Source organism: Pseudomonas sp. URMO17WK12:I12 (genome assembly GCF_000514395.1).
In the GTDB taxonomy this organism is placed as follows: Bacteria; Pseudomonadota; Gammaproteobacteria; order Pseudomonadales; family Pseudomonadaceae; genus Aquipseudomonas; species Aquipseudomonas mucoides.
In genome coordinates this window covers 1-57,671 of sequence record NZ_AZVV01000012.1, presented here as the reverse complement: position 1 = coordinate 57,671, position 57,671 = coordinate 1, and the positions used below count along the sequence as shown (strand labels likewise).

The 57,671-nt window shown below is 60.0% G+C and carries 43 protein-coding genes, 1 rRNA gene and 1 pseudogene (1 of these 45 running past the window's edge); 13 read left to right on the top strand and 32 right to left on the bottom strand.

The window, feature by feature from the left end; genetic code table 11:
- The 3 genes from D882_RS0117505 to D882_RS0117495 form a co-directional block, all read right to left on the bottom strand.
- Window positions 1–1,641: the start of a tetratricopeptide repeat protein gene (locus D882_RS0117505; RefSeq protein WP_027924423.1), read on the bottom strand. The gene continues 1,950 nt to the left of window position 1, outside the view; the window shows 1,641 of its 3,591 coding nt (coding positions 1–1,641); its start codon is at window positions 1,639–1,641; its stop codon lies off the left edge, out of view.
- The gene (locus D882_RS0117500) at window positions 1,619–4,432 is read right to left on the bottom strand and encodes a bifunctional glycoside hydrolase 114/ polysaccharide deacetylase family protein (protein WP_027924422.1); all 2,814 of its coding nucleotides are present in this window, start codon (window positions 4,430–4,432) and stop codon (window positions 1,619–1,621) included. The genes D882_RS0117505 and D882_RS0117500 overlap by 23 nt, the downstream gene beginning before the upstream one ends.
- Window positions 4,433–4,495: 63 nt before the next feature.
- The gene (locus D882_RS0117495) at window positions 4,496–5,428 is read right to left on the bottom strand and encodes an NAD-dependent epimerase/dehydratase family protein (RefSeq protein WP_027924421.1); all 933 of its coding nucleotides are present in this window, start codon (window positions 5,426–5,428) and stop codon (window positions 4,496–4,498) included.
- 438 nt (window positions 5,429–5,866) lie between these two features.
- On the opposite strand from D882_RS0117495, the gene D882_RS0117490 reads away from it, so the two are divergent.
- Window positions 5,867–6,784 carry a hypothetical protein gene (locus D882_RS0117490; RefSeq protein WP_027924420.1) on the top strand — a complete coding sequence of 306 codons (918 nt, stop codon included), beginning with the start codon at window positions 5,867–5,869 and terminating at the stop codon, window positions 6,782–6,784.
- A gap of 69 nt (window positions 6,785–6,853) precedes the next feature.
- Here D882_RS0117490 and D882_RS0117485 read toward each other — a convergent pair whose 3' ends face one another.
- Together D882_RS0117485 and D882_RS0117480 are read right to left on the bottom strand one after the other, a co-directional pair.
- Entirely contained in the window at window positions 6,854–7,807 is a 954-nt protein-coding gene (locus tag D882_RS0117485; protein WP_027924419.1) for an antitoxin Xre/MbcA/ParS toxin-binding domain-containing protein, read from the bottom strand.
- A gap of 549 nt (window positions 7,808–8,356) precedes the next feature.
- A complete protein-coding gene (locus D882_RS0117480; protein ID WP_027924418.1) occupies window positions 8,357–8,662 on the bottom strand; it encodes a hypothetical protein in 306 nt (101 codons plus the stop codon).
- A 144-nt stretch (window positions 8,663–8,806) separates the two neighbouring features.
- Here D882_RS0117480 and D882_RS0117475 point away from each other — a divergent pair, with 144 nt between their 5' ends.
- Both D882_RS0117475 and D882_RS0117470 read left to right on the top strand, forming a co-directional pair.
- Window positions 8,807–10,213, top strand: coding sequence for a DUF2252 domain-containing protein (locus D882_RS0117475; RefSeq protein ID WP_027924417.1), 1,407 nt, complete (start codon window positions 8,807–8,809; stop codon window positions 10,211–10,213).
- Window positions 10,214–10,555: 342 nt separating this feature from the next.
- A complete protein-coding gene (locus D882_RS0117470) occupies window positions 10,556–11,995 on the top strand; it encodes a glycosyltransferase family 39 protein (protein ID WP_027924416.1) in 1,440 nt (479 codons plus the stop codon).
- On the opposite strand, the gene D882_RS0117465 is transcribed toward D882_RS0117470, so the two are convergent.
- On the bottom strand, window positions 11,946–12,809 hold the full coding sequence (locus D882_RS0117465; RefSeq protein WP_027924415.1) for a phosphatase PAP2 family protein: 864 nt from the start codon (window positions 12,807–12,809) through the stop codon (window positions 11,946–11,948). The two genes, D882_RS0117470 and D882_RS0117465, sit on opposite strands and share 50 nt — an antisense overlap.
- Window positions 12,810–12,834: 25 nt before the next feature.
- Window positions 12,835–13,506 carry a histidine phosphatase family protein gene (locus D882_RS0117460; RefSeq protein WP_027924414.1) on the bottom strand — a complete coding sequence of 224 codons (672 nt, stop codon included), beginning with the start codon at window positions 13,504–13,506 and terminating at the stop codon, window positions 12,835–12,837.
- A gap of 259 nt (window positions 13,507–13,765) precedes the next feature.
- Here D882_RS0117460 and D882_RS1000000133575 point away from each other — a divergent pair.
- Both D882_RS1000000133575 and D882_RS1000000133570 read left to right on the top strand, forming a co-directional pair.
- Window positions 13,766–14,827 (top strand): annotated as a pseudogene (locus D882_RS1000000133575) (methyl-accepting chemotaxis protein); the annotation flags it as partial.
- Window positions 14,822–15,685 (top strand): methyl-accepting chemotaxis protein, encoded by an 864-nt coding sequence (locus D882_RS1000000133570; protein WP_371258951.1) that lies wholly within the window; start codon window positions 14,822–14,824, stop codon window positions 15,683–15,685. The pseudogene D882_RS1000000133575 and the gene D882_RS1000000133570, both read left to right, overlap by 6 nt.
- A 134-nt stretch (window positions 15,686–15,819) precedes the next feature.
- Here the strand turns inward: D882_RS1000000133570 and D882_RS0117450 are convergent, their stop codons facing one another.
- From D882_RS0117450 to D882_RS0117425, 6 genes are all read right to left on the bottom strand, one after another.
- A complete protein-coding gene (locus D882_RS0117450) occupies window positions 15,820–17,193 on the bottom strand; it encodes a DUF1329 domain-containing protein (protein WP_027924412.1) in 1,374 nt (457 codons plus the stop codon).
- 157 nt (window positions 17,194–17,350) lie between these two features.
- Window positions 17,351–19,306 carry a DUF1302 domain-containing protein gene (locus tag D882_RS0117445; RefSeq protein ID WP_177327619.1) on the bottom strand — a complete coding sequence of 652 codons (1,956 nt, stop codon included), beginning with the start codon at window positions 19,304–19,306 and terminating at the stop codon, window positions 17,351–17,353.
- Between the two features lie 70 nt (window positions 19,307–19,376).
- Window positions 19,377–20,666 carry a phospholipase gene (locus tag D882_RS0117440; protein ID WP_027924410.1) on the bottom strand — a complete coding sequence of 430 codons (1,290 nt, stop codon included), beginning with the start codon at window positions 20,664–20,666 and terminating at the stop codon, window positions 19,377–19,379.
- 239 nt (window positions 20,667–20,905) lie between these two features.
- Window positions 20,906–22,474 carry an FGGY-family carbohydrate kinase gene (locus D882_RS0117435; protein WP_027924409.1) on the bottom strand — a complete coding sequence of 523 codons (1,569 nt, stop codon included), beginning with the start codon at window positions 22,472–22,474 and terminating at the stop codon, window positions 20,906–20,908.
- A 218-nt stretch (window positions 22,475–22,692) separates the two neighbouring features.
- A complete protein-coding gene (locus D882_RS0117430; protein ID WP_027924408.1) occupies window positions 22,693–24,297 on the bottom strand; it encodes a glycerol-3-phosphate dehydrogenase/oxidase in 1,605 nt (534 codons plus the stop codon).
- A gap of 5 nt (window positions 24,298–24,302) precedes the next feature.
- On the bottom strand, window positions 24,303–25,898 hold the full coding sequence (locus tag D882_RS0117425) for an FAD-binding oxidoreductase (protein WP_027924407.1): 1,596 nt from the start codon (window positions 25,896–25,898) through the stop codon (window positions 24,303–24,305).
- A 210-nt stretch (window positions 25,899–26,108) separates the two neighbouring features.
- On the opposite strand from D882_RS0117425, the gene D882_RS0117420 reads away from it, so the two are divergent.
- Complete coding sequence (locus tag D882_RS0117420) at window positions 26,109–27,125, top strand: AraC family transcriptional regulator (protein WP_027924406.1); 1,017 nt, start codon at window positions 26,109–26,111, stop codon at window positions 27,123–27,125.
- A gap of 389 nt (window positions 27,126–27,514) precedes the next feature.
- Entirely contained in the window at window positions 27,515–27,880 is a 366-nt protein-coding gene (locus D882_RS0117415) for a DUF6124 family protein (RefSeq protein ID WP_027924405.1), read from the top strand.
- An 87-nt stretch (window positions 27,881–27,967) separates the two neighbouring features.
- On the opposite strand, the gene D882_RS0117410 is transcribed toward D882_RS0117415, so the two are convergent.
- From D882_RS0117410 to D882_RS0117370, 9 genes are all read right to left on the bottom strand, one after another.
- A complete protein-coding gene (locus tag D882_RS0117410) occupies window positions 27,968–28,336 on the bottom strand; it encodes a glyoxalase superfamily protein (RefSeq protein WP_027924404.1) in 369 nt (122 codons plus the stop codon).
- Window positions 28,337–28,403: 67 nt separating this feature from the next.
- Entirely contained in the window at window positions 28,404–29,816 is a 1,413-nt protein-coding gene (locus D882_RS0117405; protein WP_050590208.1) for a hypothetical protein, read from the bottom strand.
- Window positions 29,817–29,927: 111 nt separating this feature from the next.
- Window positions 29,928–31,394 (bottom strand): D-aminoacylase, encoded by a 1,467-nt coding sequence (locus tag D882_RS0117400; protein ID WP_027924402.1) that lies wholly within the window; start codon window positions 31,392–31,394, stop codon window positions 29,928–29,930.
- A 1-nt stretch (window position 31,395) separates the two neighbouring features.
- Window positions 31,396–32,256 (bottom strand): MurR/RpiR family transcriptional regulator, encoded by an 861-nt coding sequence (locus D882_RS0117395; RefSeq protein WP_027924401.1) that lies wholly within the window; start codon window positions 32,254–32,256, stop codon window positions 31,396–31,398.
- Window positions 32,257–32,271: 15 nt separating this feature from the next.
- Window positions 32,272–33,621, bottom strand: a complete 1,350-nt coding sequence (locus D882_RS0117390) for a gluconate:H+ symporter (RefSeq protein ID WP_027924400.1) — start codon at window positions 33,619–33,621, stop codon at window positions 32,272–32,274.
- Window positions 33,622–33,832: 211 nt separating this feature from the next.
- Window positions 33,833–35,278, bottom strand: coding sequence for a SulP family inorganic anion transporter (locus D882_RS0117385; protein ID WP_027924399.1), 1,446 nt, complete (start codon window positions 35,276–35,278; stop codon window positions 33,833–33,835).
- A 196-nt stretch (window positions 35,279–35,474) separates the two neighbouring features.
- Window positions 35,475–36,368, bottom strand: coding sequence for an NAD-dependent epimerase/dehydratase family protein (locus tag D882_RS0117380; protein WP_027924398.1), 894 nt, complete (start codon window positions 36,366–36,368; stop codon window positions 35,475–35,477).
- Between the two features lie 103 nt (window positions 36,369–36,471).
- The gene (locus D882_RS0117375) at window positions 36,472–37,383 is read right to left on the bottom strand and encodes a LysR family transcriptional regulator (protein WP_027924397.1); all 912 of its coding nucleotides are present in this window, start codon (window positions 37,381–37,383) and stop codon (window positions 36,472–36,474) included.
- A 57-nt stretch (window positions 37,384–37,440) separates the two neighbouring features.
- Window positions 37,441–38,031: an NAD(P)H-dependent oxidoreductase gene (locus tag D882_RS0117370; protein WP_027924396.1), complete on the bottom strand. Its 591-nt coding sequence runs from the start codon at window positions 38,029–38,031 to the stop codon at window positions 37,441–37,443.
- A 161-nt stretch (window positions 38,032–38,192) separates the two neighbouring features.
- Between D882_RS0117370 and D882_RS0117365 the strand changes: the two genes are divergently transcribed.
- The gene (locus D882_RS0117365; protein WP_027924395.1) at window positions 38,193–38,507 is read left to right on the top strand and encodes a putative quinol monooxygenase; all 315 of its coding nucleotides are present in this window, start codon (window positions 38,193–38,195) and stop codon (window positions 38,505–38,507) included.
- On the opposite strand, the gene D882_RS0117360 is transcribed toward D882_RS0117365, so the two are convergent.
- Window positions 38,497–39,261, bottom strand: a complete 765-nt coding sequence (locus D882_RS0117360; protein WP_027924394.1) for a sulfite exporter TauE/SafE family protein — start codon at window positions 39,259–39,261, stop codon at window positions 38,497–38,499. The genes D882_RS0117365 and D882_RS0117360 overlap by 11 nt on opposite strands.
- A 221-nt stretch (window positions 39,262–39,482) precedes the next feature.
- On the opposite strand from D882_RS0117360, the gene D882_RS0117355 reads away from it, so the two are divergent.
- The 4 genes from D882_RS0117355 (at window position 39,483) to D882_RS0117340 (ending at window position 41,859) form a co-directional block, all read left to right on the top strand.
- On the top strand, window positions 39,483–40,367 hold the full coding sequence (locus tag D882_RS0117355; RefSeq protein ID WP_027924393.1) for a LysR substrate-binding domain-containing protein: 885 nt from the start codon (window positions 39,483–39,485) through the stop codon (window positions 40,365–40,367).
- Between the two features lie 45 nt (window positions 40,368–40,412).
- The gene (locus D882_RS0117350; RefSeq protein WP_027924392.1) at window positions 40,413–40,988 is read left to right on the top strand and encodes an NAD(P)H-dependent oxidoreductase; all 576 of its coding nucleotides are present in this window, start codon (window positions 40,413–40,415) and stop codon (window positions 40,986–40,988) included.
- Between the two features lie 47 nt (window positions 40,989–41,035).
- Window positions 41,036–41,407 (top strand): MerR family transcriptional regulator, encoded by a 372-nt coding sequence (locus D882_RS0117345; RefSeq protein ID WP_027924391.1) that lies wholly within the window; start codon window positions 41,036–41,038, stop codon window positions 41,405–41,407.
- A gap of 107 nt (window positions 41,408–41,514) precedes the next feature.
- Window positions 41,515–41,859 carry a cupin domain-containing protein gene (locus D882_RS0117340; protein WP_007946320.1) on the top strand — a complete coding sequence of 115 codons (345 nt, stop codon included), beginning with the start codon at window positions 41,515–41,517 and terminating at the stop codon, window positions 41,857–41,859.
- 133 nt (window positions 41,860–41,992) lie between these two features.
- Here the strand turns inward: D882_RS0117340 and mmsB are convergent, their stop codons facing one another.
- Both mmsB and D882_RS0117330 read right to left on the bottom strand, forming a co-directional pair.
- Window positions 41,993–42,880, bottom strand: a complete 888-nt coding sequence (gene mmsB, locus D882_RS0117335) for a 3-hydroxyisobutyrate dehydrogenase (RefSeq protein ID WP_027924390.1) — start codon at window positions 42,878–42,880, stop codon at window positions 41,993–41,995.
- Window positions 42,881–42,890: 10 nt separating this feature from the next.
- Window positions 42,891–44,417: a CoA-acylating methylmalonate-semialdehyde dehydrogenase gene (locus D882_RS0117330; protein ID WP_027924389.1), complete on the bottom strand. Its 1,527-nt coding sequence runs from the start codon at window positions 44,415–44,417 to the stop codon at window positions 42,891–42,893.
- A 163-nt stretch (window positions 44,418–44,580) separates the two neighbouring features.
- On the opposite strand from D882_RS0117330, the gene D882_RS0117325 reads away from it, so the two are divergent.
- Entirely contained in the window at window positions 44,581–45,528 is a 948-nt protein-coding gene (locus D882_RS0117325; RefSeq protein WP_027924388.1) for a LysR family transcriptional regulator, read from the top strand.
- Here the strand turns inward: D882_RS0117325 and D882_RS0117320 are convergent.
- The 7 genes from D882_RS0117320 to rrf all read right to left on the bottom strand — a co-directional run bounded on the left by D882_RS0117320 (window position 45,525) and on the right by rrf (window position 57,508).
- The gene (locus D882_RS0117320; protein WP_027924387.1) at window positions 45,525–46,028 is read right to left on the bottom strand and encodes an OmpA family protein; all 504 of its coding nucleotides are present in this window, start codon (window positions 46,026–46,028) and stop codon (window positions 45,525–45,527) included. The genes D882_RS0117325 and D882_RS0117320 overlap by 4 nt on opposite strands.
- A gap of 5 nt (window positions 46,029–46,033) precedes the next feature.
- On the bottom strand, window positions 46,034–47,302 hold the full coding sequence (locus tag D882_RS0117315) for a diguanylate cyclase domain-containing protein (protein WP_027924386.1): 1,269 nt from the start codon (window positions 47,300–47,302) through the stop codon (window positions 46,034–46,036).
- On the bottom strand, window positions 47,299–47,874 hold the full coding sequence (locus D882_RS0117310; protein WP_027924385.1) for a YfiR family protein: 576 nt from the start codon (window positions 47,872–47,874) through the stop codon (window positions 47,299–47,301). Before D882_RS0117310 ends, D882_RS0117315 begins: the two co-directional genes overlap by 4 nt.
- Before the next feature lie 118 nt (window positions 47,875–47,992).
- Window positions 47,993–50,101, bottom strand: coding sequence for an exodeoxyribonuclease V subunit alpha (gene recD, locus D882_RS0117305; RefSeq protein WP_027924384.1), 2,109 nt, complete (start codon window positions 50,099–50,101; stop codon window positions 47,993–47,995).
- Window positions 50,098–53,787: an exodeoxyribonuclease V subunit beta gene (gene recB / locus D882_RS0117300; RefSeq protein WP_027924383.1), complete on the bottom strand. Its 3,690-nt coding sequence runs from the start codon at window positions 53,785–53,787 to the stop codon at window positions 50,098–50,100. Before recB ends, recD begins: the two co-directional genes overlap by 4 nt.
- Complete coding sequence (recC, locus tag D882_RS0117295; RefSeq protein ID WP_027924382.1) at window positions 53,784–57,236, bottom strand: exodeoxyribonuclease V subunit gamma; 3,453 nt, start codon at window positions 57,234–57,236, stop codon at window positions 53,784–53,786. The genes recB and recC overlap by 4 nt, the downstream gene beginning before the upstream one ends.
- 156 nt (window positions 57,237–57,392) lie before the next feature.
- Window positions 57,393–57,508: ribosomal RNA gene (gene rrf / locus D882_RS0117290) — 5S ribosomal RNA — on the bottom strand.
- Between the last annotated feature and the right edge of the window lie 163 nt (window positions 57,509–57,671).

Genomic DNA, 57,671 nt, shown 5'->3' with positions numbered 1-57,671 from the left:
CCAACTGCCGACCATCATGGTCAGGGCGCGTTTCGGATCGCTGGTGCGGTACATCGTGATCAGCTGACTTTCGTCGCCACTGTTGAGCGAACCGCGCAGGGCGAGGAGTTTTTCCAGAGACGCTTGCAGCTCGTCGTCGAGTTCCAGAGCCCAGGCCAGCGAGGCTCGCAGACTCCAATATTCCTCGTCGGTGATCTTGCGGTTATCGATCTGCACCACGCCCCACGCCGACTGATTATCAAACAGCTTCAAGTAGGTGTTGGCCCAATCGATGCGTTCGGAGGTGGTCAGTGCAAAACGTTTCGAGTAGCTCTTGTAAGTCTCGGCCTTGTGCGCGTACTGCCCGGTGTTTTCCAGGTTCTGCACCAGACGCGTCCACGCCAGGCGATGGGTCGGGTACTTGTTCAGGTAAGCGCGCAACCAGGCTTCGGCTTCGGTCGGCGTGCCGCGTGATTCGTGGCCGTAGATCAGCGCATCAAGTTCGACGTCAGTCAGCGCACGCTGCTGCATGATGTCGGCGAGCAAAGGAATCGCCTGATCGAAGTCGTACTGCTGGCTCGCCAGACGCCACGCGTGTTCGCGGGTTTGCGGGTCTTCGTGCAGTTTCAGCAAGCGAATCCAATAGGCCAGGGCCGCCTGACCGTCGCCACGCCATTCGCCCAGATGGGCCATTTGCTCGAGCAAGGCCAAGTCATCCGGGTGTTCGGCCACGAGCTGCTCACCGCTTTCCCAGGCACCGGCCAGATCGCCAAGCGCCAGGCGCATGCCGAATTCCTTCCTGAGGATTTGCGGGTTGTCTGGTTGCAAGACTCGCCACTGATCAACGAATCGCTGCGCCAGATCGAAGCGCTGGCTGCCGACGGCGACATCGACGCCCTGCTCCAGCCACGCCGCATCATTTTGCGGATACTTGAGCTGATCCAATTCATCCGCGAGCACCTGCACGGCCTGGTCCCCGTGACCGGCGGCCAACAGGCTGTTGAAGGCCAGTTGTGCGTATTCACGGCGCTCGGAGCCTTTACTGTCCTTTTTCAGTTGCAGATAAATCTCGGCGGCGCGATCCGGTTTCTCACCGGCCAGATACCACTGCGCGGCGGACTTGAGCGACTCGATGCGCTGCGCCGGATCGCGCCCGGCAATTTCTTCGTAGACGCTGGCGGCGAACGCCGGTGCCTGAAGGGTCAGCGCCAGCTTGGCCAGGTTCTGCAATTGCGGCAGCGGCAGCATGCTGTGATCGAAGCCTTGCAGGCGTTCGATCAACGCCTTCTGCGCGACCGGATCGTCAGCCTTCGCCGCTTCCAGCGCATCCAGTTCCAGCCGGTAATACGCCTGCAACCCAAGCTCCGGCTTCGGCCAACTCTCAAGGTGTTGACGCGCCTTGGTGTAGTCGCCGAGACGAATCAACAGGTCGACCAATTGCAGTCGCAAGTGATCGTCGTCCGGGTGCGCCGACAACAGCAGTTCGGCGTAATTGGCCGACACCGCATCCGGTTCACGACCATCGGGCTGGAACACTTCTTCGCGCTGGAACGTCAGCCAAAGGATGCCGCCAACCGCCACGGCCACCACCGCCAATGTCCACGGATTGAGCAGGCGGCTGCTTTTAGTGGCTGAAGACTTAGTTGCAGAAGAGCTGACCATGACTCACCTGCTTCATTGGTAATTGAAAAGTCCACAGGCCGGCGGATGCCTTGCCTGCAAAACGTTGTCCGTCCACTTCAACCCGGCATGTGCCCGAGGCGCGCACGGAGAAGGTCAGATCGACCTGCCCGGCAAACGAAAAGTCCACCTGGCGCTCATCCACGTAGCGCCAGTCCACCAGCGGCAGATTGGCGTCCTCCAGTGCCGGTCTTTCATCCCGATCGGGACGCAATACGAGCAATGCATGGTCGCGGCTCAAGGCCACGTAACGGCCTTGCGGCAAGTCGCGAACACCGGCAACGCCTTGCGAGCGCATCAGGTCCGGCCAGCCCATTTGCGGGTCGAGCCGCACAGTACGCAGTGCGTCGAGCCCACGAATTTGCCAGGCGCCGTCAGCGGTGCGCGCCATGCTCACTTGATACAAACCGTGCAAACGATCGAGGTAATCGCTCATCCACAGCGACATCGGCTGCTGCGTTTTCATGTAGCCGTAGATCTCGCCCATGGCCTTGATCGAGGCCTGCTTGGTGCTCGAGTAGAAGTGGTAATACAGGTGCAAGCCGCGCATACGTCGCGGGCTGTCGGTGAGTTCGAAGGTGTCGATCACATCGCGGAAGCCGTAGTACGGGCCTTTCCACAGGTTGGTGTAGAGGTTCTCGTTGATGATCGGCGCGTAGTACTGCAAACCGCCTTCGGTGGGACGCAGCAACGGGTTCAAACCGGTCAGCGACGGGTTGGCCTTGGTCATCATGGTCTCGGCGCCATTGACGTTTTTCAGGCCGGCGTCGTAAGCCAGTTTGATCGTGGCGGCCGACGGCAACGCATCGCCCGGCCAGAACACCATCTTCACCGGTTTTTCCGGGGTGGTGAGGTGCTGGTTGATGTAGTCGCGCGAGCCAAAAATTTCGCGACGGAAATCAATTTTGTCGTAGCCCGGAATGGCCATTTTCAAGCCGTATTCCGGATGGAAATTTTCACGCTGCTTGGCCAGTTCAGGCTGCAGGAAAAACGGATGGCTGAAGGTGTGCGTGGCGACTTCGACTTTCGGGTCGGCGAACAACTCACGGGCAATCGGCTCCAGCTCGCGGGCGAGAAACGGGAACATCCCGCGTGGCGAAATTTCACCTTCGATCACCGACACCGAGGTCAGAAACGGATTGGGACGAATGAAATCGTCGAGCACCTGCTTGCCGGCGTACGGCGTGCCACGTACTTCGGCGCGCGACGGGAAACCATCGCCGTCGATATGCACGGTGGCGATACGTCGACCATTTTCAGTGGTGGTGTCCGGGCGCGGTTGCACCGGCAGGCGCAGGCTGGCTTGAAGGAACGCGAACGGGTCGAGAATCCAGCGGCTGCGCTCGTTGTTCGCTTCGAGAATGTACGGCGCAAGCGCCAGTCCGCCCCAGTCGGCGACGGCGACCGGCGCAAAGGTCTGGCCGTCGGCGGCGGTCAGCAGCAACGCGGCTTTCGGGCCTTTGGGCAGCAGGGAAATCGCGGTCAGGTCACGGGATCGGGGCTGCACCGGTGCTTCGAACGCTCCGATCAGCGCCTTGTCCTGATAGGTGATGCTCAACGCTTGGGTGGCGATGGGCGCTTCGCGTGTCAGGCCCAGACGCTTGAGCAGCAACGGGTCCAGAATCGGCAGCCCGGAAAAGAACACCACCGGGACTTGCTCGTCCAGGCGCTTGCCGATCCAGGTGTTGAACGCCGGGGCGTCCTGCGGCGGGCCGCTGGTCATCCAAGTGATGACGCCGGCGTACAAACCGCTGAAGCGGTACTGCGGCAGGGTGTTGTCCACCGGCAGGTAATCCACCCGGTAGCCGAGGTATTCGAGCAAGCCGCCGAGCAGGGTGTGGCCGGCGTTGCGGATCAGGTCGCCTTCGCGCGGATCGAACAGCAGCGCGACCCGGCGCGGCTGGACTTCGATGTTGCTGATGCCCATCGAGTCCAGTTCAGGTGTACCAATGTACGGAATGAACCCTTCTTCGCTCAGACGTTTGGCCAGCTTGCGCGCTTCATCGCGACGTTCCGGCGGCAAATAGTCGATGGCCACCAGCGGGATGCCTTTGGCGCGCAACGGCTGGATCTGGGTTTCCAGCCACGCACGGTCGGCCTCAGGCACCGGGCGATAGCGCTTGGCGGTCGCATCCCAACCGGCATGGATCGACTCGACCGCCACCGCGGCGGCCACACCGTCAAGCTCGGGCAGGACTTCAAAGCCACGGTTGAAAAACAGCTTCAGCGTCGGCTGACGCTGGTGCAATTCGCGCAGAAAACTGGCGAGTGCAAGGCGCTGTGTTTCTCGGTCCGCTTCGGGCTGCAACTGGAAACTGTCGAGGGTGTCGAGGAACAACCCGGCATAGCCTTCGGCCTGCAACGTCTTGGCGCGGCCGAACAAATGTTCACGCCACGCCGGCGCTGCCAGGTTCATCACCTGACTGTCCCAGGCGCCGTTGCGCACCGGGCTGACTGCGCCGCCAAGGTGGGCTTTGTCGATGTCAGCCTTGTTGCCGGCGAACTCGCCAATCGACAGGTAAGCGAATGGTTGGCTGCCCAAATCACGCAGGGTTTTCACGTCGCCCTGCCTCATGTGCCCGGGCTCGACCACCGACCAGTCGAACTGTGCGAGCTCCGGAATCGGCGGCTGATCGGCGTACCAGAACGTCACACTAGAGGGCTGTGGCAACGCGGCGGCCTGGGCAGCCGGGCCACTCACGATAAGCGCGATGGCAGCCAACAGCCGTTTGGCGGCCGAGCGGACACGCGTCCTGCGAAAAACGATTTCCATAACGCACTCTTGAGTGTGACTGAGTCGATGCTGATTGAACGTCGTGCCGGGGGACCGGCCGCGTTACAGACTGCGGATTAGCTGCGCCAAACCCTTGCCGATGGTGGTCGGCTCAGGGAGTTTGAAACGCTCGAGCAGGCGAGCGTTGTTGGCACGCGAGTGGCGAATGTCGCCTTGTCGTGGTGCGTGATGAATCACCTTCAACGGGGTGCCGACGACAGTCCCCAATTCGGCGATCAGGTCGTTGAGGCTGGTGGAACGGCTGAGCCCAACGTTGACCGCACCGGGGCTCGGTTCGTTCACTTCCAGGGCCTGGACGAGAATGCTCACCAGGTCTTGGACGTAAACGAAATCGCGGGTCTGCCCACCGTCGCCAAAGATCGCCACCGACTGCTCGGCCATGGCCAGCTTGGTGAAAATGCTGATCACGCCGGAGTACGGCGAAGACGGATCCTGGCGCGGCCCGAAGATATTGAAGAAGCGGAAGATCATCGGTTCCAGGCCGTGTTCGCGGCGATAGAAATCCAGGTAGTACTCACCGGCCAGTTTGTCGGCGGCGTACGGCGTGAGCGGGGATTTCGGCGTGTCTTCGTGAATCGCCGTGCCTTCACCGTTATTGCCGTAAATGGCCGCGCTGGACGCATACACCACGCGCTTGATCCCGGCCTTCGACATGCTCTCGCAGACGTTCAGGGTGCTGACAAAGTTGCTTTGATGAGTGCTGACCGGATCATCCACCGAGGCTTGCACCGAGGCGACCGCCGCCAGGTGAACGACAGCGCTGCAATCGCGCATGGCCTGCTCAACGACAACACCATCCGCCGCATCACCGATGACCAGGTTCAGATTGGCATTGTCCATCGGCAGATTAGCCACTTTGCCGGTCGACAAATTATCCAGCACGCGAACCTTGTAGCCCTTGCCAAGCAACGCTTCAACAAGGTGCGACCCAATAAAACCCGCCCCGCCGGTAACCAGTATTCGCTCGACAAACATGACTTTCTCCCTGAACAGTTGAGCGGATACGAGTGGTTGAATTCCGCCGCTTTTATGGCGCAAGGCCACCAAAACGCGGCCGATAATGGGAGTTCAGAGGGGGACTGTCAATAGTTTGTCTAAACTAACGCCGAACTGGAAAACAGTCATTTATTTGACGGCATTTATTAGATTCAAAGTGTCATGTTATTGCCACGCTTGCCCGACAGACTCGTCTAAACCGGGCTTCTACGTCCGGTTACAAACCCTTCTCCCGTCGACGCTGAACTTGCGTCAGTACTTCAATACTTATCGACACAAGCCACTGGACGATGACCGCAGAATCGAGGCGGATCGCGGCGATATCCAGACCGGGCTTTCTGGGCAGATCCAATCGGTTTTCGGCCGAATTGATTCACTGATCTATCCTTTCGTTTCAGCACTTCGCGGAAACTAATCATGAATCGCTGGATTACCGTCGGTCTGTTTTCAATCATCGCAACTTTTGCGCAGGCTGCCTCCGAGGTCGAACCACGTGTCGAGCAGGTTCCTTTTGATAAAGGCAGCGACAGCGCCAGGTTCGACCAATCCATCAAAGGCCCACTCACCGCGCAATACCGCGTCAGCGCAAAAGCAGGCCAGATACTGACCGTCGACCTCAAACCCTCCAACGCATCGGCGTACTTCAACATCGCCACCAAAGGCCAGGACACCGCGCTGTTCAACGGTTCGATCATGGGTAACCACTTCATGGGCCCGTTGCCTGTTGATGGGGTGTACACGGTCCAGGTGTACCTGATGCGCAATGCGGCGCGGCGCAACGAAGTGGCTAATTACAACCTCTCATTGAACCTCAGCCCGGTGACGGACAGCGCCCAGCCGTTTGATCAAACACTCGAGCTGCAAGGCATACGCTTTCAGGTGAAGGGTGAATGGGTGGACGGGAATCCCGTGGTGCGTATCTCGCCGCAAGGGCTGGAAATCGACAACTCGGCGATCACTCGACCACTGACAGGCAACATTGCCCGCGCAGAAGTCGCCGACCTGGATCGCGATGGTTCGCCGGAGATTTACGTGTTCGCCAGAGCACCGGGGCGCGGGATGCCGGGGGAGTTGGTGGCGTATGCGGCTAACCATAAGAAGTCGCTGAGCGAGATTTACCTTCCGCCGGTTAGTGAGAACGCGAAAGTGGCCGAGGGGTATCAGGGGGAAGATGAGTTTGCAGTGGTGGAGAATGCGCTGGTGCGGCGGTTTCCGGTTTATGACAGTGCGGAGGCTGGGGCGGGGAGGACGGGGAAGATGCGGCAGGTTGAGTATCGGTTGGTGGCTGGGGAGGCTGGGTGGGTTTTGAAGGGGGGTGAGGGGACTGAGTTTTGAGAATCCACGCACGCATAGCATTCAAAATGTTTGCACGCATCTTTTCACATGGATAGTTGAGTAATCCCCTCAGTCCGGTTGAAGCTCTATTTCCGAAGCCCGAGTGCCTAGCCAGAGGGTTATGTAATCAATCACTTGTTGGGCACCCTCTTCCGTTTCAACAAGGTCAATTGGACACCTGTTATCAAGATAAGGATTAGGTTGTCCCATCCACTTGAACGCTCGCCCCTTATCTCCTTTTACTGGAATCGCCAACGCCAGGATTTTGTGCAGCAAATCTGGTCGGGCATACCAGGACTCTGGCTTTACCGTCGGTTTTCGCCCAAGGATCACGCGGGGTAATTGGCTAGATGCAAGCTCGTCCTTGGTGATGTGTGTCCGGACCCAGTGAGCCAAATTGGCAAGCTCGGTGTTCGGTACACGCTCATGATCCGTTGTTGGAATAACCAGTCCAACTTTCACACGAGAATGTTCGCGAATCATTTTTAAAGCTGGAGCTATGTCCGTGTCATTAGTCACGAAAACCACTTGATCGATAGAGCCTGAAAGGGAGTCGTGATAGGCCTCCAGCGAAATATTTACGTCGCTTTGCTTCTCCTCTATTTTCCAGACAAGCATTTCATGACATTCGCGCGGAGCTCGATTCGGATAATTATCGTCCACCGTTTTTACGATGGTTTTACTCACAGAAAAGTAGCCCTCGATAATTTGAACATCATCGGTATACAGCTTCCTTAATGCAGTGTGATAGCGCGCCTGAGATGAAACAGAGTCGCTACCACGTGCCACGCGCTCCACGATTTTTGCTGTGAAATATTTTATTGATGGAGCAGATGAAAGACTCGATATAAGTGTATCCCCCAGTTCGCACCTCAAAAGAATCGATGGAAGTATGCAGCGTTCAAAAAGAGCCACAATGTCGAGCCACTTATAAGGAGTATTTCGCAGACAACCGTAATACAAGTTATAGCCGTCAATATAGATACGCGTTCGCAGAGGTCCGATCTGCAGATTTTGTTGCATTTCCATGCTCCAGATACGAAAAAACCGACTTTCGTCGGCTTTTTCCCCCATTCTCCAGATGGTCACGCCACGCCGGAGATATGGGTTAGTTGTTGACGCAGACTTTAAGCAGTTAAACCACAATCGTCAATGCCCATTTGATGATCATTGAAAGTTGTCGACCTGCCGAGGCAATGAACAAACATTGAGGTATCCGCTTCCTAGCAGTCAACCGACACACCCTGTAGGAATGTAGGTTGGTGAATGTAGTTTGATTCCTCTGACACTTCCAAACCGTATTCCAAGAAACATTCGCTCCCCTGAAAAAATATGTAGTCCAAGTCCTAGGAAACTTCCCGCAACTCGTATCGACTTCCATGAACTGGCGGAAGCGGTTCTGCGTCGATAGCCTTCAGATGTCGCTACAAAACAGCGATCGGCTTTGACAGGCTGAAAACCAGTAACTTTCACTCTTCCTGATAAAACGGCATGCTTACGCGTGTGCATTTTTTTCATGGCGGTTGTGCGTGGGGCATCTTCGGATGCACCGGTTTCTGGTTTGCCGGTCTGTCAACCCGCGTACGGCTGCCACCCATCCCTGTTTGACAGCAGGACCGAGGCGAGACCAAACAACAGCCCGCCGCCTACCAGTGACAGATAGCCGACTTCAGGAATGAATAGCGGCTGACTGACACCAAACACTGCATAGAGCGGCGCCAGTAACAGGCCGAACAAACCGCATGTGATCAAAGACACAAACAACGTCGGTCGACGCCTGAGCAACAACCCCGTGGCATTGACCAGGCACATGCCCATGCGCTGGGACACCCAGCCGATCAGGAAGGCCAGCAGCAGCGATATAAGCAGTGAGAGCACAAGCCTCCTTGTTGCCGGGTTGCGAGTGGGAACAAAGGCATGAAGGACAGATTAGTCGCTGCTCAATCACTTTGGATGAGCCTGCGAACCCCTTCTACACTCAGCTCGATCCCACCTCATGACACCGACCCAAAAAGAGCCCCCATGACCACCCTCGAAAACCGTTTGAAGCAAGGCAAGGATGCTCGCAAAAACTGCTCGCGCAGTGCTCAAGCGTCCATGGGAAAAGTGACCCGTGACCCCATCCCGCTGATCAAGCGGTCCAGCGAAGGCCGGGTGAAGTCGCTGGTCGAGTTGCGGTATGGGCGCATGCTCGTGTCGCCGTTCACCTTCTATCGTGGCAACGCTTTGCTGCAAGCTCACGACCTGGCGACCACGTCCAACATGGGGCTGGTGTCGACGATCTGCGGCGATTGCCACCTGATGAACTTCGGCGGTTTCGCCACACCTGAGCGCAATTTGTTGTTCAGCGTCAATGATTTCGACGAGGTCCACCCCGGCCCTTGGGAGTGGGACGTGAAGCGCCTGGTGGCGAGTTTCATGGTGGCGGCCCGTGATTTGCGCCATGGTGAGACGGTGGAAGAAAACGTCTGTCTCCAGGTTGTGCGCGCCTATCAGGACACCATGCTCGAGTGTGCCCAACAAAGCTCTCTGGAAAACTGGTACGAGTCCATCAATTACGATGATTTGCTCAAGCAGGCGAGCAAAAGCACGCTGGAGCATGTGGAGCGCGCCATCGCAAAAGCCGAGCGGCGGACGCATGCCGAGCTGCTGCCAAAGATCAGCGAGCGTGACGCGAAAGGTCATTTGGTGATTCGCGATGACCTGCCGGAAATTTTCCACCTGCATAAAGACACCACGCTGCTGGATGCCGACGATGACTGGCTGCGCCTCTCGGACTGGCGCCCGTTGTACAAAACGTTCATGAGCGATTACCGAGCCACACTTCAAGCTGACCGGCGGGAGTTGCTGTCACGGTTTCACGTTCACGACATGGCCTTCAAAGTGGTGGGCGTGGGCAGTGTCGGCACCCGTTGCCTGGTGGCGTTGCTGACGGATGAACAGGAGTTCCCGTTGTTCCTGCAATTCAAGGAAGCGCGGCGTTCGGTGCTCGCTGATTACGTGAAGGTCAAATCACGTGTCCGCCATGAGGGGCAGCGCGTGGTCAATGGTCAGCGCTTGATGCAGTCGGCCAGTGACCTGTTCCTCGGCTGGGCCACCGGCCCCAGCGGTCGACACTTTTATGTGCGCCAGTTGCGCGACATGAAGATTTCAGCCGAACTGGAAAACTTCGATGCCGAAGCCTTTGCGGCCTACGGACGTTTGTGTGGTCGCGCCCTCGCCCGCGCGCATGCCAAATCATCCGGGCACGCCTCGCAGATCAGCGGCTACATCGGCAAGAGCGATGCGCTGGCGGAAGCCCTGGTCAAGTATGCAAAAAAGTACACCGACCAGAATGACCGCGACTATGAACGATTCCAGCAAGCCTGCCGCAAAGGCCAGTTGCGCGCGCGTTCAGAGGCGGACTTTGCGGCGGATCACTTGCCGTAGACACACTGGCGCGCGGGCGTTCATCTACATGAACTTTTCTTCACCCCATCGCGCCTCAACAATCGGTACATTGCCCTCGCTCATTCAAGAAACTACGGTTTGCCCGCCCTCCCGCGGGCTTTTTTTTGCCTGAAAGAAAGGGTCGCCATTAGGCTAATGCCGATCAGTAAAGCAATTTCTGCCGCAACGTCATTTTTGTAGGATTGCGATCAGGCTTAACTGATCGGCACTGCCAATGGGTTGGGGTTTTCTATTACTCGATTACTACGCGCCGTTCACATTTCGTTCAGCTCTCATTTCCTATGATCGGCCTCTCAGCTCTCTGTCCGGTCATCGACGTCCATGTCCCGCCCCGCCGCTTCACTGTTTCTGCTTGCCGCTTTGTTGTTCTTCTTCGCGCTGGGCAATTACCAACTGCAAGGTTCCACCGAGGCTCGGGTCGCCGGGATCGCGATGGAAATGCACCTGGATAACGACTGGGTGACACCCCGCTTGTTTGGCGAGCCGTTTCTTGAAAAACCGCCATTAAGTTTGTGGCTCGATGCCGCAGCAATTCGCGTGTTCGGCGGCACACCGTGGGCCGTACGACTGGCGTCGGCTTTTGCCGGGTTGTTCTGCGTGATGATGCTTTACGCGATGCTGCGCCGGTTTGGCCGCCCGAAAGAAATCGCGTGGACGGCGGGTATCCTGCTCGCCACCATGGCCAGTTACTGGAGCAACGTGCGTGGCGTCGGTGAAGACGCCTTGCTGGCATTGGGTGTGACCATGGCATTGCTCGCGCTCTTTCAAGGGCATCGACAGTCGACGCTCGGCAACGCGATGCTGTTTTGCGCAGGGATTGCCATCGCGACCTTGAGCAAAGGCGTGTTGGGCCTGGCGATGCCGGGTGTGGTGATCTTCGCGTACCTGTTGGCCGACACGTTGATCGACAAGCGCCTGAACCTGTCGGCTTGGCTGCGCCCCGCACTGTTGACGCTGTTGGGACTGGCGCCGTTGCTGATCTGGCTCGCCCTGCTTTACCGGCAAAGTGGTGCGCAGGCCGTGACGGATGTGCTGTTGACCAACAGTGTCGGACGCTTCAGCGGCTCGTTCGTCGAGGCCGGCCATTACGAACCGTTCTACTACTACCTGGCCAAGCTGCCGCAAGCGTTTTTGCCATGGAACATTCTGGTGTACCTGGGGCTGTGGCATTTCCGTAAAAGCCTGATGGCCAATCGTTACTTGTTGTTTTTCACGCTGTGGCTGCTGGCACAGTTCGCCATGCTGACGCTGGCCTCAAGCAAACGCACCGTGTACCTGATGTCGATGACACCGGCGGCAGCGGTGATTGCGGCGGAATACGCGAGCGTGCTCTACGCAAAACTGAAGACGCGTGAAACCGCCGCCTCCCTGTTGGGCTGCATCGCACGGTATCGACGGGGTGGGGTGATCGGCGTGTTCGCCGTGGTGATTGGCGGCTACCTTGGCGCCGCACAATGGGCGATGCCGCTGGCGGATCGCACGTTATCCTTTGTGCCGCTGATCGCACAGATTCAGACCATGCAGGCCAATGGACAACTCGTCGCCTTGTTCCAGGCCAATGAGCGGGTGGGCGGCGCCAGTGTGTTCTACAGCCAGCGCCTGCTCAAAGGCCTGGACACTGACGCGCAACTGCATGAGTTTCTGGCGGCATCAGCGTCCAACGTCGCGGTCATGTCCGGTGATACCGAACCGGCCGCACCGTTGAAAGTGCTCAAGACAATGACGGTGGGGCGACAGGCTTACTACTTTGTGAGTCTGTAGCCACATAAACATTGGAGCGCTCGGCCTTTTGCAGCACCGGCACATCCAGCCTGGCCCGACCGTAAAACGCCAGGGCTGTCAGCAAGCACGCCAGCCAGACAAAGATCCCGGCCCAGAAGGTGTGGGACATGTAGTGCCAGCCTTGCAGAACCCGCGTAGTGCCGTAAACGAAACCCAGCACCAACGAAAACCACAACACCGCTTTGGAAAAACGCCATTGGTAGCGGCGCGCAACGAAATACAGCGCAAGCATGGTGAAACCGCCCGACGCATGCCCACCCGGCCAGCAGCGACCGTCACCGGCTTCCCGGAACAGCTGGAAGTTGTTGTACCACTCCATGTGGGCAATCTTGCCGCCGTAGAGGGTCGTTTCAATCGGGCAGTACACGCTGGTGTGTGCCTTGAGGAAATGGATCACGCCGGTGCACACGGCAAATGCCACCACCACAAAGATAAAGTCACGGCGATGGTCGGCGGTAAACCGCAGCACCGGGGCGGCTTTGATCCGCTCCAGGAATTGACCGATACGCGGACGTTTTTGCGGGTTGACCAGTGGCCAGACAAACGAAAGCAACATGCCGATCAAGGCGATTTCACCGGTCCAGTTCGGAATGATCCGCGCCCACTTGTGCGTGAGCTTCTCGAAGAAGTGAACCTTGTCGAGCGGGAAGGTCTGGGTGGCCGGGTCAAAAAGAAGGTTGCTGAACCAGATGTCGATTTTTGTCATGTCGAACATCAGGAAAACCACGGCCGCGCAGGCGAGCGCAATACCAAAGTTCACCCAGTAAAAGCGGTGGCGGGAAAAATTCAGCATTGTGTGTCCTGATCCAGAGAAAAAGTCATTCGGTGGTTACCGTGTGCCAATCGGAGGCTTCAATGAAACCCAACATGTGTGTCGTTTGCGGTGTTGAAGCGGAGATAAACAATGAGGCGCCGTAACCCAGGGTCGACGTCGGCAACTTGAGGTCTTTTTCAAGTTGCGCCATGCATTCACTGTGGGTCACCAGCACCAAATTGCGGCCCGCCACTTTGTGCGCCAGGGCATCACGCAACATAGTGCCCTTGCAACTGATTAGCCAGTCTTCACCGACGCCTGCCTTGCTGAACATGAAATTGGCGGTCTGCGCAGTGCGCAGGATCGGACTGTTGTAAACGTCCGCCTTGCTCATTCCGAGGCGCTGGAACTGCTCGCCGACACTGACCGCAACGCTACGGGAACGCTCGGTGATGCCATCATCGCCTGCCAGGCAAGGGGCCGGGGAGTGATCACAGCGTTCGACATGGCGCACCAGCACGATCATGTCACCCTTGGCCCAACCGTCCATCAGTGCCTTGGCACCCGCAACATTGTCATGGGCCAGGTCCGGCACGGCGGCAGGCTGCAACAGCCAGATCGTCAACGGAATCACCAACAGCGCCGACGCCAGCACCACCGCCGCATTGCGATAGCGGGCATAGCGGCTCAAATCGATCGAGCGTTTTATCCCGAGTAGATTCAGTCTCAATTCCACACCAAGCCGCCTCGCCGGCACGTACCGCGCTCATTAAATCCGCTGAGACTAGAGAGGCAAGCGTCGGCAGCGGGTGAAACGTATGTGAAAAAAAGCTTAAAAGCTGCGCAAAGTCTTGTTACAGGTTGCGCCCTGAAAAATCCTTTCAGCTCTCGTGGATGCGGCCGATACAGACCTGCTACCTACCTTGCTGGCTCCCAAAAACAACAATCTTCCAGCCAACCGACGATCAAGAAGCACAACGTTCCTGGAGGAATTGATGAATAGCTGGTTCGGCAATATCAGCGTGAACATGAAACTGGGCCTGGGATTCGGCCTGGTCCTGGCATTGACCTGCGTCCTGGCCCTGACCGGCTGGACAAGCCTGGGCAGCCTGATTGACCGCAGCAACTGGATGAGCGACATCACCCAGCTCAATGCCGGCCTGACCAAGCTGCGCGTCGTTCGCCTGCAATACATGCTGACCAACGGCGACGAAACCGCCGCGCAGAACGTCCAGACCACCCTCGACGCCTTCTCGGCTCAGCAACAAGCGTTGCTGTCGAAATTCAAGAGCCCGGAAAACCTCAAGTTGCTCAAAGAGCAAGGCACCGTCATTGCGGCGTACCAGACCTCGCTGAACAAAATGCGCAGCGCCTACCGCACCGGCAACAGTGCCCGCGACACCATGGGCGCCAATGCTGAAACCGCCAGCACACTGATCGAAGCCATCAGCAGTCGCGTGCAGCAAATGCCGCTGAGCGATCAACGCTTCGAGCAATTCCAGGCCATCACCGCCGCCAAGGAAGCGTTCATCCTGGCCCGCTACGAAGTGCGCGGTTACACCGCCACCACCAATGCCGAGACCGAGCAAAAAGCCGTCGGCCAACTGGACGCCGCGATCGCCAGCCTCAAACCACTGAATGCGCAGTTTGCCGAGACTCAGCAAGACGCCTTGCGTCAGCTGGAAACCGCGCTGGTTGCCTACCGCAGCGCCTTGCAGTCGTATAAAGCGGCCAACGCCGATGCGGTGCAGGCGCGCAAGGAAATGACCGACCAGGGGGCCGCCATCGTGACCCTGAGCGATCAGCTGTATCAGATCCAGCTCGACCGCCGCGACGCCGAAAGCACCCAGGCACGTACCCTGCAATTGATCAGCACCTTGCTCGCGTTACTGGTCGGCGTGATTGCCGCCGTGATCATCACCCGTCAAATCACCGGCCCGATCCGCGACACCCTGGCCGTGGTTGAACGCATCGCCAGCGGCGACCTGTCTCAGGACGTCAAAGTCACGCGCCGTGATGAACTTGGCGTGTTGCAGCAAGGCATCGCGCGCATGGGCGTGACCCTGCGCGACCTGATCAGCGGCATCCGCGACGGCGTCACGCAAATTGCCAGCGCCGCCGAAGAACTGTCGGCCGTGACCGAACAAACCAGCGCCGGGGTGAACAGCCAGAAGATCGAGACCGATCAGGTCGCCACCGCCATGCACGAGATGACCGCCACGGTGCAGGAAGTCGCGCGCAATGCCGAAGAAGCGTCGCAAGCCGCCGCCGCGGCAGACGGTGAAGCCCGCGAAGGCGACAAAGTGGTCAACGAAGCCATCGCCCAGATCGAGCGTCTGGCCAGCGAAGTGGTGCGTTCCACCGAAGCCATGAGTGTGTTGCAACAGGAAAGCGACAAGATTGGCAGCGTGATGGACGTGATCAAGGCCGTCGCCGAACAGACCAACCTGCTGGCGCTCAACGCCGCGATTGAAGCCGCGCGCGCCGGTGAAGCCGGTCGTGGTTTTGCGGTAGTGGCCGATGAAGTGCGGGGCCTGGCCCAGCGCACGCAGAAGTCCACCGAAGAAATCGAAGGCCTGGTGGCCGCCCTGCAAAATGGCACGCAACAAGTGTCGGCGGTCATGAACAACAGCCGCGCCCTCACCGACAGCAGCGTCGCGCTGACCCGCAAGGCCGGTGTATCGCTGGAAAACATCACCCGCACGGTGTCCAACATCCAGTCGATGAACCAACAAATCGCCGCCGCTGCCGAACAGCAAAGCGCCGTGGCCGAAGAGATCAGCCGCAGCATCATCAACGTGCGCGACGTGTCCGAACAGACCGCCGCCGCCAGCGATGAAACCGCTGCGTCGAGCGTTGAACTGGCGCGGTTGGGTGGTCAATTGCAGCAGATGGTCAGCCACTTCCGCGTTTAAGTCGCCGTCTTGATCATTCCCACGCTCCGCGTGGGAATGCCGCAACGGACGCTCCGCGTCTGCTTCTCAATGTGACGCAGAGCGTCACGGGCTGCATGCCCACGCAGAGCGTGGGCATGATCAAATGTCGCCACTCACCGAGTCCCGCGCTGACGCAATGCCGATGGCATGAAATACGCGTCTTCCGGCACTGGTTGGGCGAAGTCCACGGTGGCCGGTTCTTCGTTGTCCAGGTTCTGCACGTAGTAACGGCGCGCCTGCAAGTCATGGAAAACGTCCAGCGCACTCCAGGTGGTGGGCAGGTCGTAGAAATTTTTCAGGTAGGCCATCGACACCCGCCACAACTCCCCTCGCCCGTCATATTGATCCACCAGTGCGGCGCCCCAACTGTCCTCGTCGAGAAACAGCACACGCTTGGAATAGATATGCCGCGAGCCCGGCTTGAGCGTGCCTTCGACCACCCAGACCCGATGCAGCTCATAACGGGTGAATTGCGGGTTGAGGTGGCCCGGTGTGAGCAACTGCGCGTACTTCACATCAGGGCTGCCGACTTTGTAGTTGTTGTACGGAATGTAGACCTCTTGCTTGCCCTTGAGCTTCCAGTCGTAGCGGTCCGGCGAGCCGTTGAACAGGTCGGTATCGTCCGCCGTGCGCAGGCCGTCGGATGAGGCGATCGGCGTGTCATACGCCAGGTTAGGCGCACGGCGCACACGACGTTGGCCGGCGTCGTAGACCCAGGCCTGACGCGGGTCCTTGAGTTGGTCCAGGGTCTCGTGGATCAACGCCGCACCACCGGCCAGCCGGGCCGGGCTCTTCACGAACGCCAGGTAGTAAAACAGGATGTTTTTCAGGTCGGCAAACTGTCCGCCCGGGCGGTAATAGTTGAAGAGCCCTTCCTGCTGCGAGGTCACCAGCGCGAAGCTGCCGTTGCGCTGCACCGGCGCTTCGGAAGCACGCCGCACCACATAGATACCGCGATAACGGGTGATGTGGTTCCACAGCACTTCGATCCCGTCCTTGGGCACCGGGAACGGCACACCGCCATAGGCATCGGCAAACCCGCTGCCGCCTTCGAGCAGCTTGGCCGAGGTCGCATTCTTGAAGGTATTGTCGTACAGCCACTGCGGCGCCGAACCCGACCGGCGCGAGGGATAAACCGGCATCTGGAAGGTGTCGGGGTAGCTGTTGAACAGGGCGACCTGACCCGGGCTGAGGTGGGCCTTGTACTGATCAAGGTTGGCTTTGGTGATGGTGAACAGCGGCTTGTCCGCCGCGTACGGGTCCGGGTGGTGTTGACCGGGTTTGTAGCCGGCCGGCGCCTGAGTGATACCGCCGGCCCACGCCGGAATGGTCCCGGCGGCGTTGCCGGCACGCTCGGCGCCCAGCGGGGTCAGGGTGGTTTTCAGTTGTTCGGCTTGCTGGGGCGAGATGGCGGCCAGCGTGCTGCCGGCGGCCAGGCTCAGGATTAGCGCCAGTGTGGTTTGGGTCAGTCGTGAAGTGTGAAACATCATCGTTCTCCGAAAAAATCCAGCAGGTCTGCAAAACACAGCAGATCCCTGTGGAGCGAGCTTGCTCGCGATAGCGGCCTGCCAGACGACATCTGTATTGGCTGTGCCGCCCTCATCGCGAGCAAGCTCGCTCCCACAGGGGTTTTGTGTATGGCGCTTACAAGAAGTACTTGAGGTTGAAGCCGACGTTGTCGCGGTCACGCAGGCCGTTGTCCTGCCCGCCGCCGTAGAACTCGGTGTATTGCAGCTCGGCCTCCAGCTTGTTCTGGTAGTTGGCCTTGATCCCCAGGGTGTAGGCCTTGCGGCCCTCGATGGTGTTGCCCGCCTGATAACTGTTGCCCTGGAAGTCGTCCTTGTAGACGACGTAAGGCGAGACGTTGACCCCGGCATACACGTCGTTCCAGGTGCCGTTGATCATCGCGGTGTAGCTGTAGGAGTCGCGGTTGACCTGGTCGGCACGATCACCGCCGGACACATAGGAAAAGTTGCCGGTGCCCGCGTAGTAACGCGTGCTGCCGTCATAAGCGGTGTAATGCAGGCTGCTGCCGCGCAGGTGCTCGGACGCCAGTTCGAACACCCCGAACATCGAGTCGAACGACAAGCCCGGGCCAAAGTTGTAAATGGTGCCCAGGGAGGTGTTGAACGCTTCCACTCGCTCGGCGTTATTGATCTGGCTGGCGAGCGTGACCTGCTGACCGCCAATGTTGATGGTCTGACCGGCTGCTGCGGCGGCAGCGCCGTTGGCCAGGTCGCCGATCAGGTCGTTGGTGGCCGCAACGCCGATGGGCAGGTTCGGCCGATAGGCCACTTCACCGAACACCGATGCCTGGCCCAGGGTGGTGTTGAAACTGAAGCCGTACATGCGGATGTCTTCGGCGTAACGGCGATGCGCCTGGATATTGCCCAGCACATCCACGGTCGCCAGGCCGTTGGCCAGTTGCCCCGCCTGACTGCCGGCGACACCGGTCAACAGGTTGGTCAGGGCATTCATGTCGATGCCTTTGTACCCACCCAGATCGGCGGAAATGGTCGGTTCCTTGGCGTGGTAATTGACCATGTACACGCCGAACTCGGTGCTGTTGAGTTGTTCGGCGATGTAGCGAAACGCGAACCCGAACTGGCCGTCATTGCGCGCGTTGTAATCCTTGCCGACCGAGGCCACTTTGACGGTATTGCCGAAGGTCGGCGTGACCCCGCTGGCGTAGAGGCCGGTGGTGCTCAGGGTCTGATTGAGCAACGGGTTGTTGCCCAGCGCGCTGTACAAACCGATCACGTTGCCAAAGCCAGGCACCGGAGTGTCCAGCGCGGTATCGGTAAAGTTGTTGTAGCCGGTGTTGCCGCCATCGGCGAACAGGTCCGTCTGCGAGTAGAACGTACCGACCGGGTCGATGCGGGTTTCCTTCCAGTTGGTCTGGTAAAAACTTTCCATGGTCAGGGTGTCGGTCAGGCCGATGTTGAAGCTCAGCGCTTCCACCGGCACCAGCACTTCCTTGACTTCAGCGCCGGGCAAACGGTACTTGGCGGCGTCCACCGGATTGGTGGTGTTAATCCCGCCACGGTAGAAAATCCCCTCGCCCCAGTTGAACACCTGACGGCCGATACGGGCCGTGACCGGCATCTGCGCGACCTCCCAGTTTCCATAGAGGTAAGCGTCGAGCATCTCCACCCGGCTGCCAGCGATATCGCGGGTCTGGCCAGTGAAGTGGTCGTCCTGCGGGTAACTCTGACTCGGTTGTGAGGGGTTGTTGTTGCGGTAGTAATCGTTGCGCTTGTCCATCAGTTGGGTGTCATAGAACGCGGTGCCGCGCATGAACATCCCGTAGTTCTGATAGTTGGCCTCAAGTTCCGAGGTGATCTTGTACACCTCGGAAACCAGCCCGGTGTCGAAGTTGCGATTGCCGTCGTTGGTGTTGACGTCGTCGTTGTTCTTGTCCCGGCCCTGGACCCGCCACAAGCGGCCATAGGACAACGTGCTGTCGAACGAGCCGGTGACCTGATTGTCCAGCACACTGAATTCCTCGGCCTGCACGCCGTCGACTGCGCACAGTTGCAGCAGCCCTGCCAGGCCGACGCCGGGGAGCGCCGCGCCAGACAGGCGAAATCGGGTTCTCATGATCTGTTCCTCTTCCCTGGTTTTATTGTTTTTATGCTGCCTGTGTGAGTAGGCGACGTTGCCGCGATGGCTATGGCGCCAATCCCGCATCGACATATATCCGGCTGTGCGCACCGAAATGCCCCAGCAGTTTGAACAGCTGTTGGTTCAGAGCCGGATGGTCGAAGTCTTCGCGCTGCACCTGGTTACCGGCGCTGAAATCGCGGGTGATCGGGGCGGTCTCCAGCCACTGCCCGATGGCTTCATCAAACGCTGCGGATTCGTCGGTGGACTCGGCGCTCACCACTTCGCGCAGGTAGTCGACCGAGTACGGTGGGTAACCGGCGTCCTGTGCAGAGTCCGTGTAAGCGTCGAGCATCGGATGTGCCTGGCCGGCGCGCAGCAGGCGCCGAAGCCAGGTCGACTGATACTTCTCCACTTCCGTGTGCCGGGTGGCGACCCGTTCAATGGCGGCATGCTTGTCGGCATCGAAGCCGGCCAGCGCCTTGCTTTCCAGCAACAGCAGACTCGCGAGCTCGACGCCGGGCAGTGCTTTGGCGTGATAAGGCTGGGTCAGGTCCTGAACGTGGTGCAGGCCCCAGCCGAGAAAACGATAACCCCAGTAAGGATGGCCGCTGGCAAACGCCAGTCGCGCCAACCCCATGTATTGGTAGGCGCGCCAGTCCGGCCAGCTGCGCTGAAGAAATCCGGCCGCGGCATACACCACCGCACTTTCATGGAAGAACCCCATATGAAACGGCGCCTGGGAACTGTACGGAAACCGCGCATCGCCGAAAGGCTGCGGGCCGAAGCCGTACAAGGCGCCCAGCTCGCCTGGGTTGTCGTTGAACAGGTTGATGTCGTGGCCGTAATCAGGCTCCTCGGCGGCGCTGGCCAACACGGCCAGGGGCGATACTTTTTCACCGTCCGCCACGCGGATGAAACGCTGGCGATTCCACGGCGACAGGGTCTGTTCAACCATGACCTGCTCGGCCTTCAGGTGTTCTCGCTCGGGCAGGTCCTTGCCGGGCATCGGCTGGATAACCATCGTCAGATAAATCCGCGGATTGATCCGCAGCGCGGTGAGGAAGTCATGGCGCAGATTGTCCCCAGGCATGGCGGGTAATTTCAGGTTGTCGGGGCGCGGCGGGTAGTGGGCGAAGTGCTCACGGGCGAAGCGTTCCTGTTCGTCCAGCAGCGCAGAAACGGCCGGGTATTGATGCGCGAGAAACTGCTCCAACGGCTCAACCTCGACCTGCGGGGCATCGCGCAAGGCCGGCAGATCCTGCAACGCCAGGTAGCTGCCGACCGTATGGTTGGACCAGCCCCACGCCATCGGTGCCGTTCCACAAAGCAGCAACAGGAGGAATGTCAGCTTCATTGCTTTTGGTTCTTATTGGATGAGCAGTGGGGTTGAGCCTAACAACCGACCCTGCCCCTGACACTGTCCAATCTCACCAGAAAAGTTCTCCGATAGCGCCACGCCCCGGTGCAGAAAACACCGAAGATCATTGTGGGAGCGAGCTTGCTCGCGATGCGGGTGTGACAGTCAACATCGATGGTGACTGACGCGCCGCTATCGCGAGCAAGCTCGCTCCCACAGGGATTTGAGGTGGTCGGCTAAGCGGGGTAACCCGTGATTTTGCGGATGCTCTGGTACAACGGCTTGAGCTGGCGGTACATGCGCAGGTAAACCTCTTTGTACAGTCGCTCATAAATCTGCTGCGCCTCGGGTTGCGGCATGAACACTGCCCCCACCCGAGTCATGGCCGCGATCGCCGTGGGAAAATCCGCGTGCAGACCCAACCCCACCGCGCAGCAAATTGCCGCGCCCAGACCGGACGCCTCATAGACATGCGGACGCTCGGCCGGCAGGCCAAAAATGTTCGCCGTGAGCTGCATCGCCGCATCACTCTGGGAACCACCACCGGCAACGCGCAAACGCTTGACCGAGATGTTCGAACGTTTCTCGATCTTCTCCATGCCCTGGCGCAAGGCATACGCCAGCCCCTCGAGGATCGCCCGGTAAATGTGCGCGCGGGTATGCACGTCGCCGAAGCCGATCATCGCACCCTTGGCTTCCACCCCCGGCTCACGGATACCCGGCGACCAGTAGGGTTGCAGCATCAACCCCATCGACCCCGGCGGCACGGCGTCGACCAGCGCATCGAAGAGTTGCTCGGGTTCGATGCCCTGCGCTTTGGCCTGCTGCATTTCCCGCAGGCCGAACTCGTTCTTGAACCAGCTGACCATCCAGTAGCCGCGATAAATCATCACCTCGCAGTTGTATTGATCCGGCAATGCGGACGGGTAAGGCGGAATCAACGGGACGATTTCCAGGTAGCGCGACCGGGTGCTGGTGATCGTCGCCGTGGTGCCATAGGACAGGCACACCGTGTCTGCATCGACGACGCCAGAACCGACGACTTCGCAGGCCTTGTCGGCACCCGCCGCGATCAGCGCAATCCCCTCGGGAATGCCCGTGTGACGGCTGGCTTCAGCGGTGATGAAACCCAGGGTTTCACCGGGTTTGTGCAGGCTCGGCAACTGCTCGGGCCGCACCGCCAGCGCCTGCCATTTCCAGTCGCTGGGCGCGGCCCATTTCAGACGTTTGAAATCGAACGGCAAGTAGCCAACGCAACAGCCCACGGAATCGACAAAACGCCCGCACAGGCGATGAGTCAGAAACCCCGAGAGCAGCAAAAACTTGTCGGTCGCCGCCCAGACTTCAGGCTGGTGGCGGGCGATCCAGTTGGCCTCGGCCTGGGCGCGAAAATAATCCACGGTGGCTTGCGCGCCGACCAGTTTGAACAGCCAGCCCCACGGCCCCTTGATCCCGCCTTCGACTTCGCTCTGGCGTTGATCGAGCCAGAGGATCGCCGGGCGCAACGGCTTGCCTTGGGCGTCGACGTTGATCACCGTGCCGCGCTGGGTGGTCAGGGACACGCCGGCAATCTGTGAGCGATCGATACCGGTTTGCTGCCACACCTGCTGACAGGCCTCGCCCAGTTTCGCCCAGTAATACTCCGGGTCCTGCTCGGCCCAACCGGGTTGAGACGAATAATAGGCCTGCAACTCGACCTTGCCTTTGCCCAGCAAATTACCCTGCAGGTCGAAGAGCAACGCGCGCACGCTCTGGGTGCCATTGTCGATGGCCAACAGGTAACGCTTGTTCGGGTGGTTATCCATGGAGCTCTCTTCAATGGGCATGGGTCGCGCACATTCCTGAATTCTTATTTTCCGTAGCCCGTAGCCCTGTAGCAGCTGTCGAGCGCAGCGAGGCTGCGTTCGAGAACAACGTTCTCGCAATCCCTGCCCCCGAAGTTTTTCTGAAACACCAGGGTGGTGGTTTTGCGACGGCTTTGCCGCCGAACGCAGCCTCGTTGCGCTCGCCAGCTGCTACAGGGTTACGGGTGCTCAACGCGACTGCCGGGTAAACCGTGGTGGCGTTGCCATAACGCCTGATAGCGCTGCAACTCCTGCTGCCAACGCTCATCATCCCAACCGAGTCGTGGCTGGCAGAGTTGGCGGATGGCCGCAAAGTATTCCTCGCCACCGCGCGGCAGCAACAGGCCCAGACGGGTTCGACGCAGCAGCAAGTCATCCAGGTGCAGCACCATTTCCGTCTCACAGGCAAACGCCAGTTCCGCCCACAAGGTGTCCGTGGCGCCCACGCTGTCATGACCCAATTCCGCGATCAGTGTCGCCAGCCTCGGCAGGTCACGGCCATGTCGCCCGGCCAGGCGCCGCCACTGGTTGCCACAGAGCCCTGGAATCGCCAGCGGCGGCACCACGGCAAACACCGGCGCGGCGTCATCATTGAAGGGGCGGTCGAGCATGCTCGCGCAGGCCTTGAGCACTTCGATGGCCTGCGGGCGAAAGGTGGTCAGCTTGCCGCCGGCCAGGGTCACGCAACCCGGCTCCTGCCACAGTACATGCTCGCGGGTTTCATTCGAGGGTTTGCCTTGAGGTTCACCTGCAGGGCTGCCCACCACCGGGCGCACCCCGGACCAGGTCGACAGCACATCCGCGGCGACTACTTCGGCTTGGGGAAATTGTTGAGTGCAGGCCGCCAGCAGATAGTCGAGTTCTTCGGCACTGATACTCGCACTCTGGTCCAGATCGCCCTGATGATCGAGGTCCGTGGTGCCGACGACCGTCGCGCCCTCCCAAGGAAAAACGAACACCGGCCGACGGTCGCGCTCGTGCAGAAAAGTGAAGGCTTGCGCCACCGGCAGGCGCCAGCCCGGCAGCAATAAATGGCTGCCACGCAACGGGCGCAACTGACGCGGGGCATCAGGCAGGCGCAAGCGCTCGGCCCAGGCACCGGTGGCCACGGCCAGCACAGCACAATGCAATTGCATCGACGCGCCACCTTCGCAGTCTTCCACCTGGACCCCGCAAACGCGTCCTTCCTTACGCAGCAATTGCTGCACGCGCACGCCGTTAAGCACCACGGCGCCATCGGCCCGGGCCTCCCCCAATACGCGCATCACCAAACGGGCGTCATCGGTCAGCGCATCGACAAAACAGGTGCCGCCCAGCAGGTCATGTTCCTTTACCCCCGGCGCCAGATAACGCAGTTGTTGCGCGTCATGGAAGCGATGGCTACGCCGTCCCGCCAGCGCGTCATAGATCGACAACAACCCTCCCAGCACTCGCGGTCCGGGAAAGCCGCCACGGTAATGCGGCATCATGAAACTCATCGGCTCCACCAGCCCCGGCGCTTCGTCGAGCAGGCGCTGGCGTTCGCGGACCGAATCGCGGGTCAGGCGCCACTGACCCTTGGCGATGTACCGCAAACCGCCATGGACCATTTTCGAGGATCGGCTGGAGGTGCCCCAGGCAAAATCGCGTTGCTCCAGCAGCAGGCACCGCCAGCCACGACGCGCGGCTTCGCGCAGGATACCGGCGCCGCTGATGCCGCCGCCGATGACGATCAGGTCCCAGGTTTCCTCCGCCAGCGTCGGCAGCATTTGCTGGCGCCACGCGGCGTTCCAGTTCGGGCTCATGGCCGTCACTCCGGCAACAACGTGCCGGGGTTCAGGCGCCCGGCCGGATCAAAATGCCGGCTCAGCGCCTGCAGGGTGTCCATCGCCAGCACGCCCTTCTCGCGCAGCAGGTACGGCGCGTGGTCCTTGCCCACGCCGTGCTGATGACTGATGGTGCCATGGTTGTCGACGATGGTCTGACTGGCCGCGTGCTTGAGCGCCTGCCAGCGGGCCAGGGTCGCGGGATAGTCCGCCGCCGGGCGAAACACATAGGTGGTGTAGATGCTCGAGCCTTCACCGTAGACGTGGGACAGGTGAGTGAACACGTGCACCCGTTCACCTTCAGCCGCCAAGGCGTCGCGCAGGCTGGCTTCAATCAGGGTCAGGAGGTTGTCGACGTTGCTCCAGTCGGTGGCCGTTTCGAGTGTGTCGACCACATAACCGGCGTTCCACAAGTTCTCGCGCAGGTAGGGAAAACGAAAACGGTTCTGCGCCCACTTCTTGCCGAGCAAGGTGCCGGTAAACACCCCGCCGAATGCCTTGAGGTGCTGGCGGGCCTGGCTCAGGGACAGCGCATTTTGCCGGCGATTACCGGTCACGCCGAACGTCAGCAGGCATTTGCCTTCACCGGCACCGCGCAGCGACAGGTATTTTTCCAGCCAGGCGATCTGCTGCGGATGACCGGCCAACGCCAGTTGGGTTTCGGTTTCCACCGCGTTGGACAAGCGCAGCATCGACAGCGGAACCCGCGCCTGGGCCAACTGACGGATGGCTTGCAGCGCCTTGGTCCAGCTGGGCAGAAACACACCGTAGAAACGTTCATCGGCGGGCAATGCGCTGACCCGAACCTTGACCTCGGAAATAATCCCGAATCGGCCCTCGCAACCCAACACCACTTCGCGCAGATCGGGCCCGGCGGCCGAGGCCGGGAACGTGGGGATTTCCAACGGCCCGGCAAAGGTTTCCAGAGTCCCGCCGGCGAACAGTTGCTCGATACGCCCGTAGCGCAACGATTGTTGGCCACTGGAGCGACTGGCGACCCAACCACCGAGGGTCGACAGCTCCCACGACTGCGGAAAATGCCCCAGCGTATACCCCCGGGCGCGCAACTGACTTTCCACCTGCGGCCCACTGGCGCCAGGGCCGAAGGTGGCCAGCAAGCTCTGTTCGTCGAGGTCCAGCAGGCGATTCATCCGGGCCAGGGACACCGTGACCACGGGCCGTGCGGAATCCGGTGGATTGATATGCCCGGCCACCGAAGTGCCGCCGCCATAAGGAATCAGGCACACGTCCTGTTCATGAGCGAGCGCCAGTAACTGGCGGATCTGTTCGGCCGTCTCGGGAAAGGCCACGGCGTCGGGATAATTCCCCAGCGCGCCTTCACGCAACGCCAGCCAGTCCGGCAGGCTCTGCCCCCGGGCATGCAGCAAACGATCGTGCGATTGCACGCTGTATAAGGCGTGTTCCTGCAACCGCGAGGCGGGCACACGGGCCAATGCCGCCTCCAGCGTGGCATCGGGCAGCGCTCGACCGTCTCCCAGCCGCTCGGCGAGAAAACTCGCGCCTTGTGCCGGCAGTTCGACCACCGTGGTTGCATCTCCCCAGCCGTTCCAGCGTCGCATGCGTGTGTCCTTTTGCGGTTCTTATTGGTGATATTTCAGGCCCCCATACTAGTCAGCTGCCCGAAAGTGTCACGGTCGCATCCGGCCAGTTCGAGTAGCCAATTGAGTCAAACGTCGCGCAAGTGTCAGCCATTTACTTTAGCCGTGGTTTCAAATTACCTTTCAGCGCATTCATCCGCGCACGCGGGCCTTGATCAAAGGAATACGATCATGCAATCCCTGGGCTTCACTTCCGTTCCGCCGCTGCTCAAATACCTGCGTCATGCCGAACAGCTGGGCATGGCCATCGAGCCTGCGTTGGCGGCGGCCGGGTTGCAGGCGCAGCAGTTGAGTGACAACAGCCTGCGGTTGCCGGGTGAGGCCCATGAACGCTTGCTCGATTATTTCTGCGAACACTCGGGCGATCCGCTGTTCGGTCTCAACGCCGCGCATTTTGTGTTGCCCAACTCCTGGAGCGTGCTGGGTTACATCACCATGAACTGCGCGACCCTGGGTGATGCCATGAGCCGCATCATGCCGTTCGAGAAACTGGTGGGCGACATGGGCGTCAGCCGCGCCGAAGTGCAGGACAGCAACGTGCACCTGATCTGGACCTGCCGCTATCAACGCCCGCGCATTCGCCGGCACCTGGTCGAAAACGTGCTCGGTTCCTGGTTGCAATACGCGCGCTGGATCGCGGATACACAGATGTCACCGGCCGCCGTCTGGCTGGAACATGCACTCCCGGCCGAGGCGACGCTGGCGCAATACGAGCAGTTCTTCGATTGCCCAGTGCTGTTCGACCAACCTTATTCGGCGCTGATAGTGCCGTTGCCGTATTTGCAGTTGCCGTTGCGCCAGGCCGATGCGCAATTGCTGCGCACCCTGGAAGAACATGCGCAGGGGTTGATGGCCACACTGGAGGACGCGTCGCTGGAGCAGCGGGTCAAAAGCATCCTGCGTCAGTTGCTCAAGGAAGGCCTGCCACGCAAGGAGCAAGTGGCCGAGCATCTCGCCGTGTCGGTGCGCACGCTACAACGCCAGTTGCATCAGGCCGGCACGTCGTACCAGCAAATCCTCGATGACCTGCGCCAGGAACTGGCCGAGCATTACCTGCTCAACAGCACGCTGCCGATTCAGGACATCGCTCAGTACCTGGGTTTCACCGAACCGCGCTCGTTTCACCGTACGTTCAAGAGCCGGCGCGGGATGCCACCCGGCGAGTTTCGCCAGACTTACCGGGTGTGACTGCTCGCGAAAGCGTCAGTCGCAACAGCGCAGTAAACGTCTTTCATTGCACCTGTTTAAAGACACTCGGCGTTACGCGACAACACCCACAGATCCTTGCGCCGCTGCCTACGACTGCGCCAGAATCCGCCGGCTTGTGCGCTTGGGGGCTGCTCGGTAACGTGGATCGCGTCACTGATTCCCAGTGATCGGGTTTAGCAGCCCGGATAGTTGCCCGGCCGTACAAGTCTCATCCAGTCAGGCATTTGCCTGCGCTTGATGGTGGCTGTGCGCATGGCACCTTCGGGTGCGCCGGGTTTGGGTGACTACCGGTCTGCTAACTTGCGCACAGCTGCCACCCTTTCGTTTAGCAGCGAGATGGACGCAGCCTTATTAGAGGTTAGTCCCCCATGTTCAAAGTTACGCCAAACCCACCGGACACCGATCCGGCATCCCCCTACGAAACACCGGAATCAAAGAAATTCCACGAAGCCGCCGAGCGCGCACTCAATCACTATTTGGGCCCTCCGGCCTCCCACGTCATGACAAAGCCCTACCAACCCAATCGCCTCTACATGGCCAACCCGGCGTCCGGCACCGAACCCTTGCTGACCGATGCCTGTGAAACCCTGGGCTCAGCCACCGTCATGCTCAACGACTTCGCCGCGTTGCTCGAAGGCTCGCACCGCAAAACCGCGCAAGGTATCGCCCAAGTGGTGATGGTGGCGGAAATGGCGGTCAATCAAGTGCTGGATAAATTAGTGCCCACTGACTGATCACTGCTTCCACGAACGAAAAAAGCCCGCTGCCAAACCAAAAGGGTTCGGCAGCGGGCTTCTTTGTTCCGCTTACAACGTTTGCGCTCAGAGGCTGATCGCGTTGGTGAACACCAACCGGTTACCGAACGGGTCGGCAATGGTCATGTCCTGGCTGCCCCACGGCATGGCCTGAATCTGCGGGTGCGAAAACGTGTATTCCTTGGCAATCAACTGTTGCTGGAACACCTCAAGCTCATCCGTCTCGATCCGCAAGGCCGAACCCGGCGTCGCATCGCCGTGGTGTTCGGACAGGTGCAACACGCATTCGCCGCGAGACACCTGCAAGTACAACGGGAAGTTCGCTTCGAAACGATGCTGCCAGTCGATCTTGAAGCCGAGGAAGTCGACGTAGAACTCTATCGCTTTCCGTTCATCGAAAATCCGCAGGATCGGGGTGGTTTTGCCGAAGCTCATAGGAGTGTTCTCGCCAGTGGGAAGGGCCCGTGTTCAGCGGGCCATGTGTCTGGTTCAAATGATCGGATCAACGCAGCGTCTTGAGCGCGAGATCACTGTAGTAGAAGCTGTTCTTGCCAGTGCGCGCAAAGAAGAAGTAACCATAATCCGACAAGTAATAGTAGGTATTGAGCCGTTTGTACTCATCGTCTTTTTTACTGCAGGTCAACTCTTTGGCTGAACCGCTCAAGGTGACATTGAGTTCGCTGGCCGGCAGCTCGCGAATGACGGTGCAATCGTTACTGTCTTGACGCTCCTCGACTTTGCCGAACAGTGTGTTGGTGCTGCGGACCGTCGCGTTGTAGTTCAACCGCTCGTTGATCGGCATATGCTGCCAGTCGCCGGTGAAACTCAAGTTGATGACACTGGAACTGTCTTTCATCGAAGGGCCCTTCGAGACGCCGAATCGACTCAATTTCGCCAGATCGAACAGTCCGTGAAAGGACACTGCATCGCTCTCGTAATGGGTCCCTGACAAACGCAGGGTCATCTGCTGCGAAGCGCTATCGATACCGATAAAACGCTCTTCACGCATGTCCGTGGTCTTGGCCTTGTAAGTCGACTGTCCTGCCACTTCCACATAGCTGAGCGGTTTAACGGCAACCGGCATGTTCAGGTTTTTGATGGCCGATGCGACAGCAGGGGAAAGCGGCGCCAGGGTCACTGGCGCGGTTTTCTTCGCACGGGCAACGAACTTCGGAAGTTGCGCTGCCGACTCCGGTTTATCGCAGGCCAATTTGAACAGCTGGTTATAGTCGTCGTTGCTGCCGCTAATCGCCGTGGCCGTCAGTGCAACGGCATCCTGGCCATCTGTAACGGTGTTGTTGGCGTCCAGATCGTATCCCGCCACCACGCGATACGTCTGCTTGCCACAATCGACCGCATACCGCTCGCGTTTCTGGGCATAGGGCGCGTCGTAGGGCGCATCAAAACCAATCAAAGGATTATCGTAGGCCGCCCAGAATCTCAGTTCGGCACCGTCCTTCTTGAGGCTGTTGCGATCAATCAATACCCATTGATCCTCGCCGCTGCCTTTGACGACACGCCAATCCGAGGCTGGAGTACTGGCACACGCCTTGATGAAATCCGGGTTGCTTTTCAGCACCCCGAGCACGTTGGCCGGAACCGCTCTGCCCGTCGAATACTGGTGAGCATTTAGACCTGGATACATCCGGCCGCCACCGCCCAGATAGAGCAAGGTGGCCCGATCAGATGTACAGGAAGCTTCCATTTGAAATACCAGCCCTGCCGCCGCCTGGGCATTGCCGGAATGGCTGATCTGGAAACTCAGGACATCGCCTTCACGCATGATCGAATCACTGACCAGAGGCTTCGACAGAACGCCGTTGAACAACGTCTCGGCTTCCGCCGCCCGGCGTGCCTGTGGGCTGACACAACCCGCTAATAACGTAACGGCAACGAACAAACAAATGCGGTACATGAAACTCCCTGGGCGACGCACGCCAAAATCCACTGAATGTCAGCGCTTCGGCTTGGGAGTGGCTTTCTTTAATCGCAATGTGCCATCAGTACGACGGTCCGCAAAAAATGCTTACTGAAACCCGCCCCGCAAATCCCCTTCCCGCGCCAGAAACCGCCCTTCCCTTTTACCGTTCGCCTGCCCGTCGCTGTAACTCAACACGCCGTTGACCCACACGCCGTCAATCCCTTCTGCCGCTCGTTGCGGATCGTTGAAGTCCGCCACGTCGCGAATGGTCAGCGGATTGAACAACACCAGATCCGCCCAATGCCCTTCACGGATTTCTCCGCGCGCCTTCAAGCCAAACCGCGCCGCCGACAGCCCGGTCATTTTGTGTACCGCGGTGTGCAGCGGAAACAACCCGACATCGCGACTGAAATGTCCCAGAACCCGTGGGAATGCGCCCCACAAGCGTGGATGCGGGAACGGGTCTTCCGGCAATCCGTCAGAGCCGACCATCGATAGCGGATGCGCGAGGATTCTTCGTACGTCTGATTCATCCATTCCGTAGTACACCGCGCCCGCCGGTTGCAATTGGCGGGCGGCGTCGAGCAATGACAAGTTCCACTCGGCGGCGATGTCCATCAGGTCGCGACCGCCCATTTCAGGGTGCGGGGTGGACCAGGTGATGGTGATGCGATGGGCATCGGTGACTTGTTTGAGGTCCAGCGTCGAAGAACTCGCCGCATAGGGGTAACAGTCGCAGCCCACCGGATGGGTTTTCGCCGCGTGTTCGAGGGAGGCCAGCAATTGCGGACTGCGCCCCCAGTTTCCGGCGCCCGCGCATTTGAGGTGGGAAATGATCACCGGGGATTTCGCATGTCGGCCGATCTGGAACGCCTCGTCCATGGCCTCTAGCACCGGTTCGAACTCACTGCGCAAATGGGTGGTGTACACCGCACCGAATGCCGTCAGCTCTTCGGTCAGTTGCATCACTTCTTCGGTGGAGGCCGAAAAGGCGCTGGCATACGCCAGGCCTGTGGATAAGCCCAATGCTCCGGCCTCCAGGCTTTCGCGCAGTTGCTCGCGCATCGCACTGATTTCGTCTGGCGTGGCGGTACGAAACAGGTCGTCGAGGTGATTGCTGCGCAGCGCCGTGTGACCGACCAGTGCGGCGACGTTCAGCGTGGTGTTCGCCGCTTCGACCGCCGCGCGGTAGTCGCTGAAGGTCGGATAAACAAATGCTGCGGCCGTGCCGAGCAGGTTCATCGGGTCCGGCGGATTGCCCTTCAAACTCACCGGCGAAGCGCTGATTCCGCAGTTGCCGACGATCACCGTGGTCACGCCCTGGCTGAGTTTGGGCAGCATCTCTGGCTGGCGGATCACCACCGTGTCGTCATGGGTGTGGACGTCGATGAAACCCGGCGCCAGCACGCGACCGGCAGCGTCGATTTCTTCGCTGGCAGTGGCGTCGTGCAAGTCGCCGATGCGCTCGATGCGCTCGATGCGGCCGTTCAGGATTGCCACGTCGGCGGGATAACCGGGGGCATTGCTGCCGTCGATGATCAGGGCGTTGCGAATCAGCGTGTCGTACTGCATGTCAGTCTCCCAGCGGCAAGTGATCGTCGCCGCCGCGGTAATCGTCGAGGGCGAGTTTGATCCGCCGCAGACGTTCTTGATTGTCTTCAGGATTGGCCAGCGCCAGCTCGGTGGCAAGCACGTCGATGGCCAGCAGCATGCCGTAGCGCGCCGCCGTGGGTTTGTAAATAAACGAGGTTTCGACGCCTTGCAGCGGCAACAGCACGTCGGCCAATTGCGCCAGCGGCGAGTCGGCCCGGGTGATGGCGACAATGCGGGCGCCATAACTGCGGGCCAGTTCGACGGCTTCAATGAGTTCAGGCGTAATGCCGGTCAACGAACAGGCAATCACGGCCCGGCCGGCATCAAGGCTGGCGGCGGTGACGCGCATCATTACCGGGTCGTGGCACACCGCAATCGGGTAGCCGAATCGCACCAGGCGCACCTGCAGTTCATCGCTGCACAAAGTCGAGCAGCCGCCCATGCCGAACGCGTGAATCATTCGCGCCTTGCCCAGCAGCTTCACCGCATCGGCGAAGCGCGACTCGTCGAACGCCGACAGATGCTGGCGCAAGGTCGACTCGATATCACCGACGATCTGCCCGTAAAACGCCGACTGATCGGGGGTGCCCGCCGGGTCGAGAAAGCGGCTGCCGACACCGCTGGCCTGGGCCAGTTGCAGGCGCAAGTCACGCAAGTCGCGGCAGCCCACCGTGCGGGCGAACCGCGACAGCGTGGCGGTACTGACTTCCGCCCTCAGCGCCAGCTCATCGAGGCTGGCAGCGGAGGCAAACCCTACGTCGTCGAGCATCAGGCGAGCGATGCGCCCTTCACCGGCGCTGAAGGAATCCTGGCGGGCGCGGATCTGATAAAGGATGTCCATGGCAGGCGACTCCGGTTAAATCAGGTAGGAAAGGCCCACGGTCAGGCCGAAAGCGACCACGGAAATAATGGTCTCCAGCACCGTCCAGGTCTTGAAGGTCTGGGCCACGGTCATGTTGAAGTATTCCTTGATCAACCAGAAGCCGCCGTCGTTGACGTGAGAAAAAATCACCGAGCCGGCACCGGTCGCCAACACCAGCAATTCCGGGTGCGGATAACCCAGCCCAATCGCCACCGGCGCAACAATCCCCGAAGCCGTGGTCATCGCCACCGTCGCGGAACCGGTGGCAATGCGCATCAACGCGGCGAACAGCCAGCCCATGATCAGCGGCGACAACTGAAATTCGTGGGCCAGGCTGACGATCTGATCGGTGACGCCGGCGTCCACCAGAATCCGGTTCAGGCCGCCGCCGGCACCGACCAGCAAGGTGATGCTCGCCGTGGGTGCCAGGCATTCATTGGTGAATTTTAGAATCGATTCACGGCTGAAGCCTTGGGCAATACCCAGGGTCCAGAAGCTCAGCAAGGTCGCCAGCAACAGGGCGATCACCGAGTTGCCGATGAACAGCAAGAACTGGTTGAAGCCGCTGCCCGGCGTGGAAATCAGGTTGGCCCAGCCACCGATCAGCATCAACACCACCGGCAGCAAAATAGTCGCCATGGTGATGCCGAAGCCCGGCAGGCTGTCGCGCGGTTCGCGGTCGAGGAATTGGCGCTCCAGCGGGTTTTCGGCCGGCAATTGAATGCGCGGCACGATGAATTTCGCATACAGCGGCCCGGCAATGATTGCCGTCGGAATGCCGATCAAAATCGCGTACATCAACGTCTGCCCGACCGACGCCCCATACACCTGCACCGCCAGCATCGCTGCGGGGTGCGGTGGCACCAGGGCGTGAACCACGGAGAGACCGGCGACCATCGGCAAGCCGACCATCAGGATCGACACCCCGACACGCCGCGCCACGGTAAAGGCAATCGGCACCAGCAACACAAAACCGACTTCGAAAAACAGCGGCAACCCGACCAGGAACGCGATGCAGACCATCGCCCAATGCGCGTTCTTTTCGCCGAAACGGTCGATCAAGGTCCGCGCCACCTGCTCGGCGCCGCCGGACTCGGCCATCATCTTGCCGAGCATCGTGCCCAGCGCCACCACCAGCGCGATATGCCCCAGGGTTTTGCCGACGCCCGCCTCGTAAGCGCCGACCACGCCGGACGCCGGCATCCCGGCCAGCAAGGCCAGGCCGATGGACACCAGGGTGATGACGATGAAGGGATTGAGTCGGTAACGGGCGATCAGCACGATCAGCGCAATGATGGCGATGGCGGCATACACCAGCAGCCAATAGCCGAAGGACAGGGTCATGCGGTACTCCTCGAAAGGGTCACGTCGAATGGATTGTGAAACTCTTAAAACATTTCGAGAGGTGATTTTCAAACGAGGTGAAAGTTATTTTCGTACAGGGGTAAGGGTTGTCGCTGAGAGATATGCGAGGTCGGTGAATATGAAAGTCAGGTAGGTGAATTTTCATGCTGATCGTTCCCACGCGCCGCGTGGGAATGATCTCGAGGAAGTCTCAGTCGTGATTCACCCGGGCGCGTTTCAGCAGTTTCTTGCAACGCTCCGACAGGTGCAGCACGCGCAGGTGCTTGCCGGCCTTGGTGTAGCGTTCGCGCAACGTATCCAGCGCAGAGATGGCCGAGTAATCGACGAAGCTCAAATGCCGGCAATCCAGCGTGACGTGGGCAGGATCATTGGCCGGGTCGAATTGATTGAGGAAGGGGGTGGTCGAGGCAAAGAACAGCGTGCCATGCACCCGGTAGAGTTTGCTGCCGTCGTTTTCCAGATGACTGTCGGCGTACAGCTGCCGGGCCTGCTGCCAGGCGAAGTTGAGCGCGGCGATGATGATCCCGCACAACACGGCGGTGGCCAGATCGGTGAACACCGTAATCACCGTCACCGCGATGATCACCAAGACGTCGTTCAACGGCACTTTGTTCACCACCCGCAACGAGGCCCAGGCGAACGTTTGCTGTGACACCACAAACATCACCCCGACCAGCGCCGCCAGCGGAATGCGCTCGATCAGCGGCGACAGAAACAGAATGAACAGCAGGATCAGCACCCCGGCAACCACCCCGGACAGTCGACCGCGACCGCCGGAACTGAGGTTGATCACGGTCTGGCCGATCATCGCGCAACCGCCCATGCCACCGAACACGCCAGAGACCATGTTGGCCGCGCCCAGCGCCACGCACTCACGATCCGGGAAGCCGCGGCTCTCGGTAATTTCGTCGGTCAGGTTCAAGGTCAGCAGGGTTTCCAGCAGGCCGACCAGCGCCATCAAAATCGCGTAGGGCGCGATGATGCGCAGGGTGTCCAGACTCCAGGGAATGTCTGGCAACGCAAAGCTCGGCAAGCCCCCGGCAATGTGCGCCATGTCGCCCAGCGTACGGGTCGGCAAGCCCAGCAGATACACCGCCAGCCCCACACCGAGAATCGCCACCAGTGCCGGCGGCACCGCACGCGTGAGGCGCGGCAGCAGGTAAACGATGGCCATGGTCACGGCCACCAGCCCCGTCATCATGTACAGCGGCGTACCACTGAGCCAGGTGTCACCGCTTTTGAAATGCTCCAACTGCGCCAGGGCGATGATGATCGCCAGGCCGTTGACGAAACCGAGCATCACCGGGTGCGGGACCATGCGCACCAGTTTGCCCAGTTTCAGCAACCCGAACGCCAGCATGATCAACCCGCCGAGCAACACGGTGGCCAGCAAATACTGCACACCGTGCTGCACCACCAGCGCGACGATCACTACCGCCATCGAACCTGCAGCCCCGGACACCATGCCCGGCCGACCGCCGAACAGCGCGGTCAGGGTGCAAATGATGAACGCCCCGTAAAGACCCATCAGCGGATTGAGGTGAGCCACCAGCGCGAAGGCGATGCATTCGGGCAGCAGGGCGAAAGAGGTCGTGAGCCCGGCCAGGACATCGGCGCGTAGACGTTTTGGTTTCATGAGGGAATCGCACGCAGGGAGTGACGAGAAGAAAGTGCGCGGATGGTACGGAATTGCGGGCAGCCCGGCCAGTTGTTGGGCCTTCGCAAATGCCATCGCGGGCAAGCCATGCTCCTACAGGGGATTTGCGTCGTTCACAAATCCCCTGTGGGAGCGTGGCTTGCCCGCGATGGCCGCGACACGATTTAGAGCGAACTCAAACCATCTCGTCCCGAATCCACTCAATCACCGACACCCGCTTCGGCGCCCAGCCCAGCAACTCACGCGCCTTTTTCCCGCGCACTCGACTGTTCGAACCCAAGCCATAGTTGGCCATTTCATACCCCCACTCGGCCTCGGCGTCTTTCAGCGGCCAGTCTTGCGGCGCGCCCAGCTCCAGCGCGTGGGCAATCGCGGTGGTCATGTCGATGAACGACGCCTCACCGCTTTCAACGAAGTAGAACGTGCCCGGCACATTTTTGGTCAGTGCCAGCAGGTACAGGGACACCACGTCTTCGATGTGCACGTTGGACCAGATGTTCTGACCCGGGCCGACATGCCGGACCACGCCACTTTTACGCGCCTGCTTGAGCAAGCGCGGCAATTGCACGCTGTCACGATTGACGCCCAGGCTATGGCCATAAATCAGCGTGTTGCAGATCACCGCCGAGTTCACGCCATCGTTCGCGGCGGCGAGGATCAGGTTGTCGATGGCCACGCGGGCGGCCTTGTCGACGGTCGGTTCCGGCAGTTTGTCTTCGACGTAGATGACGTCGCTGGCGTGACCGCCCGAGGCATCGCCGACGATGCTCGAACCGCTGGTGTGCAGGAATACTTTGTTGGAACCGCGCAAGGCGTCGAGCAACGCTTGCACCGCGCCGCGATGGTCGCTGCTGGCGGCGTTGATCACGGCGTCGGCCGCACGGGCCTGTTCGGCGAGCAGTGCGCTGTCGTCCAGCGTGCCGATTACCGGGGTGATGCCCAGCGCGCTCAACTCATTGGCTTGGGCTTCGCTACGCACCAGGCCGGTGACCTTGTGGCCCGCGCGGATCAGACCGGTGGCGATGGAGCCGCCGATGAAACCTGCAGCGCCGGTGACGAATACGTTCATGGAGAAACTCCCTGCGTGAATAAGTGATGCGACGAGTATCGAGGAGTGATCTCTGACGAAAAATCCCCTCTGACCCAATTCACTCTTGCGCAGGAATCACGAATCAGCCTTTGAAATCCGAGTTCGCATACAACGCCAACTTGCCCTGAATAAAGTCGAGGAAGCACTGAATGCGCAGGGCCAGTTGCGAGTTGCGGTAGTACACCGCGTTGATTGGCTGGCGATAGCCGCTGTTGAAGTCCGCCAGCAGCACCTGCAAACGGCCGGCGCGAATATCTTCGATGGTCATGTAGTGCGACAGGCAGGCAATGCCCTGGCCTTCCAGCGCCAGGTGGCGGATCGTCTCGCCGCTGGAGGCACTGATCGACGCCTCAATTGGCCAGCGATCTCCATGCACGTAACGCAACGGCCATTGGTTGAGACCTTCGTTCTGGGTAAAACCCAACAACGCATGCTTACTCAAGTCCGCCACTGCCTGCGGCGCGCCGTGTTGCTCGAGGTAGGCCGGGCTGGCGACGATGTGCAGTGGACTGCACCCCAGCGAGCGAGCGTGCAAGGTCGAGTCGGCCAACGTGCCGATGCGGATCGCGATGTCGGTGCTTTGCTCGAGCAGGTCGATGATCAGGTCGTTGCTGTTGAGTTCGAGCTGGATGTCCGGGTAGAGACGGCGGAATTCGTCGATGTACGGCACGATGGCGTGCAGCATGAACGGTGACGCCGCGTTAATCCTCAGCCGCCCGGACGGGGTTTGCTGGCGTGAGTTGAGGCGTTCTTCGAGCTCGTCCATCTGATCGAGAATCCGCTTGGCGTGCTCGAAGAAGTACTTGCCCTCTTCGGTCAGGTCCATGCGTCGTGTGGTGCGGTTGATCAGCGTGGTATCGAGTTTGGCCTCCAGCCGCGACAGCGTGCGACTGACCGCCGAAGGCGTTTGCCCGACCTGTTCGGCGGCAGCGGAAATCGACCCGCATTCAATCACGCAGACGAAAATCTGCAATTCATCGGATCTGGCTTTCACAAAGGCCCCTCATTCAAAACTGGCTTGATAGTAGCTGGATGCGGGGCAAAAGGAACCTCAAGCCTTGAGGCCAAACACCTCGGTCAAATGCTGTTCATAGCGTGCGACATCAGCTTCGATGTTCGGGCGTTTCATCACGTCGACGCACAGGAAGGTCGGCAGGCCGGTCATGCCGAGGAACTCGTTGGCCTTGTGAAACGGGAAGTACACCGCGTCCACGCCCTTGGCTTCAAAGAAGTCGGTCGGGTCGTCAAAGGCTTGCTGCGGTGCATTCCAGGTCAACGACAGCATGTATTGCTTGCCCTGCACCAAACCGCCGCTGCCGTACTTCTGCGACGCATCGGAACGGGTGCGGCCATCACTGGCGTAGAGACTGCCATGGCCTTCGGTGAAGACTTCATCGATGTACTTTTTCACGGTCCACGGCGCGCCCATCCACCAGCCTGGCATTTGATAAATGATCACGTCGGCCCAGAGAAATTTGGCGACTTCTTCGGCGACGTCGTAGCCCTCGTCGATGAAGGTGGCTTTCACGTCCACGCCGCCACGATCCAGCACGCTCAGCGCCGTTTCATGCAGGGTGGTGTTGTAGCGGCCATCAGAGTGGGCGAATTTTTTTCCGCCATTGAGCAACAGGACTTTTTTCATGAGAAATCTCGGAAGGTCTGAAATTGGATGGCGGCAGGTTAGCGGCGAGGCTCGCGCGGAATAAGCCCCGAATGCACAAAACCCTTTTGACCAATACGCACGAATCAGTAGGCGATTGTTGCCATAGACTTGCGCCGATTCTTAACTTGAGGGAATTTCTGATGAGTGAAATGCAAGGCTTCATCCTGCACGCCAAGACCCGCCCGGAAAAATCCGATGCCTTTGAAGCGTTTTTCCGCGGCTATGTGGAAGCCAGTCGCGCCGAGCCCGGCTGCATCGAATATCACATGCTGCGCGACAAACAGGACCCGACGCTGTTTATCTTCTACGAGATCTGGCAATCCCAGGCTCACCTGGACGTGCACTCGAACCTGCCGCACATGAAGCAGTTCCTTGAGCACCGCGATGAATTCCTGGAACGGGATTTCGAGATCCGTGACATCGACATGCTCAGCCCGTCGTCCGCTACCCGCTGATCAGCAAATGGCCGCCTAGCACGCCGAGGCCGATGAAGAACACTCGCTTGAACAGCACCGCGCTGATCCGCTGACGCAACCATTGGCCGAGTAACAAGCCGAGCACCGCGGGGATCAGCGCCAGCAATGACGCGCTCAATTCGCCACCGCCCAGCGCGTCGCGCCACCACAAGCCAGCCGCCAGCGCCAAGGTCGACACGGTGAACGACAAGCCCAGCGCCTGCACGAGTTCGTCCTTGCTCAAACCGAGCGCTTGCAGATAAGGCACCGCCGGAATCACGAAGACGCCGGTGGCCGAGGTGATGATGCCCGTCAGCACGCCGCACAGCGGACCGACCCAACGCTCAGCGTGACCGCCGACACGCAAGGCCGGCAGGAACAACCCGCTCAATGCGTAGAACAACAACGCCGCACCCAACGCCCGCACGACCCAATGCCCTCCCGCCATGCCAATCCACAATGTGCCGGCGCCCGTGCCGAGGAAGATCGCCAGCAGCATCGGCCATAACCGCTTGATCAAGCCGCGCAGGTGCCCACCGAATGCCAGTTGCCAGACATTGGTGAGCGTTGCGGGGATGATCAATAGCGCGGCTGCCTGCGACGGGGCCATAGCCAGACCGAGCAGGCCCATGGCGATGGTTGGCAAGCCCAGACCGATGATGCCTTTGATCATGCCGGCCAGGAGGAAGGTGGCGATGACCAGTAAAGACAAGGCCAATCCGAGGTTTTGATAGAACGCGGCGAGTGTATTCATGGGGCTATCCTGAGCCTGGATTTGCCGCGTGAAAATCTGCCATATACTGAGGATGCCTCTTGTTTAGCAAAAGGCTGAAAGTTTCGTCGTGTTGCAAAGCGCTATCGCGAGCAGGCTCATTCCTACAGGTGACCGCGTTGTTCGCACCGACGCGGTCCACTGTGGGAGCGAGTTTGCTCGAGATGGCGGCTTTCCAGACAACACACATCCAGAGATTGCCAATGCACTACGACCTGACCGACCTGCGCCTCTACCTGAACATCCTCGACAGCGGCAACATCACCGCCGGCGCCGCGCGCAGTCATTTGTCCCTGGCGGCGGCGAGCGCGAGAATCCGCGCCATGGAGGCTTCGCTCGGCATCGAATTTCTGGAACGCGGGCGTCGCGGCGTCACGCCGACTCCGGCCGGCAAAGCCTTGGCAAAACACGCCCGATCCCTGCTGCAACAAGCCGAGCGCATGCAACAGGACCTGGCCGAATACGCAAAAGGCGTCAAAGGTCAGGTGCGCCTACTGTGCAACACCACGGCAATCACCGAGTACCTGCCGGAGTTGCTCGCCGACTTCCTGCGTGAGCATCCGAATCTCGACATCGACCTTCAGGAATTGCCCAGCGCACGCATCACCCACGCCTTGCGCCAAGGTGCGGCAGACCTGGGCATCGTGTCTGACGCTGTAGACACCGATGACCTGCAGACCCGCGCCTTTCGTGACGATCCCCTGGTATTGATCCTGCCCCGCGATCATCCGCTGGCCGACACCGAATCCCTGAGTTTCAGCGACACCTTGCACCACGATTATGTCGGCCTGAACGCCAGCAGCGCCCTGGCCGTGTACCTCGAAGAACAGGCGCTGCACATCGGTTCACGCCTGAAAATCCGCATCCGCGCCGACGGTTTTGATGGCGTCATGCGCATGGTCGCCCGGGGCGCGGGGTTGGCGATCGTGCCGCAGGCGGCTGTCCAGCGCTGGACCGGCGAACCATCGTTCCAGAGCATCGCGCTGCAAGAACCCTGGGCCCAACGCAAACTCCTGCTCTGTGCCCGGGACTTTGCCGCGCTGCCCGGTTATGCCAGAGCCCTGCTGCAAGCCTTGACTCTCCCCTGAGGGGCAGACTTTACCCTTGAGGTTTGATCTTCAAGGACAGAGTCGATGGGCAAGCGAATTCTGGTGATTCTCGGTCATCCTTCCAGCAACAGCTTCTGCGCAGCACTCGCCGAGCGCTATGCACAGTCGGCGTTGCGCGCCGGGCATCAAGTCCGCCAATTGTTTCTCGGCAGGATGGACTTCGATCCGGTGCTGCGTGAAGGCTATCAACAGGTTCAACCTCTGGAAGCCGACTTGCGTCAGGCACAGGCCGACATCCTGTGGGCCGAGCATCTGACGCTGGTGTATCCGATCTGGTGGGGCGGGATTCCAGCCTTGCTCAAGGGCTTTTTTGATCGCGTGTTCCTGCCCGGTTTCGCTTTTAAATACCGTGAGGGCAAAGCCTTTCCCGATAAATTGTTGCGCGGTCGCAGCGCGCATTTATTGGTGACCATGGACACGCCACCCTGGTATTACCGCTGGGTGTATCACATGCCCGGACTGCATCAGGTCCGCGAAACCACTCTCGCCTTCTGCGGCATCAAACCCAGGCGCACACTCACGTTCGGCCCGATTCTCGGCGCCAGCGATGATCAGCGTGAAGCCTGGTTGCTGCAAGCCCAGGCTATCGCCAGCCGCTGAGTCTGCCGATAATGCGCGGGGCTGTACCACGGTAAAAAGGACTTTTCATGTACATCGGCCAAGCCGCGCAACGCTCCGGCACCACGATCAAAAGCATCCGTCATTACGAGTCGATCGGCCTGCTGCCTGCGGCCCAGCGCTTGGGGAAATACCGCGTCTATGACCAGCAAAGTGTCGACCTGCTGATTTTCATCAAGTGCGCCCAGCAACTGGGTTTCAGGCTCAAGGAGTTGCAGGCGATCTTCGCCGGCCATCAGGGTCAGGCAATGCCGTGGGCACTGGCGCATCAGGCCATCGATGCCAAGAAGCGCGAGATCAGCGAGCGAATGACCGTACTGTCGCGCCAGCACGCCCAATTGATTGAGTTCGAAGCCAGCCTGGAACAATCCCGGGCCGATTGCCCTTTGGAAAGTCTTTGAGGCGTTGCGCGTTTCTGGACACCTGGATGTCGAGTTCAGACAACTGACCGGTACATCGGCGCTATAGGGTGCCACTTCAGTTCTTGAAGCCACTGCCCGGAGTCATCATGACCGCACCGATTACCGTCCTTCGCGATACTCATCCACTGCCGGTGCTTGACGCCTGCAAATGGGAAAAACTCGAAGGTGACCCGCACACCGTCAACCTCAACGCCTACACCAGCGAAGACGGCAGCAAGATCATGGGCACCTGGATCTGCACGCCGGGCAAGTGGTACGTCGAATACGTGAAGTGGGAATACTGCGATTTCCGTGAGGGGTATTGCATCATCACCCCGGAAGGCAAAGAGCCAATCCATCTGCGCGCCGGTGATATTTTCGTCATTGAGCCAGGAATGAAAGGCACGTGGGAAGTGGTTGAAACCGTGCGCAAGTATTTCGTGTTTGCCTGATGCAAAAAAACCGGGGGATCACCCGACGTGATCTCCCGGTAAATATCTTTATGTAAATGCAATCACTGTGGGAGCGAGCTTGCTCGCTCCCACAGGTTTTCGACTTCAAGCCCCTCTGATCGCAGCCGCTCTTTTACTGCGGTTTGCGATAGCTGTTGATGATCGCCGAGAAGTCTTTCCCACCTTCCCCGCGTTGGCTCATCGCCTGATACAACTGCTGGGCCACTGCGCCGAGCACCACCGGTTGATGCGCCTGACGGGCCGCTTCCGTGGCCAGCCCCAAATCCTTGAGCATCAGTTCTGCACCAAAGCCGCCGGTGTAACCGCGCGAGGCCGGCGCTGTTTCGACGATGCCTGGCCACGGGTTGTACATCTCCGAACTCCAGCAACGTCCGGTGGAACTGTTGATGATCCCGGCGAGCACGGTCGTGTCGATCCCCAGGGCATCGCCCAGCGCCATGGCTTCGCTGACGCCGACCATGGAGATCGCCAGCAGCAGGTTGTTGCAGATCTTGGCGATTTGCCCAGTGCCGACTTCGCCGCAATGGACGATGTTGCGGCCCATCTGCGCCAGTACCGGTTGCAGGGTAGCGAACAGTTCCGGAGTGGCGCCGACCATGAAGGTCAGCGTCCCGGCCGCGGCGCCACCGGTGCCGCCGGACACCGGTGCATCGGCCATGGCCACGCCTTGCTTGGCAGCGGCGGCGGCCACATCGCGTGCGGTCTGTGGATCAATGGTGCTGCAATCCACGGCCGGTACACCTTGGCCGATCCCGGCGAGAACGCCGTCCTCGCCCAGCCAGACGCTGCGCACATGCACAGCGGCCGGGAGCATGGTGATCACCAGTTCTGCACCTTGCGCCGCCTCACGGGCGGAAGGGCTGATGCTACCGCCCAGTTGCTCCAGCTCCGCCAGCACGGTTTTGTTCAGGTCGACCAGGCGCAGCGCGTGGCCGGCCTTGATCAGGTTGCGCGCCATCGGGGCGCCCATGTTGCCGAGACCGATAAAAGCGATTTTCATGTCCGGCTCCTTAACGCAAGTTGATGGTGGTGTTCACACCGTCGTTGACGCTGTCGTCATCGAACCAGCGACTGGTGACGGTCTTGGTCTGAGTGTAGAACTGCACCACTTGCTTGCCATACGGGCCGAGGTCGCCCAGCTTGGAACCGCGCGAACCGGTGAAGCTGAAGAACGGCACCGGTACCGGAATCGGGATGTTGATACCGACCTGGCCGACGTCGATTTCGTTCTGGAATTTACGTGCTGCCGCACCGCTCTGAGTGAACAGGCCTGTGCCGTTACCGAACGGGTTGGCATTGACCAGGGCAATGGCCTCGTCGAGCGTATTCACTTCCAGTACCACCAGCACCGGGCCGAAGATTTCCTGGGTGTAGATCTGCATGTCGGTGGTCACGCCGGAGAACAGGGTCGGGCCGACAAAGTTGCCCTTCTCGTAACCTGGAACCGTGATCTCGCGGCCGTCCAGTTCCAGTTTGGCGCCTTCCTTGATGCCGCTTTCGATCAGATCGAGAATGCGCTGTTTGGCTTTTTTCGAGATCACCGGGCCGACGTCAGTGCCTGGCTCGCTGCCGGCATTCACCGTCAGTTTCTGCGCCAGCGCTTTCAGGTCCGGCAACCACTGTTTGGCCGCGCCCACCAACACCACCACGGAGGTGGCCATGCAGCGTTGACCCGCCGCACCAAAACCGGCGCCGACCAGGGCATTCAGCGCTTGCTCGCGATTGGCATCCGGCAGCACCACGGCGTGGTTCTTCGCGCCCATCATCGATTGCACGCGCTTGCCGTGCTTGCCAGCCAGGTCGTAGACGTGCGTACCGACGGCGGTCGAACCGACGAAGGAAACCGCCTTGATGTCTTTGTGCGTACACAGCGCATCCACCACATCCTTGCCGCCATGCACGACGTTAAGCACGCCCGCCGGAACGCCAGCTTCGATGGCCAGTTCCACCAGGAGCATGGTCGACATCGGGTCCTGTTCGGACGGTTTGAGCACGAAGGTGTTCCCGCAGGCGATGGCCATCGGGAACATCCACAGTGGAATCATCGCCGGGAAGTTGAACGGGGTGATGCCGGCGCACACGCCGATTGGCTGACGCAGGGTGTAGGTGTCGACACCGCTCGCGACGTTCTCGGCGAATTCACCCATTTGCAGGCTGCCAATGGAGCACGCGTGCTCGACCACTTCCAGTCCACGGAAAATGTCGCCTTCAGCGTCGGCGATGGTTTTACCTTGCTCGGCGCTGAGGACCACGGCGATGCGTTTGGAGTGTTCACGAATCAGCGCCTGGAGCTTGAGCATGATGCGCATCCGCGCGCCGATCGGCGTCAGCTTCCAGGTCTGGAAGGCGCGATGGGCAGCACTGATCGCGGCGTCGACTTCTTCGGAGGTCGCAAACGGCACCTTGGCCAGCACTTGCTGGGTCGCCGGGTTGACGATGTCGTGCCATTCGGTGGACTTGGACTCGACCCATTGGCCGTCGATCAACAGCTTTACCGTTTGGACAGTGGTTTGGTCGGGCGTGAGCGATGCGTTCATGTGGGTCTCCGGATGTTTGCTTTTTATAGTTAGAGCTATCTTGGGAGCCAAGGCGAGACAGTCGCCTTGCGATGAGGCGTGTGCCGCGAATTGGTTGTGACGCTGTTTTTGGAGTATAGATGTGCAAACTTCTAATAAGAACGCACATAAAAGCCGGTCCATCATGCAAAAAAACATCACGTCGTTAGGCTCGCTGAACTGGGATGACCTCAAGTTTTTCCTCGAAGTCGCCCGCACCCGCAAGGCCAGCACCGCGGCCAAGCGCCTGGCGGTGGACTACACCACCGTGTCGCGGCGCATCAGTTCGCTGGAAGCGGCATTGGGGACTTTGTTGTTCGAGAAATCCCGGACCAGCGGCTTTGTCCTGACCGCTGAGGGTCAGCGATTGCTCGGTTATGCCGAGTCGATTGAAAGCACATTGCACATGGCCTGCGAGCAGGTGTCGGGGTCCGGGGTGGCATTGTCCGGCCACGTGCGCATGGGCTGCACCGAAGGCTTCGGCAGCTTTTTCATCACACCGCAACTGAGCCACTTCGTCGACGCCTACCCGGCCATCTCCGTCGACATCCTGCCGCTGCCGCACTTCATCAGCCTGTCCAAGCGCGAAGCCGACATCGTCATCGCCCTTGAGCGCCCGGAACACGGGCCGTACGTGTGCTGCAAACTCTGCGATTACCGCTTGCAGCTGTACGCGACCCAGGACTATCTGGACAAACACCCACCGATCCGCCGCCCGGCTGACCTGAGCAAGCATTCATTCATCAGTTATGTCGACGATTTGGCGTTCAGCTCAGAGCTGTTGTACCTGGCGAACGTATTGCCCGGCGCCAGTGCCAATTTGCGCAGTACCAGCGTGATCGCCCAGTTCGTGGCGGCGCAGCAAGGGCGGTCGCTGGCGATTCTACCGTGCTTCCTGGCGGCTCAGGATCCACGGTTGCTGCCGGTGTTGCCGCAAGAGATCAACATTACGCGGCAGTTCTGGATGTATTGCCGTGAGGACTTGAGGAAGCTCAAGCGGATTACCCTGTTGTGGGATTACATCCGCTCGGTCACAGAGCAGAATCAGGCTCTGTTGATGGGTGAAACGCGCGAGATGCTGTTCGCCGATTAATCGGCGCTCACGACGATCGACACCCGGCGGTTCTCGGTACGACCCGTTGCCGTGGTGTTGGACGCCACCGGCTCGCTGCTGCCTAAACCGCGCAACTGGATGTTCTGTTCTTGCATGCCGACGGTGGTCAGCACTTTGCTGACACTTTTCGCACGGCGCAGGGACAGTTGTTGGTTGTAAGCCTCTTTGCCGGAGGCATCGGTGTGGCCATCGACCCGCACACGCTCGATGCCTACACCGAGCAATGATTGGCCGATGCGTTCGACGATTTCGGTACTGGCCGGATTCAGGCTGTCGTCGTCACTGCCAAACAGGACTTTGCCGGACAGGCCAAAGGCCCAGCCTTCATCGGTCAGTTCGAAACCTTGCTGTTTAAGCACGGTGATCTGCGCCGGGGTCAGGCCCTTTTGCGGTGCTGTCTGGCACCCGGTCAATGCCAGCAAGGCCATGAACAGGGTGATCGCGAAAAATCGCAGGGAACGCGGGGTCATAGAAAACAAAACAATCAGCTCCTGGTTTGAGCATGGGTGACAGGATGTTCCGATCCTGCCGTGCGCTGCGCGCCACGAGAGACGCGCTTGGCTTGGTACATGGCAGCGTCGGCGGCGTGGAGCAAAGTGCCTGGTGTGACGCCATGATCGGGGTACACCGCGATGCCGATACTGAGAGAGGTCAACACAGGGTTACCGCCCGGCAACGGGATCGGCGCTTCCATGCTGGCGAGGATCTTGTCGGCAATCCGCTCGGCGTCTTCGGTTTTGTGCAGCGGTGACAGCAGCACGGCAAACTCGTCACCGCCCAGACGCGCCACCAGGTCCTCTTCGCGAAGTTGTGCCCGAACGCGGGTCGCGACCGCCACGAGCACCGCATCACCGGCCGCGTGACCGAAGTTGTCGTTGATTTCCTTGAAGCGGTCGCTGTCGAGAAACAGCACAGCCACGCGTTCGTTGAGCTTGTTGGCGTTGCGCAATGCGCGAATCAACCGGCCTTCGAAAAAGGCCCGGTTCGGCAAACCGGTGAGGCTGTCATGGCTGGCCTGGTGCGCCAGGGTTTCGTTCTCGTTTTGCAGGTGGGTCTGCCAGGATTCGAGTTCATCGAGCAAGGCATTGAAGTCGTTGCCCAGATTGTCCAGTTCAGCGATGTCGGCGGGCGGCACGCGACGGTCGAATGCACGCTCGCTGCGAGCGGCGTGAGCCACAGCGGCGAGGCTTCGCAGCGGGCCGGTGATCCCGCGAAGTTGGCGCCGCGCCAGATACAGTGCGACCCAGGCACTGATTGCCGTACACAGGATAATGCCGACCAGACCACTGAGCAGAAAGCGCATCAGACTGCCGCCGTGTCCGGTGAGGTGGATGCTGCCGATCTCCCGGCCCTGATGAACTATCGGCAGGTCGATGGGTTTTTCCAGAAAGGTCTTGGCGATCTGCAATTCGAGATCGGAGAACAATCCGCTTTCCGAACGCTGCCAGCGCGCCAGTAACTGCCCTTTGGCGTCCAGCACCTGAGCGTCGGCGACTTCCTCGGTGGACGCGATCATCGCCAGCGCTTCGGTGGCGGCGGCTTTGTCGTTGAACACCACCGCTGCTTCAACGGTGTAATTGATCGAGCGAGCAATCAGGTGCAGGTTGTGGTCGGCGTAGACCCGCAACGCGAGAACGCCCAGCAGGGTCAGCGACACACTGGCCATGGCCACGGCAACCAGCGCGACGATCAGATGCCCACGACCGATGACTGAGCGCAAGGTCGGGCGAGTACCGGGCTTGAACAGGCTCATGTGGCCGCCGGCTTGCGGCGGGACAACTGCAACACACTGGGGTGAATTCGCACGCCACTGCGGGCGACGGAATCGAGGTTGACCTCGAAGGACACCTGCTCATCGCCGACCCGCAGGCAGAACAGGCTGCCGACGGTGCATTGATCGTCGCTTTCACTGATGCTCAGCACCGGGCGTCCCGTCAACGAGGCGAACAGCCGACTGCGTTCATCACCGGTCAGTTTGCCGATGTACACCGCATCGCACTCACCGACAATCGACGGGTTGTCGGCCAGCAGGCGCCGCACGGTGACAGGCCGGCCAGTGGCCTGAGTGCTGCCTTTGAGCAGATCGTCGGTGTATTCAGTGGGGCCGACCACGCACAAACGCAGTTGCGCAGGCTCAACGGGCCAGCGGGCATAACTGAGAATGCCGAGCACCACTTGAGTGACCGATTGGGCACGCTGGTCAGCCATGCTCGACGGCGTTTGCGACTGCGCAAAAACGCTGCCGGACAGCCAGCAGAGCAGGCCAGCGAGCAACACTTGCTTGCCGCCAATGACGCGTCCTGTCGTCCAGGCAGCCACCTTCATGCAGTGATTCTCTTCGATCGTAGCGAAATAATATCGCACGATAGCATAGCGATGAAACACCCGCGAGGCCGCGTACTGCGGCGCTTTGAACGGTTTTTTGGCGCCGGAAACTCGCGCCTCAATCGCTCGGTGTAACCCCTTCTTCCAGCTCCAACATCAACCCGCTCAAGCGCTTGACCTTGCGCCGAACAGCCTCTTCAAATACACCGGTGCGAGGTTCGATCAAGGTGAACCAATGCTTGGCCCGGGTGATCCCGGTGTAGATCAGTTCCTTGGTGAGCACAGGGTTCAGGGCGTCCGGCAGAATCAGTGCCGTATGGGCAAATTCCGAGCCTTGGGATTTGTGCACGGTCATGGCGTAGACAGTTTCGACATCATTGAGCCGGCTCGGCAGCACAAACCGCACGCCGCCCTGACCATCATTACGCGGAAACGCCACGCGCAGCACCTGCTTGCCTGCTTCGGGCCCATCACGCTCCGGCAGCTTGAGCGCAATGCCGATGTCACCGTTCATCAACCCCAGGCCATAGTCGTTGCGGGTCATCAACACCGGCCGCCCTTCGTACCACTGCTGATCGCTGTCGATCAATCGGGCCTTGAGCAACGCGGCGGTCACTCGCTGGTTCAACCCTTCCACGCCCCAGGGGCCCTTGCGCACGGCGCACAACAACTGGAAAGCGTCGAAGGCTTGCAACACCTGACGCGCCCATTCGGTCCAGCGAGGATCGTCGAGCGGGCTGTCGAGCGCTGGCCGCTGATTGCGCAGAAGACTTAAATAGTGACGATAGCCTTGCGGTCCTTCGCCATGGCCTTCAAGCAACAGACGCTCCAAGGCCCGGTCCTGTTCCCCCTTGAGCGGCAGGGAAAACACGTCGTCGTGACTTCGTGCGGCCAACAGTTGGCGGGCGTGTTCGGGTTGTTGCTGATTGACCCAACGCGCCAGTTGACCAATGCCGCTGCCCTCGCCGAACCGCCGCGAGTGGCGCAGCATCACCACTTGTTGGGCCAGCGGACGAGTGCCTTGGGTGTCGGCCTGCAAACCACTGTTCTCCAGGTTTTCACCACTGACCGCTTCCAGCCACTGGCGAGTCTGCGGGTTGTACCAACCCGCCTCGGCATCCCGGCACAGGTCGCCCAATACAGCGCCGGCCTCTACCGAGGCCAGTTGATCCTTGTCCCCCAACAACACCAATCGAGCGTGGGCCGGCATTGCATCCAGCAGATTGGCCATCATTTCCAGGTCGATCATCGACGCTTCGTCGACCACCAACACATCCAGCGGCAAGCGGTTACCAGCGTGATGACGGAAATGTCGCGTACCGGGTCGACTGCCCAGCAAGCGGTGAACGGTGGTGACGTCCGACGGGATCTGGCCGCGAACTGATTCGGCGACTTGCAGGGTCCGGACTTGTTGGCTGATCGACTCCGTGAGCCGGGCCGCCGCTTTGCCGGTGGGTGCGGCCAGTCGGATACGCAGCGGTTTGCCAGCTTCCACTGCGGGCGCCTGGAGCAATGCCAGCAAGCGCACGACGGTGGTGGTTTTGCCGGTGCCCGGGCCGCCGGTGACGATGCTGAAGGCACTGCGGGTCGCCAAGGCACAGGCGAGTTTTTGCCAGTCGATCACCTCACCGGTTTTGGCGGAACCGAACAAACCGGTCAGGCGTTGGGATAAATCATCCGGCGTCGATTCGTGTTCTGCCAAGCGCAGGCGCAGGGCATCGTCGATGCGTCGCTCGTACGCCCAGTAGCGGCGCAGGTACAGGCGCTTTCCGGATAAAACCAAGGGCCGCGATTGCGACGCTTCACGCCCGTCTGCGGCTAGCGCCACCAGACTGCTCGAGGCCAGCACCTTGCACCAATGGGCACCGTCCAGTGCTTCAAGCAATTGCGACGGCAATAACATCGCGCCGCTGTGCACATCACCTTCAGGGGGCAGCGACAGGGCGAAATCCGGTTCTTTCAGGGTCTCGAACAGGTCCAGACACACATGGCCGTGGCCCAGCTGGTGACTGGTCAACGCGGCCGCGAGCAGCACCAACGGATCATCACCGGGCGCGAGTTCGTGGAGGAAGGCGACGAAGGCCTTGTCCAGCGCGCGCAACCAGCCCCGTTCAACCCAGCGCGTCAGTAACAGCAGCAGGTCATCGGCACGGCTCAATGGCTCGAGATCCGCCAGGCTTTCCGCTGCCAAAGGTGTGGGCAACAAATCGGCGAAGGTGCGGCTCATAGCAGTACTCCCTGTTCCCATGCGGGTTCGGCCTTGGGTTCTGGCTTGCCCTGAAACATTCGGTCCAGTCGCTCGATGAGTGCTTTGGGTGGACGAGCGAAATACACACCTTGGGAGGCGGCACGCGTACCCCGCAAGAACAGGTACAGCGCCCCACCGACATGCCGGTCGTAATCGTAGTCGACCAGCCGCGCCTTGAGCTGTCGGTGCAAGGCCAACAGGTACAGCACGTATTGCAGGTCGTAGCGGTTATCGAGAATCGACTGTTCCATGGCCTGTTCGGTGTACGCCGCGTCGTCAACGCCTAGCCAGTTGGATTTGTAATCGGCGACGTAATAACGCCCCTCATGCTCGAAGGTGAGGTCGATAAAACCCTTGAACATGCCATTGAGCAAGACCGGTTCGGCCGCCACTCGGGCAACGCCGTTGTGGGTGTGCTGACGCACCAGCTCATCCAGTTTCAACACGTCGACTTTATGGCTGGCGAACCAGAACTCCATCTCGACCCGGTACTGAGTCAGTTGCTCGAAAATCACCGGAGCCTGCCCACCGCCAATGTGCAGCGGGGATTTGAGCAAATGTTGCAGCCAATCGCTCAGCGTGGTGATCCAGCCTTCCCAACCACGGCGGTTGCAGCGCCGGGCGATCGCGTCTTCGATCGCTTGTGGAGTGGCGACAAAACCTTCGTCGCCGGCCCACTCCAGCAAACCATGAAGAAAGGTGCCGGGATTGGGACCTCGGGGGAATCGATGGATATCACCGCCACCGGCCGCCACTTCTCGTGGTGCTTGCGGGTCGAGGCGTTCGTCGTCGAAGAGCTTTTGCGCTTGCGGGCTCTCCGGGGCTTCGTCACTGCCCACGCTCATACTGTCGCCAATGCGCAAGGCGCTGTACGAAGCGATCCACCAGTTTTCACTGGCCTTGCGTTTCGGGATGCGCAGCGCAAGCAAACTCGCCTGGTTTTGCGGCGGATGGTAAAGCTCGGCGGTGGCTGGCGGCATTTCAGCGTAAGTCAGCGCCGGGCAGTCCTGCTGCAAGTCCTCCAGCCAGCGCTTCAGGCCTGCCGACTCGGCCAATGGCAAACCACCGCCCAACAGGTAACCCAACGCCGACAAGTGCAGCACCGAACTGTTGTTATTGCCGCGCTTGAGATCCGTCACGCCGAGCCAGCACGCATGTTGCGCACGAGTCAGGGCGACATACAGCAAGCGCAGATCCTCGGCCAGACGCTCATCGTCGGCCAGGGCAATCAACTCGGCAGTCGGCTTCAAACTCACCTGAGCCTTACCGTTTTCGTCGTGGTAATGCAGCGGCAAACGACTGCCATCCACTGGTTTCGCCGAACAGATGAAGGGCAGGAACACCAAGGGATATTCAAGGCCCTTGGACTTGTGAATGGTCACGACTTTGACCAGTTGTTCATCGCTTTCCAGGCGCAGAATCTGTTCTTCGCCCGCCTGGCCTGACAACGCCAGATGCTCGGACAAGTGACGGATCAGTGCCTGCTCGCCATCGAGTTCGGCCGCTGCCTGCTGCAGCAATTCGGACAGGTGCAGCAGGTTAGTCAGAACTCGCTCGCCGTCGCTGCGTGCGATTAATGCCTGCGGGAGCTGGAAGTCATGCAGCAAACGTCGCAGCATCGGCAGCACGCCCTGCTTGCGCCAGAGCTCGCGATACCCACGGAATTGCATGACCCGTGCTTCCCAGGCAAGTTCGTCCTGATTCAATCGCTCCAGTTCACCCAGCGACAGATTAAGCGTGATGCAGGCCAACGCCGCCCGCAGTGGACGCTCGACATCGGGCTCGGCACAGGCTTTGAGCCAGGTCAGCACGTCGTGAGCTTCTTGTGCGGCGAACACCGAATCCTTGTCCGACAGATAGACGCTGCGCACACCTCGGGCCGAGAGTTCGCCGCGCACCGCTTGAGCTTCTTTACCATCGCGGACAAGGATCGCGATATCGGCTGGCAGCAGGTCTCTGAAAGCCTTTCCGTCCTCGACGAAACCCGCCTGACCTTGTTGCCCTCCATTAAGCAATGCAGTGATTTCACTGGCGCAGGCGGCGGCCAATTGTTGCCGGTACACCGCGCCGGACAGGGGTTGTTCTGCGGACAAATGCCAGATATTCAGGGACGGAACCACTTGGCCCGCTACGCGCAGAACCTCTTTGCGTCCTTGGGACTCCACGGGCAGAAACGGCACCGGGTTGTCGCCATTTTTTTCCCGAAACAGAAACGCGCCGCGCCCCGACTCACGAGACTCGGCGCGTTCGAACACATGGTTAACCGCATTGACCATGCCGTGGCTGGAGCGGAAGTTGGTGCCCAGCGTATGCAGTCGGCCGGTCGTGGCCTGACGGGCACGCAGGTAGGTGTATATGTCGGCACCTCGGAACGCGTAGATCGCCTGCTTCGGGTCGCCGATCAGGAACAGGCCGCACTCGGGATTGTTGTCTTCGATGCGATAGATGCTTTCGAAGATCCGGTATTGCACCGGGTCGGTGTCCTGGAATTCGTCGATCAACGCGACCGGGAACTGCTCTCGAATCAGGGTCGCCAGACGCTCGCCGCCTTCGGACTGCAAAGCGGCATCCAGGCGCAGCAGCATGTCGTCGAAGCCCATCTCCGCGCGGCGACGCTTTTCTTCTTCGAACCGCGCGCCCACCCAGTGGGCTGCGTGTCGCAGAACGGCCGCGTCTGGGGTTGGCAGACCGTCGAGGCTGGCCTTGAGGCCGGGCATTGCGTCCAATCCAGGATGACGGGGTACTTCGCCTTTCCAGGCTTCGGCCATGCCGTCCGGCGTCAGACGAGTGAAGCCGGTGCCGATGTCCAGTTGTTCAAGCGCTTCATCTTCGGCCCAGGCTTTGATTTTTTCGAACCAGGGCTCGAAGTAGCGTGCCTGCATTTTTCGACCGTCGACGCTCTTGCTCGCAACCCCCTGGTGACAAATCACCAGCAGCTCGTCCGCCCATTGGCGCCAAGGCATCTTGAGTTCGAGCAACGCGCTTCGTCGTTCCTGCAAACATTCGCTGATCAGTTCGGCCGGCTCTTTTCCTTCAACACTGTCGCGTTCACTGGCAAACAAACCGCGCACGCGCGGCAACAACGCCGCCGGACCGCCCCAATTGCTGCGGACCCAATTGAGTGCATCGCCTTGCATCGGGTAACAAAACAGCCGCCAGTAATCGCGCAGGACTTCGCCCAGCAAATCGCTGTGATCGGTTTCCAGGGTCTGGGTAAACAGGCTGCCGCTGTCGAAGGCGTGCTCGCGCAGCATGCGCTGACACCAACTGTGGATGGTCGAGACAGCCGCCTCATCCATCCATTGCGCGGCGATGTCCAGGCGGTTAGCGCAGCCCGACCATTGTTCGGGCAGGTACTGATCACGCAGTTCGGCAATGAGGCCATCCGGTGCCGGGGTCTCATCACGGAAGAATCGCGCGGCCTCCGCCAAGCGTGTACGGATACGTTCACGCAGCTCTTTGGTGGCGGCATCGGTGAAGGTCACAACGAGGATTTGCGGCGGCAACAGTTCACGCCCGAAACCACTCGCGTCACTGCCGTGCCCCAGGACAAGGCGCAGATAAAGTGCGGAAATAGTGAAGGTCTTGCCGGTCCCGGCGCTGGCTTCGATCAGTTGACTGCCGCGCAGGGGGAAGGCCAGCGCCAGTGGTGTTTTTGTGGTCATGAACGAGCCCCCTCGCTGGTCAGTGATCGCCACGGGGCTTCAAGCATCGGTTTGTACAAGGCGTTGCACCAGTCGGGGAACGTTTCGTCGGCGAGCAGCGCGTCGTAGTCAGCAAATTGTCGGGTGAGTGCGGGGCTTTCGCGGCGCTCTCCGTCAGTGGTCTGGCCATCGCCTTCATAGGCTTTGCGGGCAGCGGCTTCGGCCTTCAGCGGATCGGTCTGACCAAGCCAGGCGAAGGCCGTTTTGACTGCAACCGGCAGGGGTTGACGCATGCCCGCCTGCCAGGCCTCCAGAAGGTGTCCGAGCGTTTTCAGTGCGACACCCTTCTCCAGCGGCTCCAGCAGCAGGCTATCGTCGCTGGCCACCAGTGCGGTGGTCATCGGTATGCCGCTGGCGCAGGCCACCAGATGATTGACCCAGGGCCGCGTCAATCGGTGCCATTTGCGGTTTTTGATTGAGCCAATGCTGTTGGGGATGGTGGTGACCGACAGCAAGCCACCGTCTGCACGCTGGTGCAAACCACTGAGCCAACCTTCGAGGCGCAGGCCTTCCAACTCGAGGTTCACAGGCAAAGCGCTGGTCAGCGGAGTCGGCCATAGCGCCAGGAGCTGTTGATAACGCTGCAGCAGATCCGGAAGCGGTTCGATCAATTCACGCTGGAGGCATTCGCCGAATCCGGCCATGGGCAGCAGCCCACTGTTTTGCAGGCGTTTGGCCTGGTCATCCAGTGCCTGATCGGCGTGATCAATGCGTCCCATAGCCGCTGCAAGCAAACTGTCACTGAGGTTGTAGCGTTGCAGCGCATCGAGGACAAAGGGTTCTTCATCGGCCAAGGGCACTTCAGCCGCTTCGAAGAACACCTTGAGCCGCTGGCTGAAAAAATGTCGCACGGGATTGCGCAGGAAGTCCTGCAGTTGACCGAGACTTAGTGGCTCCTCTTGTACGTAAGCTTCAAGTACTTCGCCTTCTGCCACCTGATGGGTGATTTGATGAAGTACCTGCCACTCATTGGCGTAGCTGAACAGTGCGTCACCCTCATGGAAGTAACGTGCGCTGAAGGGCTGTAATGGGTGCTCTTGAGTCATGGCCTCCAGCAGGTCCTTGTCCTCATCCTGCAATCGCCAGCCACTGGCGAGATGGTCTCGCAGTTGGCCAATCAGCACGGAGGCCGGACGTTCGCTGTTATCCCGGATGCTTCGGCCCACCCAGCTGATGTAGAGCTGATCTCGTGCCGACAACAGCGCTTCCAACAGAAGATAACGGTCATCTTCACGACGGGAGCGATCGCCTGGGCGGTAGTCACTGCCCATGAGATCGAAATCCAGTGGCGGTTGCGCACGAGGGTAGTCGCCATCGTTCATGCCCAGCAGACAGACGCGTTTAAACGGGATCGCCCGCATCGGCATCAAGGTGCAGAAATTGACGGCACCGGCCAGAAAGCGCTGGGACAGGCGCCCCTGATCCAGTCCGGCCAGCCATGCTTCCCGAACCACGGTCAGCGGCAAATCGTCCTGTAAACCTACGGACTCACAGGTGTCGAGCCAGGTTTCGCGCAACTCTTCGAGCTGGGCGAGCAAGTAGTCATCGTGCTCATTGCTGGCCAGGAAGAACAGCTGCACCAATGCTTGCAAGCGCACGCCCCACTCTTTGGGCGGTGCCGGTTGAGTCAATTCCTGGTGGGCGATTTCCAACGCATCCAGCAGGGCCACCAAAGGCCCGATCAGCGCGGCCTCCAGACCACCAATTTCGTCGTAAGGCTCGATGCCTTCGCACGCAAGGGCACTGCCCACGGCATAACCCAGCAGCATCCGGCGCAGGCCGAATCGCCAACTGTTTTGCTCCAGTGCTTCAGGCAACCCCAGACCCGCACGCTGCTCGGCATTCATACCCCAGCGGATGCCCGCACCTTCGATCCACCGGTGCAGCGTTGGCAGGTCACGCTCCTCGACGCCGAAGCGGGCTCGTAATGCTGGAACGTCCAGCAGGTCGAGGATCTCGCTGACGGGGAAGCGGCTGTCGGGAAGTTTGAGCAGGTGTTCGACCGCGATCAGCAGGGGATCGCGACCACGCTGGCCCTGATCCGCGAGCGTGAAAGGAATGAAACGAGGGTCCTGACGTTCAAGCTGACCGAATACGGCGCGAATATGCGGTGCGTAACTGTCGATGTCCGGGACCATCACAATGATGTCGCGAGGCCTTAGATCGGGATCAGCGCTGAAGCGTGCCAGGAGCTGATCATGAAGGATCTCTACTTCACGCTGGGCACTGTGAGCGATGTGAAAACGGATCGACTCGTCCTGCTCAAGATCGACGGCGGGCCAGCACTCCCGTGTTTCGCTCAGTGGGCGTAATTCGAGAATGTCGTCCTGCAATTGATTGAGCATGTTCTTTGGCTGATTATCGCTGAACAGGTCGATGCGACCGTCACGAAATGCAGCGCTATAGCTGTTGGGATCGTCATAGCTGTCGAGAAGATTGATGTAGTCCCGACCCTGCTTTCCCCAGGCAGCCAGCAGCGGATGAGCATGCTGGTGGAGGGTTTGCGGGTCGAGCACAACGGGCATGCCACTCTTGCGAGACTGACGCTTGTATTGATGCCGGAGCAGGTCTTTATCGGCGACGATGTCGGCCCAATGGTAACGACACGGGTTATGCACACACAGCAAAACCTGACTGAAACGAGCCAGTCCGGCGAGTGCTTCGAGTGCTTGAGCAGGCAGCGAAGAAATCCCGAAAACGATCACCCGTGCAGGCAATCCGCTGGGGGCGACGTCGAGGCTGTTGATGCGTTCGATAAACCGCTGATGAACGCCGGCACGGCTTTGCGCCATGCCTTCCTCACCCACATCCAGCAACAGCGCTCGCCATAATTCGGCCTGCCAGCAGTTGGCCGGGGCCAGTGGCTTGGCTTCGCCTCTGCCGTTGCGCAATTGGTGACGACCTTCTGCCCAGTCTTCGAGCCAGTCGGCGCGGTAGACCTGGTATTGGTCGAACAAGTCGGCGAGTCGCTCAGCTAACTGGTAGCGCTTACGCAAATCGGTGTCATGGGTCAGGAAGCGCTGCAGTGGCTCAAAGTGCGGCTGGTTGATCAGTTGCGGGAGCAGACGCATCAAACGCCAGGTCAGGGGCGCTTTATCGAGCAACGATTTGACCGGGATTTCATCCCGTCCAAGGACCATGCGATAAAGCTGCCACATGAAGCTACCGGGTAACTGCACGTCGATGGCGGCGGCAATACCGCAGCCGCCCATGTCATCCTCTTCCGGATCTTCGGCAAGGGCCAGCTTGAGCCACTGCGCGATGCCATTGCTCTGTACCAAGGCGATTTCATTTTCCAGGGGAGCCAGCGGATAACGCCGCATTACGCTGATCACCAGGCTGCGCAGTTCATTCAGACTGTTGCTTTGAACCACCATAAAAGCAGCATTGAGGGACGTGGCGTCCGGCATAAAGGCTTCCTTGGGAAAATACAAACGCTAGGGCCGAACCTTAGCATTGTCGGGAGACTGTGACAGCCGGGAGCTGTCCGGTAATGCTGTACGAACTTTCCTGCGGGCAAAACAAAACCCCTACCTGCATACGCAGATAGGGGTTTCGGAATTTAATCTTGACGATGACCTACTCTCACATGGGGAAACCCCACACTACCATCGGCGATGCATCGTTTCACTGCTGAGTTCGGGATGGGATCAGGTGGTTCCAATGCTCTATGGTCGTCAAGAAATTCGGTAGCCAGGTCGTTTTCTCTTGCGAGATCACGCTCCAGCGAATGGGTATGCAATAGATTTGTGTGTTTCGTTTCGAATTTTCGACTTTGTATCGTCTTCACACACCGCAATCTGGCCTTTCGACGCAAATTGCTTGGGTGTTATATGGTCAAGCCT

What these genes read in the sequence shown, in the direction of transcription:
- D882_RS0117380 (WP_027924398.1), bottom strand. Translation starts at nt 36,368, where the DNA reads ATGAACGTATTCGTCACCGGCGCTGCAGGTTTCATCGGCGGCTCCATC.
- D882_RS0117345 (WP_027924391.1), top strand. Translation starts at nt 41,036, where the DNA reads ATGTACATCGGCCAAGCCGCGCAACGCTCCGGCACCACGATCAAAAGC.
- D882_RS0117400 (WP_027924402.1), bottom strand. Translation starts at nt 31,394, where the DNA reads ATGCAGTACGACACGCTGATTCGCAACGCCCTGATCATCGACGGCAGC.
- D882_RS0117500 (WP_027924422.1), bottom strand. Translation starts at nt 4,432, where the DNA reads ATGGAAATCGTTTTTCGCAGGACGCGTGTCCGCTCGGCCGCCAAACGG.
- D882_RS0117450 (WP_027924412.1), bottom strand. Translation starts at nt 17,193, where the DNA reads ATGTTTCACACTTCACGACTGACCCAAACCACACTGGCGCTAATCCTG.
- D882_RS0117310 (WP_027924385.1), bottom strand. Translation starts at nt 47,874, where the DNA reads ATGAAGGTGGCTGCCTGGACGACAGGACGCGTCATTGGCGGCAAGCAA.
- D882_RS1000000133570 (WP_371258951.1), top strand. Translation starts at nt 14,822, where the DNA reads ATGGGCGTGACCCTGCGCGACCTGATCAGCGGCATCCGCGACGGCGTC.
- D882_RS0117425 (WP_027924407.1), bottom strand. Translation starts at nt 25,898, where the DNA reads ATGCGACGCTGGAACGGCTGGGGAGATGCAACCACGGTGGTCGAACTG.
- recC (WP_027924382.1), bottom strand. Translation starts at nt 57,236, where the DNA reads ATGCCGGACGCCACGTCCCTCAATGCTGCTTTTATGGTGGTTCAAAGC.
- D882_RS0117330 (WP_027924389.1), bottom strand. Translation starts at nt 44,417, where the DNA reads ATGAACGCATCGCTCACGCCCGACCAAACCACTGTCCAAACGGTAAAG.
- D882_RS0117485 (WP_027924419.1), bottom strand. Translation starts at nt 7,807, where the DNA reads ATGCAACAAAATCTGCAGATCGGACCTCTGCGAACGCGTATCTATATT.
- D882_RS0117350 (WP_027924392.1), top strand. Translation starts at nt 40,413, where the DNA reads ATGGGCAAGCGAATTCTGGTGATTCTCGGTCATCCTTCCAGCAACAGC.
- D882_RS0117315 (WP_027924386.1), bottom strand. Translation starts at nt 47,302, where the DNA reads ATGAGCCTGTTCAAGCCCGGTACTCGCCCGACCTTGCGCTCAGTCATC.
- D882_RS0117340 (WP_007946320.1), top strand. Translation starts at nt 41,515, where the DNA reads ATGACCGCACCGATTACCGTCCTTCGCGATACTCATCCACTGCCGGTG.
- D882_RS0117360 (WP_027924394.1), bottom strand. Translation starts at nt 39,261, where the DNA reads ATGAATACACTCGCCGCGTTCTATCAAAACCTCGGATTGGCCTTGTCT.
- D882_RS0117435 (WP_027924409.1), bottom strand. Translation starts at nt 22,474, where the DNA reads ATGGATAACCACCCGAACAAGCGTTACCTGTTGGCCATCGACAATGGC.
- D882_RS0117440 (WP_027924410.1), bottom strand. Translation starts at nt 20,666, where the DNA reads ATGAAGCTGACATTCCTCCTGTTGCTGCTTTGTGGAACGGCACCGATG.
- D882_RS0117495 (WP_027924421.1), bottom strand. Translation starts at nt 5,428, where the DNA reads ATGTTTGTCGAGCGAATACTGGTTACCGGCGGGGCGGGTTTTATTGGG.
- recB (WP_027924383.1), bottom strand. Translation starts at nt 53,787, where the DNA reads ATGACCACAAAAACACCACTGGCGCTGGCCTTCCCCCTGCGCGGCAGT.
- D882_RS0117470 (WP_027924416.1), top strand. Translation starts at nt 10,556, where the DNA reads ATGTCCCGCCCCGCCGCTTCACTGTTTCTGCTTGCCGCTTTGTTGTTC.
- D882_RS0117490 (WP_027924420.1), top strand. Translation starts at nt 5,867, where the DNA reads ATGAATCGCTGGATTACCGTCGGTCTGTTTTCAATCATCGCAACTTTT.
- D882_RS0117355 (WP_027924393.1), top strand. Translation starts at nt 39,483, where the DNA reads ATGCACTACGACCTGACCGACCTGCGCCTCTACCTGAACATCCTCGAC.
- D882_RS0117475 (WP_027924417.1), top strand. Translation starts at nt 8,807, where the DNA reads ATGACCACCCTCGAAAACCGTTTGAAGCAAGGCAAGGATGCTCGCAAA.
- mmsB (WP_027924390.1), bottom strand. Translation starts at nt 42,880, where the DNA reads ATGAAAATCGCTTTTATCGGTCTCGGCAACATGGGCGCCCCGATGGCG.
- D882_RS0117385 (WP_027924399.1), bottom strand. Translation starts at nt 35,278, where the DNA reads ATGAAACCAAAACGTCTACGCGCCGATGTCCTGGCCGGGCTCACGACC.
- D882_RS0117415 (WP_027924405.1), top strand. Translation starts at nt 27,515, where the DNA reads ATGTTCAAAGTTACGCCAAACCCACCGGACACCGATCCGGCATCCCCC.
- D882_RS0117395 (WP_027924401.1), bottom strand. Translation starts at nt 32,256, where the DNA reads ATGGACATCCTTTATCAGATCCGCGCCCGCCAGGATTCCTTCAGCGCC.
- D882_RS0117365 (WP_027924395.1), top strand. Translation starts at nt 38,193, where the DNA reads ATGAGTGAAATGCAAGGCTTCATCCTGCACGCCAAGACCCGCCCGGAA.
- D882_RS0117410 (WP_027924404.1), bottom strand. Translation starts at nt 28,336, where the DNA reads ATGAGCTTCGGCAAAACCACCCCGATCCTGCGGATTTTCGATGAACGG.
- D882_RS0117370 (WP_027924396.1), bottom strand. Translation starts at nt 38,031, where the DNA reads ATGAAAAAAGTCCTGTTGCTCAATGGCGGAAAAAAATTCGCCCACTCT.
- D882_RS0117420 (WP_027924406.1), top strand. Translation starts at nt 26,109, where the DNA reads ATGCAATCCCTGGGCTTCACTTCCGTTCCGCCGCTGCTCAAATACCTG.
- D882_RS0117430 (WP_027924408.1), bottom strand. Translation starts at nt 24,297, where the DNA reads ATGAGCCCGAACTGGAACGCCGCGTGGCGCCAGCAAATGCTGCCGACG.
- D882_RS0117390 (WP_027924400.1), bottom strand. Translation starts at nt 33,621, where the DNA reads ATGACCCTGTCCTTCGGCTATTGGCTGCTGGTGTATGCCGCCATCGCC.
- D882_RS0117405 (WP_050590208.1), bottom strand. Translation starts at nt 29,816, where the DNA reads ATGTACCGCATTTGTTTGTTCGTTGCCGTTACGTTATTAGCGGGTTGT.
- D882_RS0117445 (WP_177327619.1), bottom strand. Translation starts at nt 19,306, where the DNA reads ATGAGAACCCGATTTCGCCTGTCTGGCGCGGCGCTCCCCGGCGTCGGC.
- D882_RS0117325 (WP_027924388.1), top strand. Translation starts at nt 44,581, where the DNA reads ATGCAAAAAAACATCACGTCGTTAGGCTCGCTGAACTGGGATGACCTC.
- D882_RS0117465 (WP_027924415.1), bottom strand. Translation starts at nt 12,809, where the DNA reads ATGCTGAATTTTTCCCGCCACCGCTTTTACTGGGTGAACTTTGGTATT.
- recD (WP_027924384.1), bottom strand. Translation starts at nt 50,101, where the DNA reads ATGAGCCGCACCTTCGCCGATTTGTTGCCCACACCTTTGGCAGCGGAA.